This window comes from Actinomyces sp. AC-20-1, from assembly GCF_023369555.1.
Classification (GTDB): domain Bacteria; phylum Actinomycetota; class Actinomycetes; order Actinomycetales; family Actinomycetaceae; genus Actinomyces.
On sequence record NZ_JACJVC010000003.1, the window covers coordinates 54,937 to 111,927 of the forward strand.

Here is a 56,991-nt window from a genome sequence, read left to right on the forward strand (position 1 = left end):
ACGGCCCGGGACTCGGCGGACAGGGCGTCCGCCGCCTCGAGCAGGAGGGCGGCGTCCCGGGCGTGCGCGCTGCCCTCCTCGGCGAGCTCGGCGGCGAGGACCTCGGAGAGCATGCGCACACCCGCGGCGGACTTGGCCACCGTGTCGTGCAGGTCCCGGGCGAGGACGATGCGCTCCTCGCTGGAGGCCTGCAGCGCACGCACCCGGGCCAGGTCCGCCGCGACGACCTCGACGCGCGCGACCTGCTCGACCATCCTGCGCCCGAGGAGGGCCAGTCCCAGGACGGCCACGAGGACGAGCAGGTGCGGCCACGGGCCGGGCGCGCGCACGGCGAGCACGGTCAGGGCCATCAGGACGGGCACGAGCCATCCCCACAGGGCGCGGCTGCCCGAGACCACGCTGATGAGGAAGGCCGAGACCAGCGCGTAGGCGGTGACCAGGGGCGGGGTCGCACCCGTCGGCCCGGTGCCGACGGCGAGCACGCCGACGGTGACGACGGCGTCGGGCACCGTGAAGAAGGCGGTGACGAGGTAGCCGCCCTCGCGCCCCCACCGCATCAGGAGCAGGAGGTTGCCGGGGACCACGAGCAGCAGCAGGAGGCCTCCCGTGACCGGGCCCCGCCCCACCACCGCGAGCGCGCCGAGGGCGACGACGAGCACGATGCCCAGGCGCACGTCGACGAGGAGCCGGGCCGCGGGGGCGAGCGCGGCCTCGGAGACCCGGCGCGCGTCACCCATCGAAGAGCCCCTGCAGCATCGGCAGGTTCATGACGATGAACGAGCCCGCGACGAGGACGATGGTGCCCGGGACGATGAGCATCGTCACCACGAGGGAGACCTTCGGCTGCGCCCGCGTCGCGGCCTGACGCACCTGCTGGGAGCGGACCCGGCGCACCTCGCGCGCGATCTGGCGCAGCGCGTCCTCCAATGGGGTGCCCAGCTCCTCGGACTGCAGGAGCGCGGTGACGAAGGAGGCGACACTCGGTGACTGGTTGCGCCCGCGCAGCCCCTCCAGGGCCGCGCGCCGCGGCACGCCGAGCTGCAGCTCGCGCAGCACCGTGGCGATCTCCTCGGCGAGCGGACCGGAGTGCTCGGTGGACACGCGCCGCAGGGCGGCGCGGAAGGGCAGCCCCGCGGCGACGGTGACGGCCAGGACGTCGAGGAAGTCGGGCAGGTCCCGCTCGATCTCCCGCTGCCGGCTGCGGATGGCGGAGTACAGCCAGGTGTGCATCCACAGGCTGAAGACGGCGAAGATCACCACCCCGTACATCGGCCTGCCGTTGAGGACCCACAGGAGCATGAGCAGCGCGCCCACCGTGATGAAGCCGGCCTCGCGCTGGATGAAGGACTGGGCGGTCAACCCGACGGGGCGGCCGGCGGCCCGCAGCTGGCGTGAGAGCCTGCGCACGCGGCTCTCCCCGTAGAGCTGGCGGAGCAGCCGCTGGGTGAAGGTCCCCATGAAGTCCGCGGTGCGCGCGAACAGTCCCGGGCGCGCCTCGTCGTCGGCCGCGCCGGTGGCCTCGAGCGCGAGCAGCTCCTCGATCTGCGGCTCGCGCACCATGCGCAGGGACTGGGCGACCAGCAGCACGATGAGGGCGGCGAGGGCCCCGAGCAGGACGGCGAGCACGGTTCAGACCTCCACCCGGGACACGACCCGCATGAGCAGCGCCCCGGCGGCGAAGAAGCCCAGCGCGGCGACGAGGACGACGCGCCCGGCCAGTGTCGAGGCCAGCGAGTCGAGCATGCCGGGCTGGAAGACGTTGAGCAGCACCACGGCACCCGCACCGATGCCCATGACGGCGTAGCCGCTCATCGCGGAGCCGAGGATGACGGTGCGCACCTCGCGGCGCAGCTCCTTGCGGTCCTCGAGCGTCCGAGAGATCTCCATGAGGGCGTCGGTGAGGGCGCCTCCCGTACGGGCCTGGATGACGATGGTGCGCACGAGCACGTCGAGCTCGCGCGAGGGCATCTGCTCGCCGAGCTCGCGCAGGGCCGCGTCCAGGCTCCAGCCGAGGTCGAGGTGCGCCGCCACGCGCGTCATCTCCGAGCCGGCGGGCTCGGAGAGCTCGCGTCCGGCCATCGCGACGGAGCGGCTCACGCTCAGGCCGGCGGCGTTGCCGTTGGCGATGATGCGGGCAAGCTCGGGCAGCTGGGCGGTGAAGTCCTCCCGCCGCCTGGCCGCGGCGCGGCTGAGCCACTGCAGACCGGCCCACAGCAGGATGAGGGCGATGATGACCGAGCCGATATACCCCAGGACCACCCGCCCGGCGATGAGCGTCACGCCCATCGCCGCCACCATCGCGAGGGTGACCGCCACGGGGTCCCACGACCGCCCGGCCGCGACGAGCCGGCGCTCGACGGCGGTGAAGGGCCAGTAGTGCGCGAGGCGGCCGGCCAGGTAGGCGGCGCGCTGGCCCCCGCTCGCCTGGCCGGCGCCGGTGAGCCGGACCAGGTCCCGGCGCCTGGCGGACTCGGCGGCCAGGACGCTGACGGCGGCCGTGGCCAGGACGAGGGTGAGGAGGGTGAGAGCGAGGAGGAGCCTGACGGTCGGTGTCATTGCGGGCCCCCCGCTCCCCCGAAGGCCTCCGGGACCACGGCGTCCTGCTCCGTCAGCCGTTGGAGCAGCGCGTCGGGCAGGCGGTGGGGGGTGAAGGAGCCGGAGCGCTCATAGGTGAGCACGGGCACGGTCCTGAAGGGCTCGCGGTGCTCGGAGACGACCGCCTCGATCTGCCGCACGCGCCGCACGCCAGCGGCGTCGCGCTCGAGCTGGACGATGATGTCGATGGCCGAGTTGACCTGGTCGCGGATCGTGTCGACCGGCAGGTCGAGGTCGGACATGCTCGCCAGGGTCTCGACGCGGCCGAGCGCGTCGCGCGCCGAGTTGGCGTGCACCGTGGTCAGCGAGCCCTCGTGGCCGGTGCTCATGGCCTGGAGCATGTCCATCGTCTCGCCGCCGCGGACCTCGCCGACGACGATCCGGTCGGGCCTCATGCGCAGCGAGTTGCGCACGAGGTCGCGGATGGTGACCTCGCCACGGCCCTCGGAGTTGGCGGGGCGCGACTCCAGGCGCACGACGTGCTCCTGCTGGAGGGACAGCTCGGCGGAGTCCTCGATCGTGATGATGCGCTCGTGCTCGGGGATGAGCCCGGACAGCGCGTTGAGGAAGGTCGTCTTGCCCGTGCCGGTGCCCCCGGACACGAGGATGCTCAGCCGGGCACGCACCATGGCGTCGAGCAGGCGGCCGGCGTCGGGGCTCAGGGAGGCCTTCGCCACGAGGTCACTCATGCGGAAGGGCCGTGGGAAGCGGCGGATCGTCACCGTCGGCCCGTCGAGGGCCAGCGGCGGGATGATGATGTTGACGCGCTCGCCGCCGGCCAGGCGGGCGTCGACCATCGGGCGCGACTCGTCGACGCGCCGGTTGATCGAGGAGACGATGCGGTCGATGACCTGCATGAGCTCCTCCTCGGAGGTGAAGGCCGCCGGGATGCGCTCAATGCGCCCGGAGCGCTCGACGAAGAGGTCGTGGATGCCGTTGACCATGATCTCGGTGACGGACTCGTCACTGATGAGCGGCTCGAGGACGCCGAGGCCCACGGTGTCGTCAATGACGCGCTGGATGACCCGCGCGCGCTTGCGGGTGGACATGACGGGTCCCTCGATGGACAGGATCCGGGAGAGCACGCGCTCGAGCCGGGCGCGTTTGAGGGGCATGTCGAGGTCGGCGACCTCGTCGATGTTGACCTCCTCGAGCAGCCTCGCCCGGAAGCGGGTGACGAGCTCGGTGATCTCGCCCTGGTACGCCTCGGGGACCGTCCGGTCGCGCAGCGCCATGTCAGGGCCTCCTCGTCGGGTAGGTCGCCTCGGCGGACACATGCAGCCGGGTGACCTCGACGACGCCGGGGATGCCGATCGGCACGGAGCCCGTCACGTGCACGCAGCCGTTGCCGCAGCCGCTGACGGACTCCAGCCGCACATGGCCGCTGACGGCTGCGGCCACCGCCGCGTGGGCGGGCCGGCCCTCCTCGAGGGCGCGGGCGCCGTCGTCGGCGGCGGCGCGCACCTGCGAGACACCGACGGCGGCGCCGAGGCCCTGGAGCACGATGAGGACGACGATGAGGAGCCAGGGCACGAGCGCGGCGGCCTCGACGGCGGACTGCCCCTCCTCGCGACGGCCGCGGGCCAGGGCTCGGGGTACTCGCAGCATCATCGCTCCCAGTCGATGCGTGAGGAGCCGGAGGCGGTGCCCATGCCGGGCACCACCGAGGGGACCGAGAGCGTCACGCGCACGGTGGAGGCGCCGGTGAGGCGGACCTCGACGCCGTCGCCCAGGGCCCCGGGGATCCGCTCGGAGACCCGGGCGGCGGCCTCGGAGGTGCTCGCTCCTGTGGCGACGATCCGCGCCGCGTCCTGGGCCGCGCTGTGGGCGACGAGGCTGGCGCTGCCCAGGATGAGTGCCTGGAGGCAGATGAGGAACACCGCCAGGACCGCGATGGCGGCCCCGACGAACTCGACGCTCGCCTGCCCCGACTCGCCTGAGCGTCGCCGCATGCGGCTCCCGGGGGCGGTGGAGGGGGTGGGCGGGATGGATGGTGGGCCGACCCACTCGGCCGGCGGTGCCGGGGCCGGCGCCGCGGGCTGCTCCGGGGAGTACGGGGCCGAGCCGGCGGGCGCCGGGACCGGGGCGGGCACATGGGCCGGAGCCGGCGCAGCGCCCGTGGCGGTGCTGCTGACGGTGTCCTCGCCCCCGCCGGTGGCGCGCGAGCGGCGGGAGGCGGCCTGCCTCGCCCGACGTCCGCGGCGGCGGGAAGGGCGCTCCGGTGAGCGGGTCTCGTCGGCCACGAGGGCGGGGTCCGCGGCGACGGCGGGCGCCCGGGTGGCGGAGGCGGCCCCCGCGACGGCGGCGCCGACGGCGGTGAGCTCGGGCAGCGCGAGGTCGATGAGGGTGCCGGTGTTGAGCACCGGCTCGAGCTGGGCCGTGCGCTCCGGCAGGACGGCGAGCAGGTTGAGGCTCACGAGCCGCGCGGCTGCGGCGGGCTGGATCTCGTTGTGGCGCGAGGTCCGGTTGAGCACGAGCACGGGCTCGGTGCCCCGCGCCAGGTCGAGCCGGTTCATCGCCTCGGTCAGGCGACGCACGCAGCGCAGGGCCGGGACCTGCGGCGTCGCCACGATGACCACCTGGTCCGCCAGGTCGATCGCTGCGGCGGTGGCGTCGTCGAGGTGCGAGCCGCAGTCGACGACGACGCACGCGTACCGGTAGCGCATGGCCTGGATGATCTGCCGGGCGGCGGCCTCGTTCATGATCTCGGCGAGCTCGGTCCGCTCGGGCGCGGGCAGCAGGTCGATGCCCTGGTGCAGGGGGTAGGCGACCTCCGAGATCTCGCGTCCACCGACCTCGGCCGCGAGGGCGGCGAGGTCGGTGACGCTGTTGCGGACGGTGACCCCGCAGTAGGCGGCGAGGTCGCCCGCGCGCAGGTCGAGGTCGACGAGCGCCGCACGGTCACGGGCGGCCGCGTCACGGGCGGTGGCCAGCGCGATGAGGGAGGTGCCCACGCCGCCCTTGGCGCCGATGACGGCGATGACCGACCCGACGCTCCGGCTCATCTGCTCGCGCTCGCCCGACACCAGCCCGCGGGCGGCCCGGGTCCACGCCGACAGCGCGCTCAGGCGCTCGGCGTAGTGCCCGACCGTCGGGGGCAGCGGGAGCACACCGCGGCCCCCGGCGTCGACGGTCCTCAGGACGAGGTCGGCGTCGGTGCGCGGCGACAGCAGGCACACGGGCAGCAGCGGGTGCACCGAGGACATCTCGCGCAGGACCGAGGGGCCGTTGCCGCCGTCGAGCGCCTCGTCGACCAGGACGATGTCGATGTCCTGGCGGCCGACCTCGATGCGGGCCTGGGACGGCGAGCTGACGGCGATGAGCTCGGCGAAGCCCTCGAGCTCGGTGATGACGGCGGCGACGGCCCGGGTGCAGGCCTGGTCGTCGGAGATGAGGAGCACCTGTGTCACTGTCCAGCCTCCTGTGCGGCGCCGTGGTAGACGGTCTGGTCATCGGTGAGCGGGGTGTCGTCGCCGGCGCCTCTGAGGGCGAGCCTGAGCTTGACCGAGTAGGACTCGGCGTAGGCCAGCCGCAGGGAGTCCTCACTGCTCAGGGCGAAGGTGACGGGGATCTGGTCGGACTCGCTGAAGGCGCCCGAGGCGTCCTCCTCCTCGACGGTCGTCACGACCCCGACGTTGATGATGAGGACGTTCTGGACGACGACCTCCGAGCGCTGCTCGCCCGTCTCGTCGTTCGTGATGGTGGCCAGGATGTCGACGTGGTCGCCCGCGCGGATGCGCCCGGCGACGCCCGTCTCGGCGTCCACCATGATCGCGACCTCGCGGTAGCCCGGTTGGAGGCCGGGCGCCTCGGTGAGCATGCCGGTCTGCAGGACCGAGCCGCTCGGGTAGGCGCCCGACGAGACGAGGCCCTCGATCTGCCCGAAGGTGCTGACGGCATTGGCCGGCGCCCACCGCTCAGGCACCTCGACGGTCTCGACGTCCGAGGCCTCGATGTGGTGCATGGCCTCGATGTCCGTGGTCAGGCGGAGCACCTCGACCATCGGGCCGACCTGCGAGGACACCGAGCTGACGTAGGCGGCGACACCGCTGAAGGTCAGCACGGCGGCGAGGATCGTCATGAGGAGCAGCAGCACTCCTCGTCTCTGTCGAGGATTCACTGGGGCTGCCTCTCACGGGTCGGGATCGGGAAGGCGGAGGTCGTGCGGGCGCTGACGGCGGTGCGGCAGAAGGGGCAGCCGGAGTCGGCCACCAGACGGCCGCAGAGGCGGCACGAGACGGTGGCAGCCGAGCCCAGCGCACCGCGCACGACTGAGGGCAGGTCGGGCAGGAGCGTGAGCTCGGCCCAGTACCGGCTCCCCCAGGGCGAGCCCTGGGCGGGGACGACGACCGGGGCCAGCGGCCCCTCGACAGCCAGGTGCAGGCGCCCGGTGGAGGCGGAGGCGCTCCAGGCGGCGACGCCGGCCCCGGAGGTCGACCACGTCATGGTCGGGGTGGTGGTGACGGTGCCCGCGGTCAGGTCCGCCTCGAAGGAGCCTCCGACGAGGCTGCGCACGTGCTGCCACAGGCTGGGCCTGGGGCTGGTGATCCGGGCGACGGAGGACAGGGCCACGCGGGTGCGGCACGCGGCGATCAACGCGTCGGCCAGGGCCTGGGCGAGGCCGTACTGCCGGGGTGCGAGTGCGGCCAGGCCGTGCACCGCGAGAGCCCTCTGGGTCGTGGTGCCGCCCAGGCGCACGAGTGCGACGTTCTGCGAAGCCGTGACCTGGTCGGCGATCCGAGCGGGACGGTCGGCGTCGTCGTCGGTGACGACGAGCACGGCGTCCTCGCTCAGGACGTCGAGGGCACGGGCCACTGCGGCGGCGGGGTCCGGGCCCTGGGGGACGAGGACGCCGGGCGGCGGCGGGTCCGTGCAGGGTGTTGCGGCAACAAGGATCACAGAGACTCCAGGGACTCCTCTGATGGGTGACGGGGCGTGCGGTCCGGCAGGGAGGCGGACCTCACACCTCGCGGGCACCGTCAGGGCGGCGCCTCGGCAAGGACCGTACACAGCGTTCGGACCCGGCGACACGGATCGGACTCCCCATGGCTGCGGCGCACCGCGCCACCTGTGACGGCCCGCGCGGGCAGGGCCCACGCGCCGAGGACGCTACGGGGCGCACCGGCGGCCCGGAAGGGGCCGGCGCCCCACGTGCCGCCCCATGACAGGTCCCTCCGCCGGCCCCGGACGGGAGCACAGCACGGGGCGCGGGCCCCTTCTGCGCTCACCGACGGGTCCGTAACGTCGGCTCGCGTCCGGTCTCCGGCCTTGTCCCATCGCACCGTAGGGGGAACCGTGTCCCACACCTCTCAGGCGGGTTCCCGCCGTCGGCACCTCGAGTCCGGTGCCGGGGCGGCGGAGTACGCGGCCATCATCGTCGTCGTCATGGCGGTGGCGGCCGCCGTCGTGCTCGCCGTCAGCGGCGTCAACGTCGGCCGGGCGGTCACCTGCGCGGTCTCATCGGTCTTCGGCGACGGCTCCGGTTGCGCCTCGGCGGATGACGGCCTGCGCGTCGACCCGGCGGACAACGTCGTCCAGGATGAGTCGCAGACGAGCACGGGCGGCGGCTCGGTCGGCACGGACAACCCCGTCTTCAACGTCTCCGCCGGGTTCGACGACCAGGGGAAGACGACCTACGCCCAGAACGAGGACGGCTCCGGGCAGTACCGGGTCTCCGACTCCAAGCAGGGCTTCGTCAAGGGCTCGGTCGGCAAGGACGACCTTAAGGTCGGCAGTGTCGACGTCTCCCTCGAGGCCTCCGCCTCCGGCGCCCTCACGATCACCGACACCACCGTCTACGACTGCGCTGACCCGGCCTCGTGCACCCAGTTCGGTAAGGACAACGCCGAGGAGTTCGACAACCGCACCCGCCAGGGCGTGAGCCAGATCATGGGCGGCGGGGACACGGAGGTCGACGGCACCGCGAGCTCCTACGAGCACACGACCTCCGGCTCGATCGAGCTGAGCGTCAAGGCGGGTGCCGAGGTCGACGTCGACGACAGCGAGATCTCCGCCTCCGCCGAGGGCGCCGCCTCGATGACCTTCGAGCACACGACGACCTACGCGGCCGACGACAACGGCGACAAGGGCGACAAGACGGGCGAGGAGGTCTCGACGCAGTACGAGCTCAACGGATCCGTCGGGGCGGCGGCGGAGGTCGTCGAGAAGGAGGTCAACGGTCTCGAGGTCGAGGCGCACGCCGGTGTCACGCTCTCCGGTGGCATCGGCGAGGAGGTCACCTACAAGGAGGACGCCGACGGCAACCTCACCGAGCTGACCTTCCAGACGACGAGCAACTGGTCCAGCGGGTCCACCCTGTCGGTCGGAGTCGAGGGTGAGGACGACAACGGCGATGACACCTCGCCCTTCACCGGTGCCGGCGAGACCCAGGTCGGCTACCAGTACGAGACGACCGTGACGGTCGACGTCACCCAGCTCAGCGACACCGACCGCAAGGTGGTCGAGGGCTACGTCTACTCCATGTCCTCCAAGAGCCCGGTCCTTCCCAAGGCGGCGCTCAACCCCTCCGTCCCCGCGGACAGCGACGACGCCCTCGGCACCATCATCCACGAGCACGCCCAGGTGACGACGTCGAAGTACGAGGTCGCCAGCGCCAGCGCGGAGAACGAGTACGACTTCGTCATCGCCAAGTACCGCTCCTCGCAGGAGTACGAGCACCGTAGGCTCGTCTCGCAGCAGTACCTGCAGGCACCGGACGGCTCCGGGCGGCGCTCCTACGCGAGCACCGGTGCCGTCGACTGACGCCCACAGGTAGCGGCCCGCCGGCGCCGGCGGGCCGCCCGATCCGACCACCGAGAGAGGACTGAGGTTCTGATATGGCTCACTCCCACGCTGTGCTGTCACGCCGCCGCGCCGCCGCCCTGGCCGCCGCCGCGCCCGTCCTCGCCCTGGCCGCCGCCTGCGGCGACGACACCCCCTCCCCCACCGGGACGGCCTCCGGGCAGGCCGTCCAGGAGGCGAGCGCCGGCACGTCGAGCGCCGTCACCCCGGACCTCGACGCCGAGCGCGAGGACCCGCAGCTGGTGCCCTCCCCAGCGCCTACCGACGGGGAGACCTTCGAGGCCGCCGCCGACGTCCACCTGACAGTGCCCTCTGCCCTGACGCACACCACCACCAAGGACGGCCAGACTCGCTGGCTCTACTACGTCTCGGACGAGGACTGCGGGATGCTGGACGTCGTCGCCGCCCCCTTCTTCTGGGGCACCGCCGCGGAGGAGGCGGACGACCAGTGGCAGGCGTACGTCGACGACACTGACTCGGCGTCGGCGCTCGTGCAGGTCGAGTGGCCCGGTGCCGCGGACGCCTGGAGCTGGACCTGGGAGCAGGTGGCGGACCGCGCGGTCTTCGACGGCTCCCTGTCCGGCGTCGTCAACGTCTCGGGCGTCTCTGTCATCCTCACCACCGAGGGCGGCCAGGACCTGCGCGTGACCGCTTACGCGCCCGCCGGCGCGCTGGAGGGCTCCGCGGCCGTGGCTGCGATGCAGTCCCTCGTCCTCGGCTGAGCCCGGGGCCGCACGTGCGCCGCACGGCGGCTCGCACCGCCCCACGGCAGCCCGCCGTGCGGCGCCGGCAGGTCAGGTCACCGGCACCCCGGTGAGGCGCCACGGGACCGACAGCAGCAGGCTCCCGGAGCGCGTGACCCTCTCGACCTCGATGCTCAGCCGCCCCAGCCCCTCGGGCCCGGTGACCTCCAGGGGCCGGTCCGCGCCTCCGACGGCGCCGGCCGCCTCGGGCAGGGTGTGCTCGCCGTCGTTGCGCACGAGCGCGTCCCCGGTGCCCCGGGAGGGGGCGATGGCCACCTCGACCCGACGGTTGAGGGCGGACTCGGCGTCGGCGGTGAGCTCGGCGGAGTCGACGTCGAAGGTGACGTCGCCGGCGAGGTCGACGACGGTGGTCTCCTCGTCGGTGACAGCCGCGCTGGCGCCGTCGGTGGACTCGATGTGGCGCTCGAGCGCCACCGGGGAGGCCAGGCGCTGGTCCGGGACAGCGGTCCGGGCGACGGAGGGCAGGTCGAGGGCGGGGGCGGAGGGGTCGTCGGCGTCGACGACGGGCACCTCCACCAGGCCGGTGCCGGGCAGGAGGACGATGACGCTGGCGGTGTCGACGGGCCCGAAGGTCGCCACGAGGTCCTGCTCGTCACCGGGGGCCAGTGTCTCGAAGCGGGACTGGGTGCTCGTGGTGGTCCACACGCGCAGACCCGTGGTGTCCACCAGGCGCAGGGGCTTGTAGGAGCCGAGGGTCTCGATGAGCCCGCCGAGGAGGACCTGGCCGGGCGCGAGCTTCTCGGCGACGTCGGCCTCCCGGGAGCGGGTGACGTGCAGGGGCAGGACGGAGCCCTCGGCGCCGGCGACCTCGACGCGCACGAGGGGGCCGAGGTCGACCGTGACCTCCTCCGTGCCGCGGGGCATGAGGGCGGTGGCGACGGCGTCGCCGAGGGTGGAGCCAGCCTCCTCGGGCTCGGAGGCCGGCACCGGGACCGGGGCGCCGCAGGCGCCCAGGGCGAGGGCCGCCGCGCCCAGCGGCATGCTGAGCACGACGCGGCGGCCGAGGGCGGGGCTCATCGTGACCTCCTGCGTGTCTGTGGCGTGTGTGTGGCGTGTCATGGCGCGCCACTGCGTGCCGGGCGGCCGCCCGGGCCCCTCGACAGTAGCGACAGAGGTCCTCCGACGGCGATGGGCAGGGCTGCCCCAGCGCCGGCTCTCAGTCCTTCTCGACGATGAGGAGGAGCGCGTCGGTGCGGTACCCGTCGGGTATCTCGGTCAGCATGACGGGGAGGAAGTCGCGTCCACCGCCGGCGCGCGGGGAGGCCGGCAGGACCGCCACGAGGGTGCCGTTGAGGTGCCAGGAGGCGGTGCCGTCGGACAGGCTCAGGGCGCGCACCTGCGGTGCGTCGAAGACCTCCGACGCACCCGTCTGGACGAGCAGGGCGCCGTCGCCTCCCACGAGGCCGAGCGGGGTGAGCAGGCACCCCTCCGTCTGGGCGGGCAGGTCGAGGGCGCGGCCGTCGACGGCGAGGGTGCAGGAGGCGGTGTCGGCCACGGCAGTGACCGTCCGCTCAGCACCGCGCACGGTGACGGCGCCCGGCTCGGTGGGGGCGGAGGACAGCAGGTCGAGCAGGTCCGTCGCGCTGAGGTCGCCGGAGGCCGTCCACCCCGTGCGCTCCAGGGCGGTGCTCACCTCGCCGGCGAGGCTGCCGTCGGCCTCGTGGACGGTCCAGGTGCCGGTCTCGTGCGTGTAGAAGGTGCCGGGGCCGACGTCGGTGCCGACGCCTCCGGGCAGGGGCTCGTCCCAGTCCGGCTCGGCCGCCAGGGGGCGTGAGAGCAGGACGGTGCCGGTGGCGGCGTCGAGGACGACGACCTCCTCCTTGTCCCCCTCCCAGGCGGTGACGAAGCCGTTCTCCACGCGCCCGCCCTCGTAGGAGCCGTAGGCGCGCCAGCGCTCCGTGCCCGAGGCGCCCAGGCCGACGAGGGCGCCGCGGTAGCCGCCGTCGACGACGACGGCCGTGGTCTCGGTGGCGCCGAGCACGCGGCGCTTCTCGGGGCCGGGGACGGGGAGCCGGGAGCCGTCGAGGGCGATGAGGCTGTCACCGCCGCCGTCGCGCCGCTCGCACAGCAGGTGCTCGGCGTCCCAGAAGGTGGCGGCGGAGCACGTGCCCTGCCACACGGGGGCCTCGTCGCTGCGGGAGAGGTCGTGCAGGCGCCAGGTGCCCGCACCGTGCTCGGTGGCCAGCGCGGTGCCGCCGGGGCCGACGAGGAGGTCGTCGACGTCGGCGAGGGCCTGGATCTGGGAGGGTCGTCCGGGTACGGGCAGGGCGGTGAGCCCGGTGCCGGTGGGCGGGCGGTGGGTCCACCACCAGGTGCCCGCGGCGAGGGCGAGGACGATGGCGAGGGCCGGCAGGACCAGGAGCCGGCGGCGTCTGGGCGGCGGCGGGGTGAGGCCGTAGGCGGGGGCCGGCACGGCCGGCCTGTCCGGGGCCGCGAGACGGCCGGGGACTGTCGGGGCAGCCGCCTCACGGAGGGTGGGCCCGGTCCCAGCGGCCCCCATGAGGCCGTAGACGGGTCCCGCGTCCCGGGTGCGGGAGGCTCCCCCGGCCGACGGGGAGGACGGGAGGACGGGCCCAGCAAGCGCAGTGGGCCCCGTGCCCCACTCGTGGGGGCGGGCCGTGGGCGTCGAGGGCGGCGGCGCCTGCAGGGCAGCGGCGGCCGGGAGCCCGGTCAGGGTCGTCGTCATGACCTCCAGCGCCTGGGCGACCGCCGCGGCGGTGGGCCGAGCCGCCGGGTCCTTGGCGAGCATCGCCGTCAGCAGCGCCCACAGGGGCTCCGGCAGGCCGTCGGGGCGGCCGGGGTCGCGGCGCGCGTGCTGGGCGAGGACCTGGCCGGGCGAGCCGGTGAAGGGAGGCACCCCGCAGGACATCTCGTACAGGACGACACCGAGGGAGTAGATGTCCGCCGCCGGGGTCGGCGGGTGCGGGTCCAGGACCTCGGGGGCCATGTACAGGGGCGTGCCGACGGCGGCCGTCGTGTGGGAGGAGCCGACGGTCTGCGTCAGGCGGGCGACGCCGAAGTCCGCCAGGCGCGGGGTGAAGCGGGCGTCGATACCGACCACCTGGGTGGCGCCCGCCGGCGCCGTCTCCCGGCCACCAGGGGCCGCGCCGCCCGGCCCCCATTCGATGAGGACGTTGGCCGGCTTGACGTCCCGGTGGACGATGCCGGCGACGTGCACGGCCTCGAGCCCGCGGGCGAGGAGCGCGCCCACCCGGGCGGTGTCCGCGGGCATGAGCGGACCGGTGGTCCTCAGCAGCGCGCGCAGGTCGCCGCCGCCGACGTAGGTCATGACGATAGCGAAGGTGGCACCCTCCACCACCATGTCCTGCACGCCGACGACGTAGGGCGAGCTCACCCGCATAAGGGTCGCGCGCTCCTTGAGGAAGCGGTCGAGGACCTGCTCGTCGTCGGCGAGGTCCGTGCGCAGGAGCTTGACGGCCAGGGGCTCGCCGGGAGCGCTCACGCGGTGCGCGCACCAGACCTCCCCCTGGGCGCCGGAGCCGATGCGTGAGTCCAGGACGTAGGCGCTGCCCAGCCGCCGAGCGTCCGCATGGGGTGACTCACTCATAGGGATCCTTCGGGTCGACGTCGCCGCCGCAAGGCTACCGGCCTCGTCGCCGTCGGGAGTCCTGCGGGGACGGACCCAGCCCACCTTCGGGACCGCCCAGCGGCCCGCGGTCGGCAACGACGACGCCGGCCGCCCCACGCAGGGGACGGCCGGCGTCAACGGTCTCAGCGGCGTGCGCGTCAGGCCTTGGTGATGTCGAGCGGGATGCCCGGGCCCATGGTCGTCGTCATCGTCGCCTTGAGGACGTAGCGGCCCTTCGAGGTGGAGGGCTTGAGGCGCAGGACCTCGTCCAGGGCGGCCTGGAAGTTCTCCACCAGCTGCTCCTCGGTGAAGGAGGACTTGCCGATGACGAAGTTGAGGTTGGCGGCACGGTCCACGCGGAACTCGATGCGGCCGCCCTTGATGTCGGTGACGGCCTTGGCCACGTCCATCGTCACGGTGCCGGTCTTCGGGTTGGGCATGAGGCCACGGGGACCGAGCACGCGGCCCAGGCGGCCGACCTTGCCCATGAGGTCCGGGGTGGCGACGGCGGCGTCGAAGTCGGTCCAGCCGCCGGCGACCTTCTCGATGAGCTCGTCGCCGCCGACCTCGTCGGCGCCCGCGGCGAGGGCCTGCTCGGCCCTCTCGCCCTGGGCGAAGACGATAACGCGGGCGGTCTTACCGGTACCGTGCGGCAGGGACACGGTGCCACGCACCATCTGGTCGGCCTTGCGGGGGTCGACGCCCAGTCGCAGGACGACGTCCACGGTGGAGTCGAACTTCGTGATGGACGTCGCCTTGGCGAGCTTGACGGCCTCGGCCGGGGTGTAGAGGATCCCGGACTGGATCTTCTCAGCGGCGGCGCGGTAGGCCTTGCTGCGCTTGGTCATCTGCTTCTCCTTGCAGTCGTGGTGTGCGGGCCGCGCATGGCCCTTCCACGGTGGTTGTGGTGGGGGTGGTCGCGCCTCAGGCGACCGTGATGCCCATCGAGCGGGCGGTGCCGGCGATGATGGCGGCGGCAGCGTCGATGTCGTTGGCGTTGAGGTCGGCCATCTTGGTGGAGGCGATCTCCTTGACCTGGTCCATCGTCAGCGTGCCGACCTTGGCGGAGTGGGGCGTGGCGGAGCCCTTGGAGACGCCCGCGGCCTTCTTGATGAGCTCGGCGGCCGGCGGGGTCTTGGTCACGAAGGTGAAGGAGCGGTCCTCGTAGACCGTGATCTCCACCGGGATGACGTTGCCGCGCTGCGACTCGGTCGCGGCGTTGTACGCCTTGCAGAACTCCATGATGTTGACGCCGTGCTGACCGAGCGCGGGGCCGATCGGCGGGGCGGGGTTGGCCTGGCCGGCCTGGATCTGGAGCTTGATGAGCCCAGAGACCTTCTTCTTGGGAGCCATGTAGGGGGTCCTTCTCGTCCGGAGCACTGCACGCCTGCCGTGCAGTGGTGCCCGCGCCTGGAGGGGCGCGCACGCACGAGGACTGATCCTAGCCCCTGGCGAGGGGCCTGACCGTGTCCGGTGTGCGGTATCACAGGCCCGGGGCCTGTGACGCGCGGCGCCCGGTGCCCGCCCCGGGTGGGGCGGGCACCGGGCGCCGCGAGGTCGGGGGAGCCTCAGATCTTGGCGATCTGGGCGAAGGAGAGCTCGGCCGGGGTGTCGCGGCCGAAGATCGAGATGAGGACCTGGACCTTCTGGGTCTCGGGGTGGATCTCCGAGATGGTCGCGGGCAGCGACTCGAAGGGGCCGTCGGTGACGATGACGGACTCGCCGACGCTGAAGGCGACCTCGTAGACGGTGCCGCCCTCGACGACCTGGGTGAGAGCGCCCTCGTCCGGGTTCTCGTTGGCGCTGGCGGCCTGCTTGGCGGCGATCTCCTCGGGCGTGGGGCCGAGCTGGGAGACGGCCTCGTCGAAGGTCAGCGGGACCGGGTTGTAGCGGTCGCCGACGAAGCCGGTGACGGCCGGGGTGTCCTTGATGGTGCGCCAGACGCGGTCGGAGGTCTCCGGGTCGTCCAGGTCCATGCGGACGAAGACGTAGCCGGGGATGCGCACACGGGACACCTCCTTCTTCTTGCCGGCGTTCTTGACCTCGATGACCGTCTCCATGGGCACGACGGCGTCGAAGACGTAGTCCTCGACCTCGAAGTTCTCCGCGCGGGCCATGACGTCGGCGGCGACGCGGCGCTCGTAGCCGGAGTAGGTGTGCAGGACGTACCACTCGCCGGGCAGCGAGGACATGTGCCTGCGGAACTCCTCGGCCGGGTCGGGGGCCGGCTCGGCCTGGGGCTCCTCGACGGCGGCGGGGGCCTCGTCCTGGACCTCGACGTCCTCGACGACGGCGGTGGCCGCCTCGGCCTGGGCGGCCTCGACGGTCTCCTCGGGGAGGGTCTCCTCGGACACGGTTACCTGCTTTCCTCTGTGCGGGGGCGTGCGGTGCGGGTCAGGCGAACAGCCACATGACGAGCCGGTCGAAGACCAGGTCGAGCACGCCGGTGAAGGCCATGATGGCGACGATGAAGACGACGACGACGGTGAAGTAGGTCCACAGCTCCTTCGACGTCGGCCAGACGACCTTGCGGAGCTCGTCGGCGACCTCGCGCAGGAAGCGGGGGACGCGGCCGAGGAGGCTGGTCCTCTTGGCCTGCTTGCCCTTGGCGACGGCGTTACCTTCGCTCATGCGTGTGATTCCTCGGGGGTCGTCGGTCTCGGTCAGCGCCCGGTGTGCGGGCGAGAGGACGGAGCCGACGGGATCTCCCGACAGATCCGCCGTTCTCAGCAGGGCAGGCGGGACTCGAACCCACAACCGCCGGTTTTGGAGACCGGTGCGCTACCAATTGCGCCACTGCCCTTCAGCGGTGTCTCATCCTGCCACACGCACCGCGGATCGGGAAATCTCCCCACCGTGGGCTGCACCACGTCCACCTTCCGAGGTACCATCGGGTCATCTGACGTCTGACGCACTGAGTCGTACCCTCGCGTGCCGTCACACCGCGCCGTCTCCGCGACCCGGAGCCGTCTCAGAGCCGTCTCGATGAGGAGAGCCATGCCCGCCACCCCCTATGCCGTCCTCGGTGCCTACGCCTCCCTGCCGGCCACCCGCGAGGAGACGGAGGAGTACTACCGCCTCCTGGCCGCCCTGCCCGGTGTGCGCGGCCTCGAGCTGCCCTTCCGCGACGACCTCGGCGACCTGCCCTGGCTCGCCACCCAGCTCGCCCCCGCCTGGGACCGCAACGTCGTCACCGCCATCCCGGGCACCATGGGACGGGTCTGGGCCACCGGCACCTTCGGCCTGGCCTCCACCGACGCCGAGGGGCGCGCCGCCGCCCTCTCCTTCACCCGGCAGGTGCGCGACGGCGTCGAGGCGCTGCGCGAGGCCGCCGGCCGCGATGTCGTCGCCGGCGTCGAGCTGCACTCGGCCCCCTCCGGCGCCCCGGGCACCGCCCACGACGCCCGCGCCTTCGGCGAGTCCCTCGTCGAGCTGGCCGACTGGGACTGGGGCGGTGCCGCCCTGCTCGTCGAGCACTGCGACGCCTTCGTCTCCCCCGACCGCGGCGAGAAGCGCATGCTCACCATCGAGGCCGAGCTCGAGGTCGTCACCGCCCTGCACCGCCCCGACGTGCGCATGACGATCAACTGGGGGCGCAGCGCCCTCGAGGGCCACGACGGCGCCCTCGCCCTGGAGCACGTGCGCCTGGCCCGCGCTGCCGGTGTCCTGGAGGGCGTGACCTTCTCCGGCGCCGGCCCCGTGGACACCCGCTACGCCAAGGCCTGGATGGACGGCCACCTGCCGCTGGACACCGACGAGCCGGGCTCGGTCATGAGCGCCGAGGACGTGCGCGACTGCGCCCTGGCGGCCCTGTCCCCCGAGGAGTCGACCGCCCCCGCGGCCCGCTACCTCGGCGCCAAGTGCCAGGTCCCCACCGAGGCCGGCCTCGAGCAGCGCGCCGCCGTGCTGCGCCGCATCCTCGACGCCACCGGCGTCGACTTCTGACCCCCGCCGCCCCCGGGCGGCGGGAAGAGACCGTCGGGTGGGGCCCTCCCTGTGAAGGGCCCCACCCGACGGCTGCGGGGCCGCGCACCGCGGGGCCGCGTCCCACGCGGGCCCGTCCTGGTGATCGGGACGTGTCGGGCACGTTGCCGGGGCGCGTGCGAGCATGGGCGCCGTGAGTACTGCACCCAGGTCCCGTGTCTCCGCACGCCTGTCCGCCATCGCCCCCTCCGCCACGCTCGTCGTCGACGCCAAGGCCAAGGCCCTCAAGGCTGCCGGCCACCCCGTCATCGGCTTCGGTGCCGGCGAGCCCGACTTCGCCACCCCGGACTACATCGTCGAGGCCGCCGTCGCGGCCGCGAAGGACCCCGCCAACCACAAGTACACCCCCGCCAAGGGCATGCCCGCCCTGCGCGAGGCCGTCGCCGCCAAGACGCTGCGCGACTCCGGCTACGAGGTCTGCCCCGACGACGTCGTCATCACCAACGGCGGCAAGCAGGCCGTCTACGAGGCCTTCGCCGCCATCGTCGACCTGGGCGACGAGGTCATCCTGCCCGCCCCCTACTGGGTCACCTACCCCGAGTGCATCCGGCTCGCCGGCGGCACCCCCATCGAGGTCTTCGCCGGCGCCGACCAGGGCTACAAGGTCACCGTCGCCCAGCTCGAGGCCGCCCGCACCGAGCGCACCAAGGCCGTGCTCGTGTGCTCGCCCTCCAACCCGACCGGCGCCGTCTACACGCCCGCCGAGCTCACCGCCATCGGCCAGTGGGCCCTCGAGCACGGCGTGTGGGTCATCACCGACGAGATCTACGAGCACCTGCTCTACGACGGCGCCCAGGCCGCCCACATCGTCGCCCTGGTCCCCGAGCTGGCCGACCAGGCCATCGTCCTCAACGGCGTCGCCAAGACCTACGCGATGACCGGCTGGCGCGTGGGCTGGATGATCAGCCCCTCCGACGTCACCAAGGCCGCCACCAACCTCCAGTCGCACCTGAGCTCGAACGTCGCCAACGTCTCCCAGGTCGCCGCGCTGACAGCCCTCAGCGGTGACCTGTCCGCCGTCCACGACATGCGCGAGGCCTTCGACCGGCGCCGTCTGCTCATGGTGGACATGCTGCGCGGCATCGATGGGCTCGTCGTGCCCGTGCCGCAGGGCGCCTTCTACGCCTACCCGAGCGTCGAGGGACTGCTGGGACGGACCCTGCGCGGCACGGTCATCGACTCCTCCATGACCCTGGCGAACCTCGCCCTCGAGCACGCCGAGGTCGCCGTCGTGCCCGGTGAGGCCTTCGGCCGCTCCGGCTACCTGCGCCTGTCCTACGCCACCAGCGACGCCAACATCGCTGAGGGTGTCGGCCGCCTCCAGCAGCTCCTCGCCGAGGCCGTCTGAGGCTCCCGTCCCGACGGCTCCCGTCCCGACCGCGAACGGCCGGCCACCCACCCGGGTGGCCGGCCGTCGTCGTCGGGCTCAGTCCGTCAGGGCCCCCACCGGGTCCTCCTCCTCACCGGCCGGCACGGAGCTGAACTCGTCGCCCGGGCGGCGCAGGTCCGGGTCCTGCTCGAGGTAGGCCCTCGTCTCGCGGGCGATGAGCCCGGACAGGAGCACCAGGCCCAGGAGGTTCGGGACCGCCATGAGGCCGTTGGCGATGTCCGCGATGGTCCACACCACCCCCAGGCTCGTGACCGTGCCCAGGAAGACGAGCACGACGAAGACCAGCCGGAAGGGCAGGATCGCGTGGACCCCCGCCAGGCGCACGGCGCAGCGCTCGCCGTAGTAGGCCCAGCCGAGGATCGTCGAGGCGCCCAGGAACACCATGGCCACCGACACGATGTAGTGGCCCCAGTCGCCGGGCAGGCCCGTGGTGAAGGCCTCGGCCGTCATCGTCGCCGGGTTCGTGCCCGTCCAGGTGCCGGTGGTGAGGATGACCAGGCCCGTGCAGGAGACGACGACCATCGTGTCGATGAAGGTCTGGGTCATGGAGACCAGGCCCTGGCGGGCGGGGTGGTGGGTCCTGGCCGAGGCTGCGGCGATGGCGGCCGAGCCCATGCCGGACTCGTTGGAGAAGATGCCGCGGGCGGCGCCGTACTGCAGCGCCAGCATCATCGTGGAGCCGAGGAAGCCGCCGGTGGCGCCGTGGCCGGTGAAGGCGCTGGAGACGATGAGCCACAGCGCCTCGGGCACGGCGCTGAGGTTCGCGCCGATGATCCACAGGCAGCCGCCGACGTAGAAGACGATCATGAGGGGCACGAAGGCCGAGGTGACCCTGCCGATGGACTCGATGCCTCCCAGCAGGACGGCGCCGACGGCGACGGCCAGGAGGATGCCGACCAGCGGCGGGTCCGCCCGGAAGGAGTTCGACAGCTGCTCGGAGATCGAGTTGGACTGCACCATCGTGCCGATGCCCAGGCAGGCGCCCAGCGTCGCGACGGCGAAGAAGACGGACAGGCCGGTGCCCAGCCGTCCGGGCAGGGCCTTCTTGAGGTAGTACTGCGGGCCGCCGGACTGGTGGCCGGAGGCGTCGGTCTCGCGGAAGCGCACGGCGAGGAAGGCCTCGGCGTACTTCGAGGCCATGCCGAAGAAGGCGGTGAGCCACATCCAGAACAGGGCGCCGGGGCCGCCGAGGTGGACGGCGGTGGCCACGCCCACGATGTTGCCGGTGCCGACCGTGGCCGCGAGCGCCGTCGTCAGCGCCTGGTAGTGGGAGATGTCGCCCTCGGCCGTGTCGCGCTCGGAGTCCTCGCGGTCGAGGAAGGCGAAGCGCAGGGCGGGCAGGAGCTTGCTGACCTGGACCAGGCGCAGGCGCCAGGTGAGCAGGACGCCGGTGCCCAGCAGCATCCAGATGAGGAGCCAGGGGCCCCACAGGACGTTGTCGAAGGCGGTGAGCGCCTCGGCGAGGGAGGTGGCGCGCGCGGTGAGGCCGGTCGCGGGGGCGGTGGCAGCCAGGTCGGTAGCGGCCAGGGCGGGCGTGAGGGAGGTGGAGAGCATGGGAAGGGCCTTGTCGTCCCGGGGTGGGTCGGCCACAGGATGGCAAAGGCCCGCCCGCCGGCCCGGCCCATCTCACCTACAGGGACGCGGGGCTGCGCACGACGGCGGAGGGCGGGGTCCCGGCGGCACCCGCCCGGGCGGGTGCGCGGCCGCCTCCGGCCGCCGGTGGGTGCCGACGGCGGCCGGGGTCAGTGGGCCCCGCGTCGGGCCTGGATCTCACGCGCCTGGGCGAGCCACAGCTCGGCCCTCGCCAGGCGGCCCTCGGCGTCCGGGCGCCACGGGCCGCCGTCGTCCCGTCGCGCGCCGGCCACGAGCGAGAGCACGACGCCCGCGCAGCGCGCGCGCAGCGCCACCGGGTCCACCTGGGCCTCGGCCAGCTGGGTCCAGGTCTCCAGGACGGGACGCAGGTGCGGGTAGGAGGCGGGGGCGAGGTGGTCGAGGACGCTCACGTGCCCGAGCAGGCAGGCCAGGTCGTCCACCCGGTGGCCGGGGCCCAGGGAGTCGACGTCGAGCAGCGAGGTGACGCCCTCGCCCTCCATGAGGACGTTGGCCTCGTAGAAGTCGCCGTGCACCGGCACGACGGGCCCGGGGTCGGAGACGGCCATGAGCTGCTCGACGCCCTCGGCCACCGCCCGGGCACGGGTGGCGTGCTCGGGCAGGACGGTGGCGGCGGCGTGGGCGTAGTGCCGGGCGCGCTCGGACCAGGCCGGGTGCCGCTCCAGGGCCAGGGCGGACTGGGGCAGGGAGTCGAGCAGGGCCGTGAGCGAGGACAGCACCCTCTGGGCCTGGGCGGTGTCCATCCCGCGTGAGAGCAGGCCCGACAGGGCCACGCCCTGGCCGGCGGACAGCAGGACGAGGCCGTCGGGGTCGTCGCGCAGGACCTCGGGCGCGGGCACCCCCGCGGCCCGCAGCATGCGGTGGCGCTGGGCGAAGGAGCCGGAGACGGCCGGCCGCAGGACCTTGGCGTAGGAGGTGGAGCCGTCGCGGTAGGTCACGCGCACGACGGCCCGGCGGGTGGGGCGGTAGGCGACCATCGTCGCCCTCACCGGTGAGCCGAGGCGGCGCGACAGGAGGGAGGGGGTGCAGGCGACCGTGAGGGCGGGCAGCTCGGGGTCGGCGGGGTGGCGCCACACGTGCACGGCCGGACCGTCGCCGCCGGTGGGGGCGACGCGGTTGACGCCGGGGGCCTGCGGGTTGGTCAGCCGGGCCGTCGTCGCGCACAGGTACTCGGTGCCGCGGCTGCCGTCCGGGGAGGCGACGACGGCGGTGTAGCCGACGCTCACACCCGCGCCGGGGCGGTGGTGGACGGAGTGGACCTCCCAGGAGAGCAGCTGCTGGTGCGCCGGGGCCAGGGCCGCGGCGAGCACGGAGGCGGCGCGGGGGCCGGTGAGGAGGGCGACCTCCTCCGGCTCCTGGCGGGCGTTGCTCATGGGCACAGTCTGCCTCACGCCCCGGTGCGGGCGTCACCCCGGGGCCGGGCGGCGGGAGGCCGGGGACCGGGGCACCGGGCTGTGGTCCCGGCGCGGCCCGCCGGCGTGGGACAATCCGCCCATGCGTGACCTCGCCTCCCTGCCGAAGGCGCACCTGCACCTGCACTTCACGGGCTCCATGCGCCTGGACACGCTGGTCGACCTCGCCCAGGCCTCGCGCACGCGCCTGCCGGCCTCCTTCATCGACGGCGACCCCCTGCGCGTGCCGGCGGACCACCGCGGCTGGTTCCGCTTCCAGCGCGCCTACGACACGGCCCGTCACCTGGTCACCAGTGAGGAGGTCATGCGGCGCATCGTGCTCGAGGCGGCCCTGGACGACGCCGCCGAGGGCTCGCGGCGCCTGGAGATCCAGGTGGACCCGACCTCCTACGCGCCCTTCGTCGGCGGCATCACCCCGGCGCTCGAGATCATCCTCGACGCGGCCCGGCAGGCCACCGTCCTCACCGGGGTGGAGGTCGCCGTCGTCGTCGCCGCCTCGCGCATCCGCCACCCGCTGGACGCCCGCACCCTGGCCCGGCTGGCGGTGCGCTACGCGGGCGACGAGCCGGGCAGCGTCGTCGGCTTCGGGCTGTCCAACGACGAGAGGGCGGGGGACACGGTCTCCTGGGGGCCGGCCTTCCGCATCGCGCGCCGGGCGGGCCTGGCCTCCCTGCCGCACGGCGGCGAGCTCCTGGGGCCCGAGCACGTGCGCGACGTCGTCAACGCGCTCGGCCCGACCCGCCTGGGGCACGGCGTGCGCACGAGCGAGGACCCGGCCCTGCTGGACGCCGTGGTCGCCGCGGGCATCAGCCTGGAGGTGTGCCCGGCGTCGAACGTGAGCCTGGGGGTGTACCACGAGCCCGGGGACGTGCCGCTGGTCGCGCTGCTCGAGCACGGCGCGCAGGTCGCGCTGGGCGCCGACGACCCGCTGCTGTTCCGCTCGCGCCTCACAGCGCAGTACGAGATCGCCCGGTCCCTGGGCCTGGGCGACGACGCCCTGGCGGAGCTGGCGCGCTCCTCGATCCGCGCCTCGCTGGCCTCAGCCTCCTCCAAGGCCCGGTGGCTGGGCGAGGTGGACGCCTGGCTGGCGCGGCCGGACCCGGCCACGAGTGAGAGGCCGGGCCCATGAGCCGCCCGACGCTCAAGGACATCGCCGAGGCGACGGGGTACTCGGTGTCCACCGTCTCGCGCGCGCTGGCGGACAGTGCCCAGATCAGCGAGCGGACACGTCACCGGATCCACGAGGTCTCGCGCCGGCTCGGTTACCAGGCCGACCCGATCGGGAGCCTGCTGAGGACCCCCCGGCCCCGTGTCATCGGCCTGCTGTGCGTCCTGGGCCAGGAGCTGCACGTCGTCTACAGGGACCACCTCCTGGCGGAGGCGGAGTCCCGCAACCTGCGCGTGGTCACCGAGAGCATCGGGCCGTTCCGCACCGCCGTCGACGCGGTCAGCAACCTTCGCCAGCTCCGGTGCCAGGCGCTCGTCGTCATCGACCCGGCCACAGCCGCGGGCGCGGACCCCGGGCTTCTCGACGGAGCCGTCGTCATCGGTCAGGAGCGCGGTATCCCCGGTGCCGACCTGGTCACCAGCGACAACACCCGGGGGATGGACCAGCTCGTCGCCCACCTCGCGAGCCTGGGGCACCGCCGGCTGGTGTACGTCGACTCCGTCCCCGGCGCCTCTGCGGCCGCGAGGCTCAGGTCCTTCACACGGGCAGCGGACCACGCCGGGATCTCCTACCGCGTCGTCGCGGGTGGTGCCGACATCGACGCGGGGCTGGCCGCCGTCGCGCCCCTGCTCGGTGAGGGGGGTCCGCTCAGCCCCGGAGCGGCCGACAGGCACACGGGGGTCGTCTGCTACAACGACCAGTGCGCCCAGGGCGCCATCATCGCCATCCTGCGTGCCGGCCTGCGACCGGGCACCGACATCTCCGTCGCCGGTGTCGACAACTCCCGGCTCGCGAGCTCGTCCGCCTTCGACCTGACGTCCATCGACCGCTGTCCCGGGCAGGTCGCCAGGCTGGCCGTGGACCTCGCCGAGGCCAGGATCGAGTCAGGCACGTCCTCCGGCCCGCTGCAGACCCTGACGGTCGACACCTCCCTGGTCGCCCGCTCCTCGACGGGACCAGCCCCGCAGTGAGGCGGTGGTCCGGTGCCGGGTCCGGGCTGACGCCGTCGCGCGTGAGGGTGTCAGCCCGGACCCGGTTGGCTGGGCCCGTGGCGGGCTACTGGGCGTCGATCATGAGCCGGCGCAGGAGCTCGTCGTGGATCCTCCCGGGCGCGGCGAGCACCGACCCCTTCCACCTCAGGTCGAGGGGCGTGCCGTCCAGGCGCGTGAACACGACTCCGAGCTCGCTGCAGATCAAGGAGGCCGCCGCGATGTCCCATGGTGAGACCCACATGTGGACGAAGGCACCGGCCCGGCCGGCGGCCACCTCGACGCACTCGAGCGCGGCGGACCCGTAGCGGCGGTGCCCGCGGGACTCCTCCAGGCACCGCGCCAGCCTGGGAAGCGCACGCATCTCCTTGAGGTCGGTGATGATGACGGCGTCCCGGTACCCCCGGTCGTCGAGAACCGGTGAGAGCTCCTCGCCGTCGCACCACGCCCCGCCCCCGCGCAGCGCCGTGTAGCAGCAGCAGGCCACGACATCCATCACGACTGCGAGCACGGGCGCGCCGTCCTCGCACAGTGCCAGGGAGATCGCGTAGTCCCGGTGCGTCTCGACGTAGTTCATCGTCCCGTCGATGGGGTCGAGGACCCAGACGCGTCCGTTCCAGGTATCGACGTCGTGCCCCTCCTCGCCGAGCAGCGGGTACCCGGTCCCTGAGAGGAGGCGGCCCGCGATGTGCTCCTCCACGCACCGGTCGACGGCGGTGACGAGATCGTTGCGGTTGCTCTTGGTGGAGACCTGGAGGTCCCCGCCCGCCTCCCGGGCGATGGCGGCGCCCTCCTCGACGACGCTGACGGCCAGCGCGAGAAGGTCCTCGAGCCCCGGCTCCGCTCCCGTGGCGCTGATGCTGCTGGCGGTCATGACCGTTCCTCTTCCTCTGCTTCCCCTGCGGCGGCGAAGGCGCGGTCGCCACGGATGACACGTTCCTCCAGGACGGCGACGACGACCAGGCAGACCAGGCCGACGAGGGCCGAGGCGATGAGGACCGTGAAGGTCGAGCCCCACCCGTGCAGCGTGTGCCCCAGCACCTGCACACCGTCCTTGGTCGGGTCGGCGATCCTGCCCAGCAGGACCTTAGCCATCGAGTCGCCGAAGACGTAGCCGAAGGCGCGTGGCACGGCGTTGACCACCACGGTGGCGGTCTTCGGCGCGAAACCGATGACGCAGATGCCGATCAGCGTGACGGGGCCGAAGATGAGGAAGCCGATGAGGAACAGGGAGACGTAGACGAGCGCCGGCGTCGTGGCCTGGGAGTACATCCAGATGGGGACGATGACCAGGGCGATGCCGATGGCGGCGGCCAGGGCCCGGCGTCCCCCCATCTTGTCCGACGCGTAGCCCCACAGGAGCGAGCCGCCCAGGCCCCCGAGCTCGAGGGCGATCGTGGAGTTGACCGCGACGTAGTCGGAGAACCCCAGCACGTCGTGGGTGTACAGGACGTTCCAGTTGTCGATGCCGATCCGCACGCAGTAGGCCGCGACGTTCGCGATGCACAGGAACCACACGGCGGGGTTCTTGACGACGTAGTCCATGAGGATGCGTCCCTTGGGGACGTCCTCGGTGACGACGTCGGCCTTGGACTGGGGCTCGTCGAAGATCTCCTCCGGCGTGCTCCACCTGAGCTCGCACGGGTCGTCCTTGCCGAAGAAGTACCCCCACACACCGATCGGGATGGCAACGGCGGCCGGCACGATGAACATGCCGATGACCGAGCCGTGGAACATCGTGTTGGCGCCCCACAGGGCCAGCGCGCCGGCGATCATGGCACCGAGGTTGTGGGAGGAGTTCCACCAGCCGATGAAGCGCCCGCGCAGGCGTCTGGGGGTCCACCGGTTCATCGTGGAGTTGCAGCAGGGGCCTCCGGGCGCCTGCATCAGCCCGTTGAGGGACCACAGCAGGATCATCCACCCGTAGGGGCTGTGCGAGAGCGCGAGGACCACGCCAATGAGGATGGAGGCGACCCCGGAGGCGATGAGGAGGGCGGAGACCACCTTCTTCGTGTTCCGCCCGTCGATGAAGAGCCCGAGGACGAGGCCGCCGAATCCGTAGGTCAGGGAGAATCCGAATCCGATGGCACCGAGCTGGGTCGTGGTGAGCCCCACCTGGTCGACGAGGAAGGGCTGCGCCGACTTGAAGTTGGTGCGCAGGAGGTAGAAGCCCCCGTAGCCGACGATGAGGACCGAGTAGGTCTTGAGGAACTCCCAGATCCAGCGCTTGCGCTGCACCTCGAGCGGTATCCGTCCCAGTGGTTTGGCGCCGATCCCGAACAGCGCCCTGTTGTTGGTCATGATCCACCTCGTTGTGGTTCAGAACGACGTGCCGGTGCCCGAGCTCGGCTCAGACCCCGACGACGATGGCAGGGCACACGTTACACAATCGTTTGCATAGAACGCAAACGATTGCACACAACTGTCGCAGGGCCCCTGAGGGAGGTCTTCCGCGAGCGCACCAGGACGCCCCCTCCGCCCAGGTCACGGCCCACGCGAGCACCCCGGACGGGACACTCAGACGCGCCGGCGCCGCTGTCGCACCCGTGCGCACGCGCACCTGCCCCCAGGGGAAAACAGCAGCGCACGACGCGCCCGGCCACCGGGCCGACCTGGTCACCAGCCCCCAGCTGGTCACCAGCCGACGTGGACCGGCTCGGGCACGAGCGTGACGCCGAAGGCCGCCTCGACCCCGGCGACGACCTCGTCGCGCAGGGCCGCGAGGTCGGCGGCCGTGGCCGGGCCCCTGTTGGTCAGGGCCAGGACGTGCTTGGTCGACAGCGAGGCCGGCGCCGCGTCACCTGCTCCTGCCGGCGCGTAGCCCTTGGGGAAGCCGGCGTGGTCGATGAGCCAGGCGGCGGAGGTCTTGACCAGGCCCTCGACGACGGGCGCCTGGCGGGTGGCGACCTTGCGGGAGTGGTCCGTCACCGGGTAGCGGGGCGCGTCCTGGGGCAGGGCGGCCGCCTGCTGGGTGGTGAGGACCGGGTTGGTGAAGAAGGAGCCGGCGGACCAGGTGTCGTGGTCGGCGGCGTCGAGGACCATGCCCTTGGAGGCGCGCAGCGCGAGGACGGCCTCGCGCACCGCCCGGGCGTCCACCCGGTCCCCATCGCCTACGCCCAGGGCGCCGGCGAGCTGGGCGTAGGCGATGGGGGCGGACAGGGAGGCCTGGCGCACGTGGAAGGTGACGGACAGGACCACCCAGCGTCCGGTGGGACCCCAGGTGCGTCCTCCGCCGACGGCGGCGTCGGTGGCCGAGCGCTTGAGGGCGGAGTCGCGGTAGGTCAGGTGCAGGTCGCTCAGCGGCAGGTGGACGCGCCGCCGGCGCAGGCGGTCCCAGGCGCGCACGGAGCCCAGCAGCTCGGCAACCTCGGTGCCGTAGGCGCCGACGTTCTGCACGGGGACGGCGCCGACGGTGCCGGGGATGCCGGACAGGGGGGCGAAGCCTCCCCAGTCGGAGGCGATGGCCTGGCGCACGAGGTCGTCCCAGGTGGTGCCCGCGGTGGCGGTGACCTCGACGCCCCCGCAGGAGGAATCGGAGACGAGGGTGACCTCCTGGCGGGCGTCGCGCAGGACGAGGCCGTCGAAGCCGGCGTCGGAGGCGAGGATGTTGGAGCCCCCGCCGACGACGAGCAGCGCCGTGCCGGCGTCGTCGGCCTCGCGCACGGCCTCGATGATCTCGTCCTCGGTGGTGGCCTCGGCGTAGGAGCCGATGGGGCCGCCGACGCGCAGGGTGGTGAGCTCGGCCATCGTCGTCGGGGCGGGGGCCCCGAGGGGGTGGGCGAGGGCGCTGACGGCCTCGGGCCAGCGCCCGGGCTCGGCCGACAGGGGCAGCAGGCAGGCCTCGCCCTCGCCCCGGGGGGTGTCCGCGGGGGTCCTCGGTGAGGGGATGTCGTGGTGGCTCATGTCTGCTCCGCTCGGTTCTGGGCTGCGGGGCCAGGATAGGCGGCGCCCGGGCGGTCAGTCGCCCGTGGCGTCCCGCTGCTCCTCATCACTGGTGAGGACCGGCCAGCCCTCCTCCCAGGCCATGCGGCGCAGGCTGAGGGTGGGCAGGCCCCCGGCGTCGGCGTCGTAGTAGTGGTGGACGAGCCAGTCCCCGGCCACGGACTCGCCTCCGGGCCCGACGGCGCTGCCCGCGGTGCTCAGCAGGATGGTGCCGCCGCCCTGGGTGAGGGGGACGCCGTCGCGGTCGGCGTAGGGGCCGGTGACGGACTGCGAGCGGCCGACGGCGATCTCGTAGGTGGATCCCGTGCCCTGGCAGCAGGTGCCGAAGGACAGGAAGAGGTAGTAGGCGCCGTCGTGCCGGGCCAGGGCCGCGCCCTCGACGTCGTTGCGGTCGGTGCCGCGGTCGGCGAGCAGGACGGGCGGGGCCTGCGGGTCGAGCCTGAGCCCGTCCTCGCCGAGCTCGACGGCGAAGACCCCGCCCCAGAAGGAGCCGAAGGCCATCCAGGTGCGCCCCTCGGCGTCGGTGATCACGGAGGGGTCGATGGCGTTGTAGTCCTCGCCGTCGCCGGAGGTCAGGACGGGTCCGCGGTCCTGCCAGCCGCTGCTGGGGTCCGCGGGGTCGAAGGCGGTGTTGACCATGAGGCCGATGGCGGAGCGGGAGGAGCCGAAGGTGGAGGCGGAGTAGTACAGGCGGACCTCGTCGCCGACCCGGACGACGTCGGGTGCCCAGTAGCTGGTGAGCCCGGGCACGGTCTCGTGGGTCCAGCCGGGCTCGTCGGAGAAGGACCAGGCTCCCTGGCGCCGGCCCCAGGTGGTGCCGCCGTCCTCGCTCACGCGCACGAGGACGGCGCCGCCGGCGATGGCGGGGTCCCCGGTGGAGAAGACGGCCAGGGGGTTGCCGTCCTCGTCCAGGAGGAGGGCGGGGTCGTGGGCGATGAGGTCGCCGGCGAGCCCGGGGACGTGGGCGGCCGGTCCGGTGGCGCCGGCCCCGGTGTCCTGCCCCGGCCGGTGGCAGGAGGCCAGGGGTGTGAGGGCGGCTGTGGCCGCCAGGGCTGCTGTGATCCGTAGGAGGTTGCGTCGTCGCACCGTTGCTCCTCGTGTCGTGCCAGGTCGGGGCGGTCACCGGTGAACGCCCCGACGAAATACATCGTTATATTCGCCGTCAGGACAGTGGCGAACAGCCTGCACATCTTGACGTTCGGCGTCAAGAACCTCGCAGAATCAAATGAGATCGTCCTTCCTCGGTCACTGCGGGCCTGTTGACAGCGTGAGGTGCAGATGCCAATATCTTCATCGTTGTAAATCGACTGGGTCGATGTTGACCCACCCCGAACGGAGTCCTTCGATGATGAAGAACCAGATGCTCAGCCGTCGCTCCTTCAACGCCCTCGCACTGGCCGGCGGCGTCCTGGCAGGAGCCTCCGCCCTCACCGCCTGCGGCGGCGGCTCCTCCGGCGACGGCACCCCGGAGCTGACCTACATGTTCCGCGGCGGCACGGACGAGAAGGCCGCCTACCAGGTCGCCATCGACAACTTCGCCAAGGCCAACGGCTGCACCGTCAAGGTCATCACCACCGACGCCGACCAGTACTCCACCAAGCTGCAGGCCGCCATCACCGGCAACCAGGTCCCCGATGTCTTCTACCTCGAGCAGGGCTCGGTCATGTCCTTCGCCTCCAACGGCGTCGTCCTGGACATCACCGACATGCTCGGCGACGTCGACCTCGACAACATCTGGGCCTACGGCGTCGACTCCTACCGCTACGACGGCACCCAGGTCGGCCAGGGACGGGTCTACGGCCTGCCCAAGGACGTCGGCCCCTTCGCCTTCGGCTACAACAAGACCATGTTCGAGGCCGCCGGCATCGAGCTGCCCGACAAGGACACGCCCTACACCTGGGACGAGTTCGTCGACGTGTGCCAGCGCCTGACGCAGGACACCGACGGCGACGGCGAGCTCGACCAGTGGGGCACCGGCCTCAACGTCAACTGGTGCCTGCAGGCCTTCGTGTGGTCCAACGGCGGCGACTGGTGCAACGAGGAGCACACGACGGTCACCGTCGACACCCCCGAGTTCGCCGAGGCCCTGCAGTTCTTCGCCGACATGCAGAACGTCCACGCCATCACCCCCTCCATCGCCCAGGCCCAGACGATGGACACCTACCAGCGCTGGATGCGCGGCCAGATCGGCTTCTTCCCCGTCGGCCCCTGGGACGTGTCCACCTACCAGGAGCTCGACTTCGAGTGGGACCTCATCCCCTTCCCCGCGGGCAGGACCGGCAAGCCCTCGACCTACATCGGCTCCCTGGGCATCGCCGTGTCCGCCGGCACCAAGCACCCCGAGCTCGCCGCCAAGCTCGTCTCCTACCTCTGCGCCGACCCCGACTGCCAGAAGCAGCTCGTCGAGGCCGGCATCCAGATCCCCAACCTCATCGACTACGCCAAGAACGAGTACGCCTCCGACACCACCACGGCCCCGGCCAACAAGGAGGAGTTCCTCCAGATCGTCGAGACCGACGGGCGAGCCCTGCCCGGGGCCCGCACCTGGAGCCCGGAGTGGTACGACGAGTTCTTCACCAACATCCAGCCCGTGCTCGACGGCAAGAAGACCGCCGCGGACTACTGCGCCGAGGTCCAGCCCGCCATGCAGGCCAAGCTCGACGCCGCCGTCGAGGCCGCCAAGCAGGCGCAGGCCGGCGCCTGACCACCCGCCGTGGGGGCGCCGCCAGACGCGGCCGCCCCCACGCGCGAGACGGGAGCACCTCTTGTCCACCGCACAGCCCCAGGCCACGGGACCCGCACCCGCCGTCCCGCAGCGCCGCGCCTCCACCCTCCACCGCACCGAGCACCGCTGGGCCGCCGTCTTCGTGGCCGCACCGGTCATCGGCTTCCTGCTCTTCACCCTCTTCCCGCTCGGCTACTCGGCCTACGCCTCCTTCACGTCCTGGAACGGCCTGTCCGCTCCCCGCTTCGTGGGGCTGGACAACTTCGCCGCCATCGCCTCGGACCCCTACTTCCGCAAGACCCTGTTCAACACCTTCTTCTACATGCTCGGCATCCCGGTCGGCATCGTCCTGTCGCTGCTGCTCGCCATGGCGCTGAGCCGGAGGATGCGCGGGCGGACCTTCTTCCGCACCGTCTACTACATCCCCGTCATCTCCTCGCTGGCCGCCATCGCCATCCTGTGGCAGTGGGCCTACAACGGGGACTACGGCCTGGTGAACCAGGTGCTCGACATGGTCGGCATCCAGGGCCCGAACTGGCTGCAGAACACCGCGACCGTCAAGCCCGCCATCATCATCATGTCCGTGTGGAAGGGCCTGGGCTACTCGATGCTGCTGTACCTGGCGGCCATCCAGTCCGTGCCCCGCTCCCTGTACGAGGCCGCCGAGCTCGACGGGGCCGGCTCCGTGCGCTCCTTCTTCTCCATCACGCTGCCGATGGTGCGACCCGTGACCTTCTTCCTCATCGTCACCAACATCATCAACGGCTCGCAGATGTTCACGGAGATCAACATCATGACCCCCACCGGAGGACCCGAGTACTCCGCCGCGACCATCGTCTGGTACATCTGGCAGAAGGCCTTCAAGAACCTTCAGATGGGTTACGCCACCTCGATGGCCCTGGTCCTGGGCCTGCTGGTCCTCATCATCACGGCGATCCAGATGCGCATGAACGCGCGCAACGCCTTCAGCATCGAGTGAGACCACCATGACGAACCTGACCACCCTCAGAGCCCTCACCACCACCAGCCGCGAGCGCCGGCCGGTCAAGGCCAAGGTGCGCTACAAGATCACCAACGTGTGGGTCACCCTGCTGCTGTCCATCGGCGCGGTCATCATGGTCGCCCCGCTGCTGTGGATGCTCACCACCTCCCTGAAGGACAAGGAGAGCGTCTTCGCCCTGCCGCCCGAGTGGATCCCGAGCCCCGCGCACTGGGACACCTACCTGCGCATCTGGACCGAGGGCCCGCTGGCCAGCGGCATCAGGAACAGCCTCATCGTCTCCCTGTCGGTGACGGTGGTCGGCTCCCTCGTGTCCGCCCTGGCCGCCTTCGCCTTCGCCAAGATGCGCCTGCCGGGCAAGAGCACGCTCTTCCTGCTGCTGCTGTCGGGGATGATGATCCCCTTCCCGACCCTCATGATCCCGCAGTTCATGATGTTCTCGAGGATCGGCTGGGTCGACACCCTCCTGCCGCTCATCGTGCCGGGCATGTTCGGCAACATCATGATGGTCTTCTTCCTCAGGCAGTACCTGGCCTCGACGCCGGACTCGCTCATCGAGGCCGCCAGGGTCGACGGCGCCTCCTTCCCGCAGATCTTCTTCCGCATGATCCTGCCGCTCATCCGCCCCGCCATCGCCGCGCAGTTCATCCTGTGGTTCATGGGCGTGTGGAACGACTACCTCGCCCCGACGATCTACCTCAACAGCCCTGAGAAGCAGACCCTCCAGCTGGTCATCGCCAACTTCAACTCGAACTACGCGATCCAGTCCGACTACCCCCTCATCATGGCGGCCTCCATCGTGGCCCTGCTGCCGATCTTCGTGATCTTCCTGCTCTTCCAGCGCCAGATCATCGAGTCCGTCGCCCTGACCGGAACGAAGGCATGACCCCGATGACCACCACCGACGCCCACGGCGCCACCGCTCCTGAGGGCACCCAGGCGCCCACCCCCTCCGCCGGCACCCAGCCGGCCTACCTCAGGCCCGGCGCCGCCCGGGTCCTGGCGGACCCCGGGCTCGCCGGGGCACACGACCCGACCGTCATCCGCTCGCGCGAGGGGACCTACTACCTCTTCTCCACCGACACCGCGGTGGCCGGCTCCCCGGGCACCGGCGTGCAGGTGCGCGCCTCCGAGGACCTGCTGAGCTGGCGGTGGGTCGGGCACGCCTTCGACGGCGTGCCCGAGACGGCCCGCCTGTGGTCCGGCGCCGAGGGCGTCTGGGCGCCCGACGTCGTCGAGAGGGACGGGGAGTACCGCATGTACTACTCGGCCTCCAGCTTCGGCTCACGCCGCTCCTGCATCAACCTGGCCACCGCCACGAGCCTCGAGGGGCCATGGACCGACCGCGGGCCCGTCGTGCGCACCCGCGAGGAGGACCCGGTCAACGCCATCGACGCGGCTGTTGTGCGCACGCCCGAGGGGCGCGACCTCATGCTCTACGGCTCCTTCTTCGGGGGCCTGCGCCTGGTCGAGCTGGATGAGCGGGGACTCACCGCCTCGCCGGACGATCTCGGCACCGAGGTCTGCCGGCGCACCACCGCCGAGAACGGTCCCGTCGAGGGCTCCCACATGTGGTTCGACGACGAGAGCGGCCGGTACGTCCTGCTGTGCTCCTTCGACTCCCTGTTCGACACCTACAACATCCGTGCGGCCCGCGCGGAGCGGCCCGAGGGTCCCTTCACCGATCCCCGCGGGCGCCTGCTGGGCTCCGCTGAGGGCAGCACCTCGGACGGGGGGCTCAAGGTCCTGGGCTCACTGGTGACGCCCTCGGGCGGGACCGACCTGGCTCCCGGGCACTCCAACCACCTCCTGACCGAGGAGGGGATGGTGCTGGTGCACCACGTGCGCGACGGCGCCGACCCGAGCCGCCACCGCGCCCAGCTGCGGCGCCTGGCGATGACCGCCTCCGGCTGGCCGGTGGCCAGCCCCGTGGAGTACGACGGCGCCGACCTCCTTGCCGTGGACGGCTCGGACCTCACCGGCACCTGGCAGGTGTGGCGCCTGGACGACACCTCGGCCGCCCCCGTCGCCCCCCGGGCCGAGCCCGTGGCCGAGGTGCGTGCGCTGCCCGTGCCCCCGGGCCACCGCGAGCACCGGGCCCTGCTGTCCGTCGGCGGTGAGCAGGTCGACGCCGTCGTGTGGCGCACCGCCCTGACCACCTCCTTCGCCGGCCTCGGGGAGCACGGCGTCGTCATGGGGGTGCGCGAGAGGTGAGCCCGGCCAGGACAGTCCTCGAGGAGGAGGCCGGGCTGGACCCGGCCGGGTGGGGCGGGACCGTCATGGGGTGGCTGCGCGTGGCCACGCAGATGGTCGCGCTCAACCTCCTGTGGTGGCTCGGCCTCCTCCTCGGGCTCGTCCTGCTCGGGGCCCTGCCCGCCACCGGCGCGGTGCACGAGCTCTCGCGCCGCTCGCGCCGCGACCCCTCGATGCGCCTGTGGCGGGACTTCTGGGCCCTCTACCGCCGCCTGTGGCGCAGGGCCGCCGCCCCCGGGGCCCTGCTCAGCGCCGTGGTGCTGCTCGGGGCCGTCGACCTGGTGGTCCTCCTGCGGGCCCCGGGCGCGATGGCCTACCTCCTGGTGCCGGTGCTCGTCATCTCGGTGCTGGCCGGCCTCGCGCTGTGCTACGCGACGCCCCTGCTGACGGCCGGTGAGGGGCCGGTCCTCGTGCCCGCCGCCGCCCTGGCCGTCGTCTCGCCCCTCACGAGCCTGGCGATGGCGCTCACGGCCGCCGGCACGGCGGTCCTGGCCTGGCGCTGGCCGCTGGTGGGGGTGCTGGTCGGGGCGAGCCTGCCGCTGGCCGCCATGACGCTGCTGGCCCGCGAGCGCCTCCTGCGCACGGGCGCCCTGGGGGTCCGTCAGGCCGGGGAGGCCCGAGTGGTCCAGGAGGCCCAGACGAGCTGATCGGGCCGGCACCACCGGCCCGCCGGCCCGCCGACCCGCTCCTCGCACTGAGCGGCCGAGGTCGCCGGGTGTCGTCGGCCCGCCCGGCTCAGCCCGTGGTCGAGCCGCGCTCGACCAGGCGGAAGGGCGCGACCTCGTGGCGGTAGGGCGCCCGCTCGGCCCCGGCCAGGCGCTCATCGATACGCCCGACGAGCAGCTCGACGGCCCGCTGGGCGATCCAGTGCGGACCCGGGTCGATCGTGGACAGCGAGGGCTGCGTGTACTGGGTGTCCTCGATGTCGTCGAAGCCGATGACGGCCACGTCCTCGGGCACGCGGACGCCCGCCTTGAGCAGCTCGTGCAGGGCGCCGATGGCCATGGCGTCGTTGAGGGCGAAGACGCCGTCGAAGTCGACGCCCTCCTCGATGAGCCTGCGGGTGGCCTCCGCGCCGCTGGCACGGTGCCACAGCCCGGCCTCGCGCACCAGGCGCTCGTCGACCTCGAGGCCCGCCCTGGCGTGGGCCGCACGGTAGCCCGCCTCCCGCAGCCCCGCCGAGCCCACGACCTCACCGGCGTGAGCACCCACGAGCGCGACCCGTCGCCGCCCCATGCCCAGCAGGTGGGCGGTGGCGACCTCCGCGGCCTCCGTGTTGGCCATGGTCACGTGGTCCGCCGGGGCGCCGAAGACGCGCTCGCCCAGCAGCACGAGGGGGTAGTCGACGTGGAACTGGGCGATGTCGTCCTGGCCCAGCTCGAGCGGGCTGAACAGGAGGCCGTCGAACAGGTGCTGGCGCGAGTCGTGCAGCACCCGCGCCTCACGGCCCCTGTCCGAGTTCGTCTGCTCGATGAGGACGGTGCGCCCGTAGCCCTCGGCCGCGGCGATGACGGCGTCGGCCAGCTCGGCGAAGTAGGCGAGCTTGAGCTCGGGGACCGCCAGGCACAGCAGGCCGGTCGATCCTCGCCTGAGGTTACGGGCCGACTGGTTGACCTTGTAGCCCAGCTTCTCGATGGCGTCGACGACCTTGGCACGGGTGCTCTCGCGCACGTAGGGGTAGTCGTTGACCACGTTGGAGACGGTCTTGACCGAGACACCTGCCAGACGGGCGACGTCGTGCATGGTGACGGCCATGTGCTGCTCCTGCGAGGTTGCGTGGGGCCCGGGGCTCATGGGCACCGGGGTACGTGTGTGCCCGGAGCACGTGGGCTCCGGGCACATCCCGTTACTTCTTGTTGCGACGCTGGTGGCGCGTCTTGCGAAGGAGCTTGCGGTGCTTCTTCTTGGACATGCGCTTGCGGCGCTTCTTGATGACAGATCCCATGGGGACTCCTCGTGGTCGTGCGTGCCGGGCGCTCGCGGTGCCGGCGGTGGTGCCGGCGGACCGACGCGGGCGCCGGGCGAGCAGTGGTGGGCGGACGGTGACGAACCGCCGCGTCCACACAGGTGACCGGGCGATTCTAACGGGTATCAGGACCCCGTCGACTCCGTCTCCCCGTGGCCCCAGTCACCCAGTCCGGCGGCGAGGTACTGCTCGACGGCGCGCTCGGGGACGCGGAAGGAGCGACCGACCTGCATGGCGGGCAGGTCACCGGAGTGGACCATGCGGTACACGGTCATCTTCGACACGCGCAGCATGTCGGCGACCTCGGCCACGGTGAGGAACGAGGGGGCGCCCGAAGCGCCGGAGGGGGTGCGCAGACCCGGTGCCATGCGTGTGGTCCCGTCTGAGGAGTACGGACAGTGGGGGCAGCGGCTGGGCGCCGGAGCCCGGTCCGGCCCCGGGCTGGGACCCGGGCCGACCGCGTCACTATAACCCGAGTCCCAGCAGGCGCACAGGTGAAAAGGGGCCCATGGACCCCAGGACTCACGCCGCGCCCCAGCCGCCCCACCCGGCGCGCCCAAGGTGGGCGCCGCCGTCGGACCGCCCCCGCCCGGGGCGCGGGCCCCGACACCGGCCCGTTCAGGGAACAATGGCACCGTGCCCAAGCCCTCCCGCGCGCGCTCACCCCACCCCGAGCACCGCGCCCACGCCACTGCGAGCCCGCGCCCCCTGCGCCCGGGCCCCGAGGAGGACACCGCTCGCGGCGCACGCCTGCGCGCCCTGCTCGAGCGCACGGGACTGCGCTCGCGCGTCGAGCGCGCCGCCCGCTTCGCCCCCGCCCGCCTCGCCGTCGCCGTCTTCACGGGCATCATCGCCGTCGTCACCGCGCTGCTGTGCCTGCCGGTCGCCACCCCCGACGCCCACCCCACCACCCGCTTCGTCGACGCCCTGTTCACCGCGACCAGCGCCGTGTGCGTCACCGGCCTGACCACCGTGGACACCGCCACCGACTGGTCCCCCTTCGGCCAGGCCGTCATCATCGCCGGCGCCTTCGTGGGCGGCCTGGGCATCATGACACTCGCCTCCCTGCTGTCCTTCGCCGTCTCGCGGCACGTGGGCCTGACCCAGCGCATCCTGGCGGCCAGCGAGAACCAGTCCCGTCTGGGCGACGTCGCCTCCCTGCTGCGGGCCGTCATCTACACGGCGGTCGGCGTCGAGGCGGTCCTGGCCCTCGTCCTGCTGCCCCGCTTCCTCACCCTCGGCCAGGACCTGCCCCACGCCCTGTGGTACGCGGTGTTCATGGCGCTGTCGATCTTCAACAACGCCGGCTTCGTCATCATGCCCGAGGGGCTCGAGCCCTACGCGGCCGACTGGTGGATGGGCCTGCCGATCATCCTGGGCACCGCCGTCGGCGCCATCGGCTTCCCCGTCATCCTCGATGTCGTGCGCCACCGCGCCCGGCCGCGCCAGTGGACCCTGCACACCAAGCTCACCCTCACCACCTACACGGCGCTCGCGCTCGTCTCAGCGCTGCTCATCGGCCTCTTCGAGTGGCGCAACCCGGCCTCGCTCGGCGAGCTGCCGCCCCACGGCAGGGTCCTCACCGCGCTGCTGTCCGGCGTCAACGCGCGCTCCTCCGGCCTGGCGACGGTCTCCACCACCTCCATGCACGAGACCACCTGGTTCCTGCAGGACGTGCTCATGTTCATCGGCGGCGGCTCGGCCTCCACCGCCGGAGGCATCAAGGTCTCCACCTTCGCGGTCCTCGTGCTGGCGATCATGGCGGAGGCGCGCGGTGACGAGGACATCGAGGCCTTCGGCCGGCGCATCACGCTGTCCACCGTGCGCGTGAGCGTCGCCGTCGTCTTCATCGGGGCCACGGCCGTGGGGGTGGCGACGCTCCTGCTGCTGCACATCACGAACCTGTCCCTGGACACGATCCTGTTCGAGACCATCTCCGCCTTCGCCACCGTCGGGCTGACCACCGGCATCACCCCGATGCTGCCGGACTCGGGCAAGTACACGATCATCGTCCTCATGTTCGTCGGGCGCGTGGGGACGATGACCCTGGCCTCCGCGCTGGCCCTGCGCGAGAGGCGCCGCGTCATCCGTATGCCCGCCGAGCGCCCGCTCATCGGCTGAGCACCGCCCGGGCCGGCGGGCGACTAACCTGTCGGCAGCACGCGCGGGCCCTGCGGCCCGCGACCCCAGTTCCCCAGGAGCGCTCAATGGCCGCTGTCGACCGCACGGACTCGACCCTCGTCATCGGGCTGGGCCGCTTCGGCTCGGCCGTCGCCGCGACCCTCGACCGCCTGGGCCGCGAGGTCCTCGCCGTCGAGAAGGACCCGGTCCTCGTGCGCCAGTGGACGGGCCGTATCCCCCTGGTCGAGGCCGACGCCACCGACATGGAGGCCCTCGAGCAGCTGGGGGCGACGGAGTTCGGCACGGCGGTGGTGGGCGTCGCCTCCTCCCTGGAGGCCTCCGTCCTCATCGCGGGCAACCTCGTGGACCTGCAGACCCCACAGATCTGGGCCAAGGCGATCTCCCGCGCCCACGGGCGCATCCTGCGCCGGATCGGCGCCCACCACGTCGTCTACCCGGAGTTCGACGCCGGCCAGCGCGCGGCGCACCTGGTCTCAGGCCGCATGCTCGACTACATCGAGATGGAGAAGGGCGGCTTCACCATCGTCAAGATGCGCCCGCCGGCGGAGCTGCACGGCTTCACCATCGGTGAGGCGCGCATCCGCTCGCGCTACGGCGTGACGGTCTTCGGTCTCATGAGCCCCGGCGAGCCCTTCGAGTACGCCTCGCCGGAGACGCTCGTCTCCCCCGAGGACGTCCTCGTCGTCGGCGGCGACGCCACACTCCTGGAGCGCTTCGCCAACCGGGGCTGACTGCCCGCCGGAGGCGCTGCCCAGCACGCCGCCGGGGCCGGCAGGCACGGCCGGCGATCGCGGTCGGCTACCCACACGCCGCCCGCGGACCGGCCGCCCACCGACGGACAACCTGCCCGTCGATGGACAACTTGCGTGCGCCAGGACAACCAGAACGAGGCCAACACGTTGTCCTGCGAGCGACAGGTTGTCCTTGGAGCAATGCGTGGTCCTTGGAGCGACAGGTGGCACGGGGGCCGGGGCAGGGCCTCAGCCCCGCACCGGCCCCCGGACGGGCTCAGCGCACGTACTCGCTCAGCGCACGCGCCCGCTCACAGCACGCCCTTGAAGGAGAAGCGGTGCACGAGGCGCCCGGACGGCAGCTGGTGCTGCTCCTTGGGCCGCGAGCCCCACGAGTCGTCGCCCGCGACACCGCGGCGCATGAGCGCCGGGCGGATGACGGTGCGGTCCGTCAGGGGCAGCTCGAAGTCGTGCGGGGCGTCCTCGACCTCGAAGGGCGTCCACGGCAGCGCGCTCAGCTCGATCTGCCCGCCCTTGGGGGCGCTCACGAGGATCCCGCGCCCGCGCCTGTCCGTCACGCGCGCCCAGCGCACGCCCGTGTGCGAGCCCGACTCCTGGGGGGTGAGGTAGCCAGCCATCTGCTCGACGACCTCACTGGAGTGCACGCCCAGTCGCCCGCCACCACGACGGTCGACGTAGGTCTCCTCGGGACCCTCACCGTAGAAGGTGAGGCGGTCCATCGTGCCCGGCACCTGGATCATCGCGGACAGCTCGGGCAGTGAGGGGACCTCGCCGGCCGGGTCGAGGGTCTGGGTCACCTCGACGGTGCCGTCGCCGAGCACGCGGTAGCGCATCTCGCAGGTGGAGCCGGGCAGGCCGGCCAGCGCGTAGGTGAAGGCGACGGTGACGGACTCCTCGTCCTCCTCGAGCACGGTGGCGGGCCAGTCGTGGCCCTCGACCAGGCGCGGGTAGCGCGAGGCGAGCTGCCAGGCACCCTCCTCGTAGGGGCCGCCGTAGCCGCGCTCGTTGGCCGTGGGGGCGTGCCAGAAGCACGGCAGGACGGGAGCGCGCAGGAGCTCGCGGCCGCCGTCCTGGGTGCGGCCGTAGCGGTAGGAGGTCAGCGCCCCGGTGAGCCCGGAGAACAGGACCTGGAAGGAGTCGCCGTGCACGCCGATGTTGTGGCGCCCGCGCACGAGGACGGGCCGGGCGGCGGGGTCGCCGGCGACGGCGAAGGGGGCCGGCTGCCCGGCCGGGGCCTCGATGGTGAGCACGCCCTGGTCCCAGGCGACCTCCTCGCCCGCCTCGGCCCAGGCGGTGGCCCGGCGCAGGCGGAAGGAGACGGTGAGCGCGTACTCCCCGTCGCTGCCGCCCGTGCCGTCGGGCAGGGCCAGCGGCAGCGGGTAGGTGGCGCTGGCCCCCGGGGCGACGTCCGTCTCGAGGCCCGCCGTCGCCACGACGACGCCCTCGCGCTCGAGGGTGACGACGCAGTCGTAGGCGGCCGAGGAGGTGAACAGGAAGCGGTTGGTCACGGTCAGGCCGTCGCGCGAGACCTCGGTGCGCAGGCCCTGGAAGAGGTGGCGCACCTCCTGGATCTTGGGGGAGGCGGTGTGGTCGGCGTAGAAGATGCCGTTGCCGCAGAAGTCGCCGTCGTGCGGGGACTCGCCGTTGTCGCCGCCGTAGCCCCAGTACTCGCTGCCGTCGGGGGCGGTGAGACCGATCGCCTGGTCGGCGAAGTCCCAGATGAAGCCGCCCTGGAAGAGGGGCTCGCGCTCGGCCAGGTCCATGTACAGGTCGACGGCGCCGAAGGAGTTGCCCATCGTGTGCGCGTACTCGCACAGGATGAAGGGCTTGTCGCGCCTCTCAGCGAGCTGGGCCTCGACCTTGGCGGCCGGCGTGTACATCTGGGAGACGACGTCGGAGGTGTCGGGGCGGCGGTTGTCCCAGCACACGCCCTCGTAGTGGACGGGCCGCGAGTCCTGGGAGCGGAAGAGCGCCGCCATGTCGGCGATGTTGTCACCGCCGTAGGACTCGTTGCCGCAGGACCACATGACGACCGACGGGTGGTTCTTGTCGCGCTCGTACATGTCGCGGGCGCGGTCGACGACGGCGTCGTGCCACTCGGGGTGGTTGCCGGGCAGGGCCGGCTCGGGGTCCTGGCCGAAGCGGGCGAGGGTGTCCCAGGTGCCGTGCGTCTCCAGGTTGGCCTCGTCGATGACGTAGAGGCCGTACTCGTCCGCCAGCTCGTACAGGAAGGAGTTGTTGGGGTAGTGGCTCGTGCGGATGGCGTTGACGTTGGCGCGGCGCAGGGCGATGAGGTCGAGCTCGGTGCGCTCACGGGTCATGACGCGGCCCTGCTCACCGAACTCGTGCCGGTTGACGCCCTTGAAGACGATGCGCTGGCCGTTGATCTTGAGCACGCCGTCCTCGATGCCGAAGCGGCGGATGCCCACGCGCTGGGGGACGACCTCGGTGACAGCGCCGTCGGCGTCGAGCACCTCGATGTCCAGGTCGTAGAGGTGGGGGTCCTCCCCGCTCCACAGGTGGGGGTCGGTGACGGTGACGCGGGCGACGCCGTCGTCGCCGGTGACGAGGGGGCCGACGCCGTCGAGGACGGCGCGCACGCTGCCGGGGCCCTCGAGCCTGGTGCGCAGGCTGACCTCGGCGGTGGTCAGGTCCTCGCTCAGGCGCACGCCCACGCGCAGGTCGGCCAGGTGGGTGGCGGGCAGGCGGCGCAGGTAGACGGAGCGGAACAGTCCGGAGAAGCGGTAGAAGTCCTGGTCCTCGAGCCAGGAGCCGGAGCACCACTTGTACACGCGCAGGGCCAGGCGGTTGGCGCCCGCGCGCACGTGGGCGGTGAGGTCGAACTCACTGGGGGTGAAGGAGCCCTCGGCGTAGCCGACGTAGGCGCCGTTGACCCACACGACGACGGCGGACTCCGCGCCCTCCAGGCGCAGGACGAGCCTCTCCCCCGCGTCCAGCTCCTGCGGCAGGGTGAAGGTGCGCACGTAGGAGGCGGTGGGGTTGTAGTCGGTGGGGACCTGGCCGGGCTCGACCTGCTCGTGCCCGTCCCAGGGGTACTGCACATTGGCGTACTGGGGCTTGTCGTAGCCGTGGAGCTGGAGGTGCGCGGGGACGGGCACGTCGTCCCACTGGCTCACGTCGTGGGCGGGGTCCTCGAAGCCCTCGACGGCGAGCGAGGGGTTCTTGGCGTAGTGGAGCTTCCACACGCCGTCGAGGCACACCTGGAAGGAGGAGCGGCCGCTGGCGGCCTCGGCCGCGCTGGCGTACCACAGGTGGTCCGAGTGCGCCTCGAGGCGGTTGTCGGCGAAGAAGGTCGGGTCCGCGAGGCGGTTGAGGTCTGTGCTCACGTGGTTCACTTGACTGATCCCATGATTCCGTTGGCGAAGGAGCGCTGCAGGGCGAGGAAGACCACCATCGCGGGCAGCGACGCGATGAGGACGGCGAGCATGAGGACGCCGTAGTCGGTGACGTAGCCACCGGCGAGGTTGGACACGAGCATCGGCATCGTCTGGAACTTGACGTCGACGAGGATGATCTTGGGCCACATGAAGTTGTTCCAGGCGTTCATGAAGGTGACGACGGCGGCGGCCGCGTAGGTCGAGCGCATGGTGGGCACGTACATGCGCGCGAAGATGGCGATCTCGCTCAGGCCGTCGAGGCGGGCGGCCTCGATGATCTCGTGCGGGAAGGACCGCGAGGCCTGCCGGAACAGCAGGATGAGGAAGGGCGTGGAGATGGTTGGCAGGATGACGGCCCACAGGGAGTTGACGAGCCCGACCTTCCCGAAGAGCTGGAACAGCGGGATCATCGTGGCGGCGAAGGGGATCATCATCGCCAGCAGCAGGATGCCCATGACGGTGTCCTTGCCGCGCGAGTGGTAGATCTCGAAGCCGTAGCCGGCGACGGAGCACACGAGGAGGGCGAGCAGGGTCGTCAGCAGGGCGATGGCGGCGGAGTAGCCCAGGGCCGGGTAGAGGTTCGACAGCTCCTGGAGCCGGTTGAAGTTGGCCAGCAGGTTGCTGCCCGGGGTCATCTTGGAGGCGAGGACCTGGTTGGAGGTGTTGGTCGCCGAGACCACCATGAAGTACAGGGGGAAGACCGAGATGAGCGAGACGACCGTGAGGAACAGGTAGGCGGGGACCTGGCGGAGTGTGGACTTACGCATCGCGCTTGTCACCGACCTTCATCTGGATGAGCGCGAGGACCGCGACGAGGGCGAGGATGACGTAGGACAGGGCCGAGGCGTAGCCGAAGTTCGGGCTCTTGAGGAAGGAGAGCTCGTACAGGTAGTGCGACATCGTCATCGAGGTGTAGGCGGGGCCGCCGCGGGTGAGGTTCCAGGACTCGTCGAAGAGCTGGAGGGTGCCGTTGGTGGACATGATGGCCGTCAGCAGGATCATCGGCTTGAGCTGGGGCACGGTCACGTGCCAGAAGGTCTGCCAGGCGTTGGCGCCGTCGATGCGGGCGGCCTCGATGGTGGAGGGGTCGATGTTCTGCAGGCCGGCGAGGTAGAAGACCATGTTGTAGCCGGTCCAGCGCCACAGCAGGCCCAGGATGATGACCATGCGGGCGGTCATCGTGTTGCCGAGCCAGTTGACGGGGCTGTCGATGAGTCCCAGGCCCATGAGCATGTCGTTGACGAAGCCGTCGTTGGTGAACAGCGTGCGGAAGACCAGCGAGTAGGACACCAGGGACACCGCGCAGGGCAGGAAGATGGCGGTGCGGAACAGGCCCTTGAGCTTGAGGTTGGGGTTGTTGAGCAGGACGGAGAGCACCAGGGCGGTGCCGAGCATGAGGGGCACCTGGATGATGAGGTAGACGAAGGTGGTCCTCAGCGTCATGATGAAGATCTCGTCGTTGAGCAGGCGCTCGTAGTTCAGCCACAGGGGCTCGGCGTAGTGCAGGCGCGTGCCCCGGCCGGTCTGCAGGGACAGCAGGAGGGCCTGGAGCATGGGCCAGAAGCTCATGATGGTGATGAGCCCGGCGGCGGGGATGATGAAGACCCATCCGGTGAGGTTGCGGCGCCTCTCCGACCTCGTGGGCCGTGTCCTGGGCACGGGGGTCCGGCCTTTCTTCTTGAGCCCGACGGCGGGGCTCGCGGCTGCTGTCGCCATTGACAATCCTGACAATCCGTTTCGTCGTTCGTGGTCCTGCGGCAGGTGCTGCCCGCCGGGGCGCCCGGGTGCGGTCAGGGGCGGCGCTGCCCCTGACCGCACCCGGGCACGTGGGGTCAGCCCATGGCGAACTCGGTGGTGTCCGAGGCGTCCTTGAGCGCGGAGGCGGGGTCCGCCCCGCCCACGATCTGGGTGATCGCGGCGGAGACCGCGTCGCGGCCCTCGTAGTAGTAGACGCCCGTGTTGACCGAGGGCACCTTGCTGGAGAAGGAGACGACGTCGGCGTAGACGGCCTGGCCACCGTAGAACTCGACGGGCTCGTTGTAGACGTCGGACTCTCCGGCGGGCAGCCAGTTCGCGACCGCGCCCGAGGAGGGCAGGATCGTGTCGTAGAGCTCGGTGGAGCCGGCGAAGGTCGCCTTGAGGAAGTCCGCAGCGAGCTCGGCGTTGGCGTTGGAGGAGATGACCCACGAGGAGCCGCCGTTGGCGGTGTAGTTCGTGGCGCCCGGGACGTCGTCGACGGCCGGGACGTTGGTGACGGCCCACTTGCCGGACTGCTCGGTGGCGGTCTGGATGGAGCCGGAGATCCACACGCCCTGGATGGTGCCGACGACCTGCTCACCGGTGAAGGAGCCGATGTACTCGTCCCAGGAGTTGACCTCGACGAGGACGCCCTCGTCGACGAGCTGCTTGTAGATCCCGACGGCCTTGAGCAGGACGTCGTTGTCGGCGATGTGGACGGAGCCGTCGTCGTTGAACAGGGAGGATCCGGCCGACTGGATCATCATCATGATGAGGTCGGAGGCGCCGGCCTGGCTGGAGAGCATCGGCTTGCCGGTCTTGGCCTTGACGTCCTTGCCGATCTCGATGAAGCGGGACCAGCTGATGTCGGTGAGGTCGCCGATGGTGTAGCCGGCCTGGTCGAGGACATCGGTGCGCCAGGCGCCGATGGCCGTGCCCGCGTCGAACGGCAGGCCGTACTGGACGCCGTCGTAGTTGAAGTAGTTGGTGACGGACTCGGGGAACTCGGAGAAGTCGATGCCGGAGTCGGAGAAGTCGCCGAAGATGTCAGGGAAGTTCTCGATGTTCTTCTGGCCGGCCATGTTCTGCATGAGGAAGATGTCCGGCAACTGGTCGAAGTCCTGGGACTGGGCGAGGGTGGTGAGCTTCTGCTGGACGTCGTCCCAGACCATCTCGGTGATCTCGAGCGTGAAGTCCGGGTGGTCCTTCTTGTAGACCTTCTCAGCCTCCTGCATCGCGTAGATGTTGAAGGCGGGGTCCCAGCACCACACCTTGAGGGTGTTGCCATCGCCGGAGCCACCGGAGCCGCCTGAGCTGGAGCCGCCGCAGGCAGCCAGGGTGGCGGCGCCCGCGAGGGCGAGGCTGCCGATGAGGGCGGAGCGACGGGTAAGAAGACGGGACATGGAATCTCCTCCTTGAGATCTGCGGCCGCCTCGGGGAACCAGCGGTGTCGCTGCGGCTGGCGGCCGTGGCCCGCTCGGGGTGAGGGGCCATGGTGCGGATGCCTGCGCAACCGCCGATGGTTGCGCAAACATCGTGACCGGCGTAAAACTTGCCACACAGCCCCGGAGGTGTCAACCGTCACAGTGCCGTGTCGGTGCGGCGCCTCACGGCCCCGCTGCCGCCCCAGGCTCCCCCCGGTTCCCTCCCCCGCCCTCGACCCAGGAACGCTCCTCATGTCCACCCCCCGACGTCACCGAGTCTCCATGGCCGACGTCGCCGCTGCCGCAGGCGTCTCGGCCCAGACCGTCTCGCGCGTGTCCAACCACCACCCCGGCGTCACCGAACCCACCCGCCAGCGCGTCCTGGCGGCGATGAAGGATCTCGGCTACCGGCCCAACGCGGCCGCCCGCGCCCTCAAGAGCGGGTCCTTCCGCACCATCGGCGTCGTCATGTTCGACGTCGTGTCCACCGGCAACAACTCCGTCCTCGCCGCCGTCAACGACGCCGTCTCCGAACGGGGGTTCACGACGGCGCTGCTCACGCCCCGCTCACGCACCAGGGCCTGCCTGTCCAGCGCCTTCGAGCGCCTGGACGAGCTGAGCGTCGACGGCGCGGTCCTCATGCTGGAGGTCTCCCCCGACGACCCCGGCTTCACCGTGCCCGACTACGACAACCTCGTCATCGTCGACTCCACGCTCGGCGGCAGCCGGGCCGTCGTCGACACCGACCAGGAGGGCGGTGCCCACAGCGCCGTCGAGCACCTGCTGGACCTGGGCCACGCCACCGTCCACCACGTCACCGGCCCCGCCTCCTCCTACTCGGCCCAGCGGCGCTGCGCGGCCTGGCGGGCGGCCCTGACCGAGGCGGGCAGACCCGTCCCGCAGGAGGTGCGGGGGGACTGGACGCCCGCCTCGGGCTACGCGGCGGGCCGCGAGCTGCTGAGGGACCCCTCGTGCACCGCCGTGTTCTGCGCCAACGACGAGATGGCGGTGGGGCTCCTGCGGGCGGCCGCCGAGGCGGGGCGGCGCGTGCCCGAGGAGCTGTCCGTCGTCGGCTTCGATGACATCCCGCTCGTGACCTACCTGCCGGTGCCGCTCACGACGGTCCACCAGGACTTCGCCGAGATGGGGCGGGTGGCCGTGGACCGGCTCATGCGCATCATCGCCACCGGCGAGGCCGATCCCGGCGCCCGGCTGGTGGGCACCCGGCTCGTCAGGCGGGCCTCCACGGCCCCGCCCGTTGGGCCCTGACCCCTCATATCAGGGCCCGGCGTGAACACTCAGTCCTCAGCAGGGCGGTGAGGCGGACGCAGAGCCTCGACGACGGCGCTCAGCCGAGGCTGACCGTGCCGGCCCCGTCCTCCCGCCCGACGGCGAAGGCCACCCGCCGCTCGCGGCCACAGACGGCGCCGCCCAGTCGGTACTCCCCCGGCAGGGCCGAGACCTCGAGGCGGCCCCCGGCGTCGGTGCGCGCCGTCGTCGGGGCCACCCACCACTGGCCCTTGACCAGGTCGCGCAGCGCCGCGAAGGAGGGCTTCGGCGAGCCGTCGGCGCGCACGAGGCCGACGGGCGCCCCCAGCCAGGAGCCGTTGTCCGTGTAGCCCCAGCAGGTGATGGCCTCCACGGCCGGGTAGGACAGCAGGGTCGTGTAGTGGCGCACCATCTCCTCGGCCTGGCGGGCCTCGCCCTCGGGCGTGGAGGGCCACTCGGGGACCTGGTAGTCGTTGAGGTCGACGACCTCGGGCGGCATGAGGTGGCCGGACACGAGCGTGGACTCGGTCAGGTGCAGGGGCAGGTCGAAGCGGCTGAAGCGCTCGAGGACCTCGAGCGTGCGGTCCTCGCCCCAGTAGCCCTGGTGCATGTGCGACTGCAGGCCCAGGGCGTCGATGCGGATGCCGACCTCGAGACAGTCCTCGATGAGACGCTCGTAGCGCTGGCTCATGTTGAAGTCGTTGAGCAGGAGGAAGACGTCCGGGTTGGCCTCGCGGGCGGTCTCGAAGGCCAGGCGGACCATTCCCACACGTCCGAGCCTGCGGGCCAGCGGGGTGATGGCGTTGTCCTCGGCGGTGAGCTCCGGCATGATGACGACCTCGTTGATGGCGTCGAACATGTCCACGGTGCCGCGGAAGTCCGTGACCTCACGGGTGATCCTCGCGCGCAGGACGCGCTCGACCTCGGCCGGGTCGCGGCCAAGCAGCCAGGAGGGGGCGACGGTGTGCCAGGCCAGGGGGTGGCCCTTGACCTCGGCGCCGTGGGCGCGCACCCACTGGGCGGCGCGCCGCATCCGCTCGGTGAGCGGCCGGCCCTCCACGGGCTCGAAGGAGCCCCAGTAGAAGGGCAGGGTCGCGAAGCTGAACAGGTCGAAGAAGCCGTCGGCGAGCCCGGCGGCCAGCGCCGGGTCGGCTCCTCCGAACAGCGAGCCGGTGTTGTCCGTCTCCTCGTTGGCGAGGGCGACGAAGTCGAAGGCGATGTTGCCGAAGGCGTGGCGGGTCTGCTCGACGGTGACCTCGGTGTCCGCCAGGGGCAGGCCGTCGGGGCCGGTGACGGTGAGGACCTGCGTCCGGGCGCGGTGGGCGAGGGCGGTGGGCAGGTCGAGGGCGATGCGGTTCATGGGTGTCCTTGTCGTTGGGAGTGCTCAGAGGACAGGGGACGCGGCCCACACCTGCCTCGACGTGCGGACCTCACGGCCGGTGCGGACCGACTCCTCGACGACCAGGGCCAGGTAGTGGTCCTGGCAGGCCTGCGCGAGCGGGTAGGGCTCGGGCCCCTCCCCCCGCGCCCACGCGCCCGCGGCGCGCAGGAAGGAGGCGACGGCGAGGTCGTCCTCGGACAGGCGGCTACCGGGGCAGGGGTTGCGGTAGACGACGTGCCCGTCGAAGGAGACGGAGGCCAGCTCGTTGCCCTCGAGGTTCATGTCGACCCCCAGACGCCGGTAGCTCAGGGGGGAGGAGATGACGCCCTCGTCGCTCAGGCGCACGACGTCGTCGTCGACGATCTCCCCGCGCTCGCCGCGCACGAGGACCCGGCGGCTGAGCAGGGGGTTCCACCACTGGTTGTCGGTGAAGAGGTACAGGCCGCTGCGCCCGTCACCGAAGTCGAGGGTGGCGATGGTCGTCGCGGTCGGCTCCGGGGCGTTGCCGCGCCGCCAGCCGTCGAAGGACAGGGGGTTGACGAGCGGGGCCGTGAGGCGGCGGGCGTGGACGACCGCCTCGTCCATCCCCACCCCCAGGAAGGTCCTCATGATGGACATCGCGTGGTACATGTGGGTGGAGGCGACCTCGACGAAGGTCGGGCGCCCGATGACGCCGCGGTCCACCACCGCCTTGCGGCTGGCGTGGCCGGGCATGAGCATGTACTGCTCCGCGACCTGGACGAGACCGCTGGCGCCGGCGTCGGACCACAGGGAGCGCAGTCCCTCCAGGTCCGGTGCGGGCGGGGTCTCGGCGAGGACCCTGACGCCACGTCCGACGAGCTCGCGCACGACCTGCGGCATCGACTCCCAGGAGACGCAGGCGATGACGAGCTCGGGGCCCGTCTCCAGCAGGGCGTCCAGGGTGGGGACGAGCGTGACGCCGTGGTGGGCGCGGAGCCGGGCGCGGGCGGCCTCGGAGCGGGCCAGGACCGCGGTGCACTGGAAGGAGTCGGGGACGGCGGCGGCGAGTCGGAGGAGGAACTCGGAGCGCCAGCCGGCGCCGATGACGGCGAGGCGGAGGGGCGGGTGGGTCATGGTGTGGGCGGCTTTCGTGGAGTGCGGTGGGTACCTGTCACCGACGATGGAGCGGGTCGTGGAGGGCGACAGCGCCCAGGCGGTGTCGCAGCGGTCCTGCGCCCGGGCAATGGCCCCCGGGCGCAGGACCGCTCTCAACACGGGCGCGCGCGGCTCAACGCGCACCCGGCGCACCGCGCGTCACCAGACGCGGGTGCGGGACTCCCCTGCGGCGAGACCCGCCAGCGGGCCGGCCGGGTAGGCCGTCGCGTGCTCCTTGGCACGGCCCACCAGGTCGGTGTCGGCGTGGAGCTCGGTGCCGTCCGGGTTCTCGAAGGCCTGGTCCGGGTACCAGGCGCGGCCGAGCTCACGGCCGGAGACCGGCCTGAGGGCGGCATCGGCGAAGGCCTGCGGCAGGCTGGCGACGAGGTAGAGGGCGTCGCCGTCGCGCTCGAGGCTCGCCCGGGCCTCGCCGAGGTGGACGGGACGGGTCTCCTCGGCGTAGGCGGGGGCGCCGTTGCCGTAGGCGTTGAGGCGGATCTCGACGGGCAGGGCCACGCCCTCGAAGCGCTCGTGGTCCCCCTTGCTGGGGTCGTTGACCTGGGTGAGGTAGGCCTCGACGCCGTGCGGGTGGCCGTTGAACAGGTCCGTGCCGTTGGAGATCCTGCGGTGCGCGGGCGGGTTGACGAAGGCGTCCTGCCCCACGGTGGACAGGAAGATGTTGCCGATGTAGCGGTCGTCGCCCCCGCGGATGGCCGCGTAGCCGGCGGGCTGCGTCGAGTGCGGCAGGTGGTAGGGGGTGGGGCGCTCGATGATCGGCTGGTTGGCCACGACGCCGAGCACGAGGTTGGAGACGTAGGCACCGCCCTGGGAGTGGCCCTCGAGGGAGACGTCAGAGGCGAGGATGTTGTGGTCGACGAGGTAGGGGCCGTGGGAGACCTCGATGAACAGGTCGCGGGCGTTGGCGTGCATGACGTTGCGGCTCACACGCGTGCCCTGGGCCTGCCAGTCCAGCCAGATCCCCAGGGTGCAGTCCTCGATGAGGTTGTGCTCAATGACGGTGTCGATGGCGCCGTGCAGCTTGATACCAGCGATCTCGTAGCCGTAGAACTCGTGCTTGGTGGCGATGTGGTGGATGTGGTTGCCCTCGATCGTGGAGAACACGCACCCCAGGTGCCCGACGACGGCGTTCTGACCGCAGTCGTGGATGTGGTTGCGCCGCACGACGTGCGAGCCGATGAGGTCCTTGTCCCATCCGATGCGGAAAGCGGAGTAGACGGCCTCGAGCTGGTACTGGTAGCCGGGCTTGTCCAGACGCTCAGCCGCCCAGTTGTGGCCCGAGGAGTTCTCCTTGCCCAACGACACCGCCGAGCACTTGGCGTCATGGATGTCGCAGTCCTCGATGACCCACCCCTTGGCCCAGTTGGGCCCCACGAGCCCGGGCTGGTCCGCCGTCGGAGGAGCCCACGGCGTAGCCGCCTGGCACAGCTCCAGACCCCGCACAGTGATGTAGTTGATGTGGTGGACCTCGGGGTAGAGCACCGAGCGGCGCACATTGACCTCCACCAGCTCGGTGCGAGGATCCGCGCCCTGGAAGTTCGCCCAGACCGTCGTCTCAACATCACCCACCTCGGCGTACCAGACGTAGACGGTCTGGTCGGGACGACGGACCTTCTCCGCGACACCGGTCCAGCGGTCGTGCTCCTCGGTGCGGCGCCCGGGGGCGTCGACGGCCTCGCGGCTGGTGACCTCGTAGAAGGACATGCCGTTGAGGTAGACCTCGCCCAGGTGCTTGCGCGGCGCGCTGCGCTCGCCGTAGACGGTCCAGTCGCCCTCGACCTCGATGGCGAAGGGGTTCCACGAGCCGAACAGGCTGTTGGGCACCACAGCCCGCCAGGTGGTCCCACCCACGTTCTCCCAACCGGTGACGCGCTCAGCACCGGTGATGACGGGGCGCGCCTCACCCGGCGCCCCCTCGAAGACGATACGACGGTCATCAGAGCGCCCCGTGCGCACAGGCCTGACCCACTCGCGGTAGGTGCCCTCATGGATCCGCACCGTGTCACCAGGATGAGCAGCCTCCACCGCCCGGTTGATCGTACGGAAAGGCGCCTCAGCACTACCGGGAGCCACATCCGAGCCAGAAGGGGACACATGGAAGACAGACATCATCGTCGCTTTCGTCGAGGTGCGTGCCGAGCGGGGTCACACGTGGCAGGGGCTCGCGCCGCACGGTGCGGGCAGGACGCCGCCGGTGGCGTCCGGCACGACCCTAACATTTGCCTTACTGCAAAACAATCCCGTTGACGGACGGGCTCCTCCAGACCCACCCACGCACGCTCCCCGCACACGCTGAGCCCTGAGCCCTCACGCTGACGCCTGACCGGAGGTGTCAGGACTCGACGCGAGAGCTCAGGGCTCAGCGGAAACAGGTGTGCGGGCGACCGGGCTCAGGCGGCGGAGCCGGCCCGCTTCTTGTTGACCAGGTCGAAGGCGACCGCACCGAGCACCACGAGGCCCTTGATGGCCTGCTGGTAGTCGATGCCGACGCCCATGAGCGACATGCCGTTGTTCATCACCGCCATGACCAGGCCGCCGATCATCGCGCCGACGACCGTGCCGATACCACCGGTGACGGCCGCGCCGCCGATGAAGCAGGCCGCGATGGCGTCGAGCTCGAAGCCGTTACCGGCCTTCGGGCCGGCGACGTTGAGGCGCGAGGTGAAGATGATGCCCGCGATCGAGGCGAGGAAGGAGCAGTTGACGAAGACGAGGAAGCGGACCCACTTGACCTTGACGCCGGACAGGGCCGCCGCCTCCCGGTTGCCACCGATGGCGTAGACCTGGCGGCCCCAGACCGTGCGGTTGGAGATGAAGGAGTACAGGACGATGAGCACGCCCAGGATGAGCAGCACGAAGGGCGTGCCCTTGTAGGTGGCCAGCAGCCAGGCGAAGGCCATGCCGGCGCCGCAGACACCGACGATCTTGACGACCCACACGCCCATCGGCACGACGGCCACCTCGTTGGCGATGGAGCGCCGGCGGGCGCGCAGGTCGCGCAGGACGAACAGGGCGAGCAGGGCCGCGGCGAGCACGAGGGTGAACAGGTCGTAGCCGTATCCGCCCAGGAGCCCGTTGAGGAAGCCCGAGGCGATGGAGCGGAAGCCGTCCGGGAAGGGGGAGATCTGCAGGTTGTTGAGGACGATCATCGTCAGGCCGCGGAAGATGAGCATGCCCGCCAGGGTGACGATGAAGGCCGGGATGCCGACGAAGGCGATCCAGAACCCGTGCCAGACGCCCACGAGGATGCCGACGGTGAGGCCGGCGGCGACCCCCACGGGCCAGGGCAGGCCCCAGCTGACCGTGACGACGCCCGCGACCGCTCCCGTCAGGGCGACGACGGAGCCGACCGACAGGTCGATGTCCGCCATGAGGATGGCGAAGAGCATGCCGATCGCCATGACGAGGATGTAGGCGTTCTGCGTGATGATGTTGGAGACGTTCTGGGGGGACAGTGACTGCCCTCCGGTCAGCACCGCGAACAGGGCGATGATCGCGACCAGGGCGACGGCGAGCCCTCCTGAGCGCAGGTTGGCGCTGAGCCTGTTGCGCAGCGACGTGGACGAGGTGGACATCAGCTTTCCTTCTCCTGGGTCATGTAGCGCATGAGGACCTCCTGGTCCGCCTCCTCGCGGGGCACGTCAGCGGTGACGCGCCCGGCGGAGAGGGTGTAGATGCGGTCGCAGATACCGAGCAGCTCAGGCAGCTCCGAGGAGATGACGAGCACGGCCTTCCCGGCGTCGGCGAGCTGGTTGATGATGGTGTAGATCTCGTACTTGGCGCCGACGTCGATGCCTCGGGTCGGCTCGTCGAGGATGAGGACGTCGGGCTCGGTGGTGACCCACTTGCCCAGGACGACCTTCTGCTGGTTGCCGCCGGACAGGCCGCCGACGCGCGACTCGATGGAGGGCGCCTTGACCTTCATGTCGCGGCAGGCCTCGGCGCTTGCCTGGCGCTCCTTGTGCAGGTCCAGCACGCCGCGGCTCGAGTAGCGTCCGGGCGAGGCGGAGACGACGTTGTGGTTGATCGTCCCGATGAGGTTGAGGCCGTAGCGCTTGCGGTCCTCCGAGACGTAGGCCAGGCCGTGCTCGATGGCGGAGGCGACCGTGGGCACCGAGATCTCCTGGCCGTCCTTGAGGATCCGGCCGCTGATGTCGCGCCCGTAGGAGCGGCCGAAGACGCTCATGGCGAGCTCGGTGCGTCCGGCGCCCATGAGGCCGGCCAGCCCGACGACCTCGCCGTGGCGCAGCGTGAGGCAGGCGCCGTCGACGACCTTGCGGCTGGCGTCGTTGGGGTGGTGGACGGTCCAGTCCTCGATGCGCAGGGCCTCGTCGCCGATGGTGGACACGTGCTCCGGGTAGCGGTTGTCGAGGCTGCGGCCCACCATGTGGCGGATGATCTCCGCCTCGTCGACGCCGCCCTCGCGGTGCATGTCGAGGGTGGTGATGGTGTGCCCGTCGCGGATGATGGTGGTGGAGTCGGCGATCTCGCGGATCTCGTTGAGCTTGTGGGAGATCACGATGCAGGTGATCCCGCGCTCCTGCAGGCGGCGCATGAGGTCGAGCAGGTGCTGGGAGTCCTCGTCGTTGAGCGCTGCGGTGGGCTCGTCGAGGATGAGGAGCTTGGCGTCCTTGACGAGCGCCTTGGCGATCTCCACGAGCTGCTGCTTGCCGACGCCGATGTCGCGGATGCGGGTCGAGGGGTCCTCGTCGAGGCCGACCTCGCGCATCATCTTCTGGGCGCGGGACTTGGTCTCGTGCCAGTCGATGATCCCGCGCCGGGCGCACTCGTTGCCCAGGAAGATGTTCTCGGCGATGGACAGGTAGGGGCTCAGGGCGAGCTCCTGGTGGATGATCGCGATGCCCTTGGCCTCGGAGCTCTTGATGTCCGAGAAGGTGCACTCCTCGCCGTCGAAGAAGATCTGGCCCTCGTAGGTGCCGTGCGGGTGCACTCCGGAGAGCACCTTCATGAGGGTGGACTTGCCGGCGCCGTTCTCGCCGCAGATGGCGTGGATCTCCCCGCGCGCCACCGAGAAGCTGACGTCGTCGAGGGCGAGGACGCCGGGGAAGCGCTTGGTGATCCCTCGCATCTCAAGGATGGTGTCTGTCTCCATCGTCTCTCCTGTCATGCGGACGGGCTGGCTCCGCTGCCGGAGCCAGCCCGTCCACTGCTCACTTGAGCTCGTCGGCGGTGTAGTAGCCGGAGACGACGAGGACGGAGTCGACGTCGTCCTTGGTGACGATCTCAGCCGAGAGCAGGTACGACGGGACGACCTTGACGCCGTTGTCGTAGGTCTCGGTGTCGTTGACCTCGGGCTCCTCGCCCTTGAGGACCGCCACGGCCATCTGGACGGCGGCGTCCGCGAGCTTGCGGGTGTCCTTGAAGATCGTGGAGTACTGCTCGTCGTGGAGGATGGAGATGATCGAGGGCTTCTCGGCGTCCTGGCCGGTGACGACCGGGTAGGGCAGGGAGCCCGTGCCGTAGCCGGCGCCCTTGAGGGCGCCGAGGATGCCGATGGAGATGCCGTCGTAGGGGCTCAGGACGCCGTCGACACGCGAGCCGTCGGTGTAGGTGGAGGTGATGAGGTTGTCCATGCGGGTCTGGGCGGTGGCGCCGTCCCAGCGCAGGATGGCGACGGTGTCGAAGTCGGTCTGGCCGGACTTGACGTTGAGGACGCCCTTGTCGATGTAGGGCTGGAGCTTCTCCATGGCGCCGTTGAAGAAGAAGGGGGCGTTGTTGTCGTCCGGGGAGCCGCCGAAGAGCTCGATGTTGAAGGGGCCGGTGACGCCGGTGTCCTTGCCGTCCTTGTCGATGATGCCCATGCCGGTGAGCAGCGAGGTGCCCATCTGGCCGCCGACGACGAAGTTGTCGAAGGAGGTGTAGTAGGAGACGTTCTCGTTGTCGCGGATGAGGCGGTCGTAGGAGATGACCGGGATGCCGGCCTCGCCGGCGGCGTCGAGCTGGTTGGACAGGGCGGTGCCATCGATCGGGGCGATGATGAGCAGGTTGACGCCCTGCGTGATCATGTTGTCGATCTGGTTGGTCTGGGTGGGGATGTCGTCCTCGGCGAACTGGAGGTCCACCTGGTAGCCGAGCCCCTCGAGCTGCTTCTTGACGTTCTCGCCGTCCTTGATCCAGCGCTCGGAGGACTTGGTCGGCATGGCGACACCGATCTTGATCTCGGAGGCCTCGAGGTTGGAGGTGTCGTTGGAGGCGCCGCCACCGGCACCGGAGCCGCCGCAGGCGGCGAGGGTGGCGGCGCCTGCGAGGGCGAGGGAGCCCGCGAGGACGGAGCGGCGGGTGAGCATGCGGGACATGAGGGGATCTCCTCCTTGAGATGGGGTGGAGCCGCGTGCGCACCTGCGCGCTCGTGCTCCTGAACAGGTGCAGTCTTAACGTTCACAGACAGGCTGTCAAATCATCTGGATTGACTTTTCCCGCAACATACCGCCATTTAATCGAATGGTATATTCACTGGTCTAGATATTTTAGGACGCCCGGAATGTGATCGTTCACATCATGGACGCGGGAGACTCCCCCACCAGGTCCCGTGCCTCACACGGAGGAGCGCCGCACCTTGAGCGTCGGCGAGACCGAGTGCCGCGTCCCCGGCTCGCCCTCGAAGGCGCTCAGCAGCACCTCCATGCACAGGCGCCCCAGCTCCTCGAAGGGCTGGCTCACCGTCGTCAGCGCCGGGGCGAAGAACTCCGAGCCCGCCGTGTCGTCATAGCCGACGACGGCCAGGTCCTGCGGCACGCGCACCCCCTGGTCGCGGGCCGCCGCCAGCAGCCCCAGTGCCATGAGGTCGTTCGAGCAGAACACGGCGTCCGGGGCCTCCTGCGGCCCCGCCGACGCTATCTGCAGGCACAGGGCCGTGCCCGCCTCGTAGCCCGACTCGGCGGTCCAGTCCCCCGACAGGCGGCCTGCCGGGCACAGCCCCGAGTCCTCCAGGGCGCTGCGCCAGCCCCGCTCACGCGCCTGGGCGTCGAACCAGTCGTCCGGACCCGCCACGTAGGCGATCCGACGGCGCCCGGCACCGATGAGGTGGCGCACGACCATCCGGGCGCCGAGCTCCTGGTCCACAGAGACGACGTGGATGCGCCCCTGCGGCTCGAAACCGTCCGCCACGACCACCATCGGCACGCTCTGCGCCGCCAGCGTCGCCGAGGTCGCGATCCCGGTCCTCGGGGCCACCGAGATGATGCCGTCCACCCCCCGGTTGACGAGGAAGCCGAAGGCCTCCGCGATCTCCCCCTCGTCACTCGTGCGCAGGGACGTCACCAGGGTCCCGTAGCCCACGCCCCGGGCCGCAACCTCGATGGCGCTCGCCGTCGAGGCCGGCCCGAAGAACTCCGAGGAGGCCGTCACCACGCCGATGAGGCGCGAGGAGGAGGTCACCAGCGCCCGGGCCGCCATGTTGCGGCGGTAGCCCAGCTCCTCGATGGCCCTGAGGACCTTGTCGCGCGTCGCCGGACGCACCCCCTCAGGGGAGTTGAGGACGCGCGAGACCGTCTGGTGGGACACGCCCGCCAGGCGGGCGACGTCCACCATGCCGGGCCTGCGCC

At 71.7% G+C, this 56,991-nt stretch carries 48 protein-coding genes and 1 tRNA gene (2 of these 49 cut by a window edge); 14 read left to right on the forward strand and 35 right to left on the reverse strand.

The genetic code is table 11. From position 1 onward, the window contains the following. The 8 genes in view from H6X67_RS02820 to H6X67_RS02860 are tightly spaced (at most 20 nt apart) and all read right to left on the reverse strand, a layout consistent with a single transcriptional unit that may run on beyond the window. Window positions 1-737, reverse strand: partial view of a sensor histidine kinase gene (locus H6X67_RS02820; RefSeq protein ID WP_249369733.1) — the 5' portion only. It extends 493 nt beyond the left edge of the window; the window shows 737 of its 1,230 coding nt (coding positions 1-737); it begins with the start codon at window positions 735-737; the stop codon falls past the left edge of the window. Beyond that, window positions 730-1,626: a type II secretion system F family protein gene (locus tag H6X67_RS02825; protein WP_249369735.1), complete on the reverse strand. Its 897-nt coding sequence runs from the start codon at window positions 1,624-1,626 to the stop codon at window positions 730-732. The genes H6X67_RS02820 and H6X67_RS02825 overlap by 8 nt, the downstream gene beginning before the upstream one ends. Before the next feature lie 3 nt (window positions 1,627-1,629). Further along, complete coding sequence (locus tag H6X67_RS02830; protein ID WP_249369737.1) at window positions 1,630-2,556, reverse strand: type II secretion system F family protein; 927 nt, start codon at window positions 2,554-2,556, stop codon at window positions 1,630-1,632. Beyond that, window positions 2,553-3,830 carry a TadA family conjugal transfer-associated ATPase gene (locus H6X67_RS02835; protein ID WP_249369739.1) on the reverse strand — a complete coding sequence of 426 codons (1,278 nt, stop codon included), beginning with the start codon at window positions 3,828-3,830 and terminating at the stop codon, window positions 2,553-2,555. The genes H6X67_RS02830 and H6X67_RS02835 overlap by 4 nt, the downstream gene beginning before the upstream one ends. A gap of 1 nt (window position 3,831) precedes the next feature. Beyond that, entirely contained in the window at window positions 3,832-4,203 is a 372-nt protein-coding gene (locus H6X67_RS02840) for a TadE/TadG family type IV pilus assembly protein (RefSeq protein ID WP_249377029.1), read from the reverse strand. Further along, a complete protein-coding gene (locus H6X67_RS11755) occupies window positions 4,203-6,005 on the reverse strand; it encodes a response regulator (RefSeq protein ID WP_349305302.1) in 1,803 nt (600 codons plus the stop codon). The genes H6X67_RS02840 and H6X67_RS11755 overlap by 1 nt, the downstream gene beginning before the upstream one ends. Continuing rightward, complete coding sequence (gene cpaB, locus H6X67_RS02855; protein WP_249369587.1) at window positions 6,002-6,691, reverse strand: Flp pilus assembly protein CpaB; 690 nt, start codon at window positions 6,689-6,691, stop codon at window positions 6,002-6,004. Before cpaB ends, H6X67_RS11755 begins: the two co-directional genes overlap by 4 nt. A 20-nt stretch (window positions 6,692-6,711) precedes the next feature. Beyond that, on the reverse strand, window positions 6,712-7,494 hold the full coding sequence (locus H6X67_RS02860; protein ID WP_249369585.1) for a hypothetical protein: 783 nt from the start codon (window positions 7,492-7,494) through the stop codon (window positions 6,712-6,714). Window positions 7,495-7,890: 396 nt separating this feature from the next. Here H6X67_RS02860 and H6X67_RS02865 point away from each other — a divergent pair, with 396 nt between their 5' ends. Further along, entirely contained in the window at window positions 7,891-9,357 is a 1,467-nt protein-coding gene (locus H6X67_RS02865) for a hypothetical protein (protein WP_249369583.1), read from the forward strand. A gap of 74 nt (window positions 9,358-9,431) precedes the next feature. Next, the gene (locus tag H6X67_RS02870; RefSeq protein ID WP_249369581.1) at window positions 9,432-10,118 is read left to right on the forward strand and encodes a hypothetical protein; all 687 of its coding nucleotides are present in this window, start codon (window positions 9,432-9,434) and stop codon (window positions 10,116-10,118) included. A 72-nt stretch (window positions 10,119-10,190) separates the two neighbouring features. On the opposite strand, the gene H6X67_RS02875 is transcribed toward H6X67_RS02870, so the two are convergent. The 7 genes from H6X67_RS02875 to H6X67_RS02905 all read right to left on the reverse strand — a co-directional run bounded on the left by H6X67_RS02875 (window position 10,191) and on the right by H6X67_RS02905 (window position 16,552). Then, window positions 10,191-11,177: an OmpA family protein gene (locus tag H6X67_RS02875; protein ID WP_249369579.1), complete on the reverse strand. Its 987-nt coding sequence runs from the start codon at window positions 11,175-11,177 to the stop codon at window positions 10,191-10,193. Window positions 11,178-11,316: 139 nt separating this feature from the next. Beyond that, complete coding sequence (locus H6X67_RS11765; RefSeq protein ID WP_283251297.1) at window positions 11,317-13,728, reverse strand: serine/threonine-protein kinase; 2,412 nt, start codon at window positions 13,726-13,728, stop codon at window positions 11,317-11,319. 179 nt (window positions 13,729-13,907) lie between these two features. After that, complete coding sequence (rplA, locus tag H6X67_RS02885; RefSeq protein WP_249368958.1) at window positions 13,908-14,597, reverse strand: 50S ribosomal protein L1; 690 nt, start codon at window positions 14,595-14,597, stop codon at window positions 13,908-13,910. 76 nt (window positions 14,598-14,673) lie between these two features. Then, window positions 14,674-15,102 (reverse strand): 50S ribosomal protein L11, encoded by a 429-nt coding sequence (rplK, locus tag H6X67_RS02890; RefSeq protein WP_249368959.1) that lies wholly within the window; start codon window positions 15,100-15,102, stop codon window positions 14,674-14,676. A gap of 215 nt (window positions 15,103-15,317) precedes the next feature. Further along, a complete protein-coding gene (gene nusG / locus H6X67_RS02895; protein WP_249368960.1) occupies window positions 15,318-16,103 on the reverse strand; it encodes a transcription termination/antitermination protein NusG in 786 nt (261 codons plus the stop codon). Window positions 16,104-16,143: 40 nt separating this feature from the next. Further along, complete coding sequence (gene secE, locus H6X67_RS02900) at window positions 16,144-16,380, reverse strand: preprotein translocase subunit SecE (RefSeq protein ID WP_249368961.1); 237 nt, start codon at window positions 16,378-16,380, stop codon at window positions 16,144-16,146. 99 nt (window positions 16,381-16,479) lie between these two features. After that, window positions 16,480-16,552 (reverse strand) — tRNA-Trp (locus H6X67_RS02905). Window positions 16,553-16,746: 194 nt separating this feature from the next. Between H6X67_RS02905 and H6X67_RS02910 the strand changes: the two genes are divergently transcribed. Together H6X67_RS02910 and H6X67_RS02915 are read left to right on the forward strand one after the other, a co-directional pair. Beyond that, complete coding sequence (locus tag H6X67_RS02910; protein ID WP_249368962.1) at window positions 16,747-17,694, forward strand: DUF4862 family protein; 948 nt, start codon at window positions 16,747-16,749, stop codon at window positions 17,692-17,694. A gap of 163 nt (window positions 17,695-17,857) precedes the next feature. After that, on the forward strand, window positions 17,858-19,081 hold the full coding sequence (locus H6X67_RS02915) for a pyridoxal phosphate-dependent aminotransferase (protein ID WP_250649174.1): 1,224 nt from the start codon (window positions 17,858-17,860) through the stop codon (window positions 19,079-19,081). Window positions 19,082-19,159: 78 nt separating this feature from the next. Here the strand turns inward: H6X67_RS02915 and H6X67_RS02920 are convergent, their stop codons facing one another. Further along, a complete protein-coding gene (locus H6X67_RS02920; RefSeq protein ID WP_249368964.1) occupies window positions 19,160-20,677 on the reverse strand; it encodes an alanine/glycine:cation symporter family protein in 1,518 nt (505 codons plus the stop codon). 188 nt (window positions 20,678-20,865) lie between these two features. After that, entirely contained in the window at window positions 20,866-22,107 is a 1,242-nt protein-coding gene (locus H6X67_RS02925) for a phosphotransferase (RefSeq protein ID WP_249368965.1), read from the reverse strand. A 121-nt stretch (window positions 22,108-22,228) separates the two neighbouring features. Between H6X67_RS02925 and H6X67_RS02930 the strand changes: the two genes are divergently transcribed. Both H6X67_RS02930 and H6X67_RS02935 read left to right on the forward strand, forming a co-directional pair. Then, window positions 22,229-23,275, forward strand: a complete 1,047-nt coding sequence (locus tag H6X67_RS02930) for an adenosine deaminase (protein WP_249368966.1) — start codon at window positions 22,229-22,231, stop codon at window positions 23,273-23,275. Then, the gene (locus tag H6X67_RS02935; protein WP_249368967.1) at window positions 23,272-24,285 is read left to right on the forward strand and encodes a LacI family DNA-binding transcriptional regulator; all 1,014 of its coding nucleotides are present in this window, start codon (window positions 23,272-23,274) and stop codon (window positions 24,283-24,285) included. The genes H6X67_RS02930 and H6X67_RS02935 overlap by 4 nt, the downstream gene beginning before the upstream one ends. An 85-nt stretch (window positions 24,286-24,370) precedes the next feature. On the opposite strand, the gene H6X67_RS02940 is transcribed toward H6X67_RS02935, so the two are convergent. From H6X67_RS02940 to H6X67_RS02955, 4 genes are all read right to left on the reverse strand, one after another. Then, window positions 24,371-25,177: an inositol monophosphatase family protein gene (locus H6X67_RS02940; RefSeq protein ID WP_249368968.1), complete on the reverse strand. Its 807-nt coding sequence runs from the start codon at window positions 25,175-25,177 to the stop codon at window positions 24,371-24,373. Next, entirely contained in the window at window positions 25,174-26,604 is a 1,431-nt protein-coding gene (uhpT, locus tag H6X67_RS02945) for a hexose-6-phosphate:phosphate antiporter UhpT (RefSeq protein WP_249368969.1), read from the reverse strand. The genes H6X67_RS02940 and uhpT overlap by 4 nt, the downstream gene beginning before the upstream one ends. A gap of 333 nt (window positions 26,605-26,937) precedes the next feature. Beyond that, entirely contained in the window at window positions 26,938-28,206 is a 1,269-nt protein-coding gene (locus H6X67_RS02950; RefSeq protein ID WP_249376392.1) for a UDP-N-acetylmuramate dehydrogenase, read from the reverse strand. 54 nt (window positions 28,207-28,260) lie between these two features. Beyond that, on the reverse strand, window positions 28,261-29,331 hold the full coding sequence (locus tag H6X67_RS02955; protein WP_249369508.1) for an arabinan endo-1,5-alpha-L-arabinosidase: 1,071 nt from the start codon (window positions 29,329-29,331) through the stop codon (window positions 28,261-28,263). Between the two features lie 259 nt (window positions 29,332-29,590). Between H6X67_RS02955 and H6X67_RS02960 the strand changes: the two genes are divergently transcribed. The 5 genes from H6X67_RS02960 (at window position 29,591) to H6X67_RS02980 (ending at window position 34,870) form a co-directional block, all read left to right on the forward strand. Next, complete coding sequence (locus tag H6X67_RS02960; RefSeq protein WP_249369506.1) at window positions 29,591-30,949, forward strand: ABC transporter substrate-binding protein; 1,359 nt, start codon at window positions 29,591-29,593, stop codon at window positions 30,947-30,949. Window positions 30,950-31,010: 61 nt separating this feature from the next. Further along, a complete protein-coding gene (locus H6X67_RS02965) occupies window positions 31,011-31,949 on the forward strand; it encodes a carbohydrate ABC transporter permease (protein ID WP_249369504.1) in 939 nt (312 codons plus the stop codon). 7 nt (window positions 31,950-31,956) lie between these two features. Next, window positions 31,957-32,856 carry a carbohydrate ABC transporter permease gene (locus H6X67_RS02970; RefSeq protein ID WP_249369502.1) on the forward strand — a complete coding sequence of 300 codons (900 nt, stop codon included), beginning with the start codon at window positions 31,957-31,959 and terminating at the stop codon, window positions 32,854-32,856. 5 nt (window positions 32,857-32,861) lie between these two features. After that, complete coding sequence (locus H6X67_RS02975) at window positions 32,862-34,184, forward strand: arabinan endo-1,5-alpha-L-arabinosidase (protein ID WP_249369500.1); 1,323 nt, start codon at window positions 32,862-32,864, stop codon at window positions 34,182-34,184. Beyond that, window positions 34,181-34,870 (forward strand): DUF624 domain-containing protein, encoded by a 690-nt coding sequence (locus H6X67_RS02980; protein ID WP_249369498.1) that lies wholly within the window; start codon window positions 34,181-34,183, stop codon window positions 34,868-34,870. The genes H6X67_RS02975 and H6X67_RS02980 overlap by 4 nt, the downstream gene beginning before the upstream one ends. Before the next feature lie 88 nt (window positions 34,871-34,958). Here the strand turns inward: H6X67_RS02980 and H6X67_RS02985 are convergent, their stop codons facing one another. The 3 genes from H6X67_RS02985 to H6X67_RS02995 all read right to left on the reverse strand — a co-directional run bounded on the left by H6X67_RS02985 (window position 34,959) and on the right by H6X67_RS02995 (window position 36,557). After that, entirely contained in the window at window positions 34,959-35,978 is a 1,020-nt protein-coding gene (locus H6X67_RS02985) for a LacI family DNA-binding transcriptional regulator (RefSeq protein ID WP_249375559.1), read from the reverse strand. 91 nt (window positions 35,979-36,069) lie between these two features. Continuing rightward, window positions 36,070-36,168, reverse strand: coding sequence for a 30S ribosomal protein bS22 (locus tag H6X67_RS02990; RefSeq protein ID WP_005504750.1), 99 nt, complete (start codon window positions 36,166-36,168; stop codon window positions 36,070-36,072). A gap of 146 nt (window positions 36,169-36,314) precedes the next feature. Beyond that, complete coding sequence (locus tag H6X67_RS02995) at window positions 36,315-36,557, reverse strand: helix-turn-helix domain-containing protein (protein WP_249369494.1); 243 nt, start codon at window positions 36,555-36,557, stop codon at window positions 36,315-36,317. 193 nt (window positions 36,558-36,750) lie between these two features. Between H6X67_RS02995 and H6X67_RS03000 the strand changes: the two genes are divergently transcribed. After that, a complete protein-coding gene (locus H6X67_RS03000) occupies window positions 36,751-38,310 on the forward strand; it encodes a TrkH family potassium uptake protein (protein WP_502797301.1) in 1,560 nt (519 codons plus the stop codon). An 86-nt stretch (window positions 38,311-38,396) separates the two neighbouring features. After that, on the forward strand, window positions 38,397-39,062 hold the full coding sequence (locus H6X67_RS03005) for a potassium channel family protein (protein ID WP_249367428.1): 666 nt from the start codon (window positions 38,397-38,399) through the stop codon (window positions 39,060-39,062). A gap of 311 nt (window positions 39,063-39,373) precedes the next feature. Here H6X67_RS03005 and lacZ read toward each other — a convergent pair whose 3' ends face one another. From lacZ to H6X67_RS03025, 4 genes are all read right to left on the reverse strand, one after another. Then, a complete protein-coding gene (gene lacZ / locus H6X67_RS03010) occupies window positions 39,374-42,430 on the reverse strand; it encodes a beta-galactosidase, LacZ type (protein ID WP_249367429.1) in 3,057 nt (1,018 codons plus the stop codon). A gap of 5 nt (window positions 42,431-42,435) precedes the next feature. Further along, window positions 42,436-43,248, reverse strand: a complete 813-nt coding sequence (locus H6X67_RS03015) for a carbohydrate ABC transporter permease (protein ID WP_249367430.1) — start codon at window positions 43,246-43,248, stop codon at window positions 42,436-42,438. Further along, the gene (locus H6X67_RS03020) at window positions 43,241-44,197 is read right to left on the reverse strand and encodes a carbohydrate ABC transporter permease (RefSeq protein ID WP_249367431.1); all 957 of its coding nucleotides are present in this window, start codon (window positions 44,195-44,197) and stop codon (window positions 43,241-43,243) included. The genes H6X67_RS03015 and H6X67_RS03020 overlap by 8 nt, the downstream gene beginning before the upstream one ends. Window positions 44,198-44,313: 116 nt before the next feature. Beyond that, complete coding sequence (locus tag H6X67_RS03025; RefSeq protein WP_249367432.1) at window positions 44,314-45,621, reverse strand: ABC transporter substrate-binding protein; 1,308 nt, start codon at window positions 45,619-45,621, stop codon at window positions 44,314-44,316. Between the two features lie 273 nt (window positions 45,622-45,894). Here H6X67_RS03025 and H6X67_RS03030 point away from each other — a divergent pair, with 273 nt between their 5' ends. Beyond that, a complete protein-coding gene (locus H6X67_RS03030) occupies window positions 45,895-46,911 on the forward strand; it encodes a LacI family DNA-binding transcriptional regulator (protein ID WP_249377032.1) in 1,017 nt (338 codons plus the stop codon). A gap of 79 nt (window positions 46,912-46,990) precedes the next feature. Here the strand turns inward: H6X67_RS03030 and H6X67_RS03035 are convergent, their stop codons facing one another. The 7 genes from H6X67_RS03035 to H6X67_RS03065 all read right to left on the reverse strand — a co-directional run. Continuing rightward, a complete protein-coding gene (locus tag H6X67_RS03035) occupies window positions 46,991-48,271 on the reverse strand; it encodes an endo-1,4-beta-xylanase (RefSeq protein WP_249367434.1) in 1,281 nt (426 codons plus the stop codon). A 24-nt stretch (window positions 48,272-48,295) separates the two neighbouring features. Beyond that, a complete protein-coding gene (locus H6X67_RS03040) occupies window positions 48,296-49,387 on the reverse strand; it encodes a Gfo/Idh/MocA family protein (protein ID WP_249367435.1) in 1,092 nt (363 codons plus the stop codon). Window positions 49,388-49,567: 180 nt separating this feature from the next. Then, window positions 49,568-51,538: a right-handed parallel beta-helix repeat-containing protein gene (locus H6X67_RS03045; protein WP_306468434.1), complete on the reverse strand. Its 1,971-nt coding sequence runs from the start codon at window positions 51,536-51,538 to the stop codon at window positions 49,568-49,570. Between the two features lie 278 nt (window positions 51,539-51,816). Further along, window positions 51,817-53,001: a multiple monosaccharide ABC transporter permease gene (gene mmsB / locus H6X67_RS03050; RefSeq protein WP_249367437.1), complete on the reverse strand. Its 1,185-nt coding sequence runs from the start codon at window positions 52,999-53,001 to the stop codon at window positions 51,817-51,819. Continuing rightward, window positions 53,001-54,539, reverse strand: coding sequence for a multiple monosaccharide ABC transporter ATP-binding protein (gene mmsA, locus H6X67_RS03055; protein WP_249367438.1), 1,539 nt, complete (start codon window positions 54,537-54,539; stop codon window positions 53,001-53,003). The genes mmsB and mmsA overlap by 1 nt, the downstream gene beginning before the upstream one ends. Before the next feature lie 58 nt (window positions 54,540-54,597). Next, window positions 54,598-55,743: a multiple monosaccharide ABC transporter substrate-binding protein gene (chvE, locus tag H6X67_RS03060; protein WP_283251298.1), complete on the reverse strand. Its 1,146-nt coding sequence runs from the start codon at window positions 55,741-55,743 to the stop codon at window positions 54,598-54,600. 238 nt (window positions 55,744-55,981) lie between these two features. After that, window positions 55,982-56,991: the 3' portion of a LacI family DNA-binding transcriptional regulator gene (locus H6X67_RS03065; protein WP_249367439.1), read on the reverse strand. 16 nt of this gene lie beyond the right edge of the window; the window shows 1,010 of its 1,026 coding nt (coding positions 17-1,026); its start codon lies off the right edge, out of view; its stop codon occupies window positions 55,982-55,984.

What these genes read in the sequence shown, in the direction of transcription:
- H6X67_RS02830 (WP_249369737.1), bottom strand. Translation starts at nt 2,556, where the DNA reads ATGACACCGACCGTCAGGCTCCTCCTCGCTCTCACCCTCCTCACCCTC.
- H6X67_RS02835 (WP_249369739.1), bottom strand. Translation starts at nt 3,830, where the DNA reads ATGGCGCTGCGCGACCGGACGGTCCCCGAGGCGTACCAGGGCGAGATC.
- H6X67_RS02840 (WP_249377029.1), bottom strand. Translation starts at nt 4,203, where the DNA reads ATGCTGCGAGTACCCCGAGCCCTGGCCCGCGGCCGTCGCGAGGAGGGG.
- H6X67_RS02870 (WP_249369581.1), top strand. Translation starts at nt 9,432, where the DNA reads ATGGCTCACTCCCACGCTGTGCTGTCACGCCGCCGCGCCGCCGCCCTG.
- H6X67_RS02875 (WP_249369579.1), bottom strand. Translation starts at nt 11,177, where the DNA reads ATGAGCCCCGCCCTCGGCCGCCGCGTCGTGCTCAGCATGCCGCTGGGC.
- H6X67_RS11765 (WP_283251297.1), bottom strand. Translation starts at nt 13,728, where the DNA reads ATGAGTGAGTCACCCCATGCGGACGCTCGGCGGCTGGGCAGCGCCTAC.
- rplA (WP_249368958.1), bottom strand. Translation starts at nt 14,597, where the DNA reads ATGACCAAGCGCAGCAAGGCCTACCGCGCCGCCGCTGAGAAGATCCAG.
- rplK (WP_249368959.1), bottom strand. Translation starts at nt 15,102, where the DNA reads ATGGCTCCCAAGAAGAAGGTCTCTGGGCTCATCAAGCTCCAGATCCAG.
- secE (WP_249368961.1), bottom strand. Translation starts at nt 16,380, where the DNA reads ATGAGCGAAGGTAACGCCGTCGCCAAGGGCAAGCAGGCCAAGAGGACC.
- H6X67_RS02910 (WP_249368962.1), top strand. Translation starts at nt 16,747, where the DNA reads ATGCCCGCCACCCCCTATGCCGTCCTCGGTGCCTACGCCTCCCTGCCG.
- H6X67_RS02915 (WP_250649174.1), top strand. Translation starts at nt 17,858, where the DNA reads ATGGGCGCCGTGAGTACTGCACCCAGGTCCCGTGTCTCCGCACGCCTG.
- H6X67_RS02920 (WP_249368964.1), bottom strand. Translation starts at nt 20,677, where the DNA reads ATGCTCTCCACCTCCCTCACGCCCGCCCTGGCCGCTACCGACCTGGCT.
- H6X67_RS02925 (WP_249368965.1), bottom strand. Translation starts at nt 22,107, where the DNA reads ATGAGCAACGCCCGCCAGGAGCCGGAGGAGGTCGCCCTCCTCACCGGC.
- H6X67_RS02930 (WP_249368966.1), top strand. Translation starts at nt 22,229, where the DNA reads ATGCGTGACCTCGCCTCCCTGCCGAAGGCGCACCTGCACCTGCACTTC.
- H6X67_RS02935 (WP_249368967.1), top strand. Translation starts at nt 23,272, where the DNA reads ATGAGCCGCCCGACGCTCAAGGACATCGCCGAGGCGACGGGGTACTCG.
- H6X67_RS02940 (WP_249368968.1), bottom strand. Translation starts at nt 25,177, where the DNA reads ATGACCGCCAGCAGCATCAGCGCCACGGGAGCGGAGCCGGGGCTCGAG.
- uhpT (WP_249368969.1), bottom strand. Translation starts at nt 26,604, where the DNA reads ATGACCAACAACAGGGCGCTGTTCGGGATCGGCGCCAAACCACTGGGA.
- H6X67_RS02950 (WP_249376392.1), bottom strand. Translation starts at nt 28,206, where the DNA reads ATGAGCCACCACGACATCCCCTCACCGAGGACCCCCGCGGACACCCCC.
- H6X67_RS02960 (WP_249369506.1), top strand. Translation starts at nt 29,591, where the DNA reads ATGATGAAGAACCAGATGCTCAGCCGTCGCTCCTTCAACGCCCTCGCA.
- H6X67_RS02970 (WP_249369502.1), top strand. Translation starts at nt 31,957, where the DNA reads ATGACGAACCTGACCACCCTCAGAGCCCTCACCACCACCAGCCGCGAG.
- H6X67_RS02975 (WP_249369500.1), top strand. Translation starts at nt 32,862, where the DNA reads ATGACCACCACCGACGCCCACGGCGCCACCGCTCCTGAGGGCACCCAG.
- H6X67_RS02985 (WP_249375559.1), bottom strand. Translation starts at nt 35,978, where the DNA reads ATGGCCGTCACCATGCACGACGTCGCCCGTCTGGCAGGTGTCTCGGTC.
- H6X67_RS02990 (WP_005504750.1), bottom strand. Translation starts at nt 36,168, where the DNA reads ATGGGATCTGTCATCAAGAAGCGCCGCAAGCGCATGTCCAAGAAGAAG.
- H6X67_RS02995 (WP_249369494.1), bottom strand. Translation starts at nt 36,557, where the DNA reads ATGGCACCGGGTCTGCGCACCCCCTCCGGCGCTTCGGGCGCCCCCTCG.
- H6X67_RS03005 (WP_249367428.1), top strand. Translation starts at nt 38,397, where the DNA reads ATGGCCGCTGTCGACCGCACGGACTCGACCCTCGTCATCGGGCTGGGC.
- H6X67_RS03015 (WP_249367430.1), bottom strand. Translation starts at nt 43,248, where the DNA reads ATGCGTAAGTCCACACTCCGCCAGGTCCCCGCCTACCTGTTCCTCACG.
- H6X67_RS03020 (WP_249367431.1), bottom strand. Translation starts at nt 44,197, where the DNA reads ATGGCGACAGCAGCCGCGAGCCCCGCCGTCGGGCTCAAGAAGAAAGGC.
- H6X67_RS03025 (WP_249367432.1), bottom strand. Translation starts at nt 45,621, where the DNA reads ATGTCCCGTCTTCTTACCCGTCGCTCCGCCCTCATCGGCAGCCTCGCC.
- H6X67_RS03030 (WP_249377032.1), top strand. Translation starts at nt 45,895, where the DNA reads ATGTCCACCCCCCGACGTCACCGAGTCTCCATGGCCGACGTCGCCGCT.
- H6X67_RS03035 (WP_249367434.1), bottom strand. Translation starts at nt 48,271, where the DNA reads ATGAACCGCATCGCCCTCGACCTGCCCACCGCCCTCGCCCACCGCGCC.
- H6X67_RS03040 (WP_249367435.1), bottom strand. Translation starts at nt 49,387, where the DNA reads ATGACCCACCCGCCCCTCCGCCTCGCCGTCATCGGCGCCGGCTGGCGC.
- H6X67_RS03045 (WP_306468434.1), bottom strand. Translation starts at nt 51,538, where the DNA reads ATGATGTCTGTCTTCCATGTGTCCCCTTCTGGCTCGGATGTGGCTCCC.
- mmsB (WP_249367437.1), bottom strand. Translation starts at nt 53,001, where the DNA reads ATGTCCACCTCGTCCACGTCGCTGCGCAACAGGCTCAGCGCCAACCTG.
- mmsA (WP_249367438.1), bottom strand. Translation starts at nt 54,539, where the DNA reads ATGGAGACAGACACCATCCTTGAGATGCGAGGGATCACCAAGCGCTTC.
- chvE (WP_283251298.1), bottom strand. Translation starts at nt 55,743, where the DNA reads ATGTCCCGCATGCTCACCCGCCGCTCCGTCCTCGCGGGCTCCCTCGCC.